The sequence below is a fragment of the Streptomyces sp. SID8352 genome (assembly GCF_009862265.1).
Taxonomy (GTDB): domain Bacteria; phylum Actinomycetota; class Actinomycetes; order Streptomycetales; family Streptomycetaceae; genus Streptomyces.
In genome coordinates, this window is the sequence record NZ_WWGX01000056.1 from 1 (window position 1) to 57,671 (window position 57,671).

General features: G+C 74.9%; 45 protein-coding genes. 17 read left to right on the plus strand and 28 right to left on the minus strand.

Translation table 11 applies throughout. From position 1 onward, the window contains the following. Both GTY84_RS33985 and metG read left to right on the plus strand, forming a co-directional pair. The coding region (locus GTY84_RS33985; protein WP_237532392.1) for a VWA domain-containing protein at positions 1–1,261 on the plus strand (1,261 nt) is incomplete at its 5' end. Positions 1,262–1,377: 116 nt separating this feature from the next. After that, positions 1,378–3,102 (plus strand): methionine--tRNA ligase, encoded by a 1,725-nt coding sequence (gene metG, locus GTY84_RS18730; RefSeq protein ID WP_161227445.1) that lies wholly within the window; start codon positions 1,378–1,380, stop codon positions 3,100–3,102. Positions 3,103–3,164: 62 nt separating this feature from the next. On the opposite strand, the gene aspS is transcribed toward metG, so the two are convergent. Next, entirely contained in the window at positions 3,165–4,928 is a 1,764-nt protein-coding gene (gene aspS, locus GTY84_RS18735; protein ID WP_161227446.1) for an aspartate--tRNA ligase, read from the minus strand. 146 nt (positions 4,929–5,074) lie between these two features. Between aspS and GTY84_RS18740 the strand changes: the two genes are divergently transcribed. After that, positions 5,075–7,222 carry a SpoIIE family protein phosphatase gene (locus GTY84_RS18740; protein WP_161227447.1) on the plus strand — a complete coding sequence of 716 codons (2,148 nt, stop codon included), beginning with the start codon at positions 5,075–5,077 and terminating at the stop codon, positions 7,220–7,222. On the opposite strand, the gene GTY84_RS18745 is transcribed toward GTY84_RS18740, so the two are convergent. From GTY84_RS18745 to GTY84_RS18755, 3 genes are all read right to left on the minus strand, one after another. Next, entirely contained in the window at positions 7,156–8,238 is a 1,083-nt protein-coding gene (locus tag GTY84_RS18745; protein WP_161227448.1) for an AI-2E family transporter, read from the minus strand. The genes GTY84_RS18740 and GTY84_RS18745 overlap by 67 nt on opposite strands. A gap of 154 nt (positions 8,239–8,392) precedes the next feature. Beyond that, a complete protein-coding gene (locus GTY84_RS18750; protein ID WP_161227449.1) occupies positions 8,393–9,364 on the minus strand; it encodes a pirin family protein in 972 nt (323 codons plus the stop codon). Positions 9,365–9,479: 115 nt separating this feature from the next. Next, a complete protein-coding gene (locus tag GTY84_RS18755) occupies positions 9,480–9,947 on the minus strand; it encodes an SseB family protein (protein ID WP_161227450.1) in 468 nt (155 codons plus the stop codon). A gap of 151 nt (positions 9,948–10,098) precedes the next feature. Between GTY84_RS18755 and GTY84_RS18760 the strand changes: the two genes are divergently transcribed. The 3 genes from GTY84_RS18760 (at position 10,099) to GTY84_RS18770 (ending at position 14,803) form a co-directional block, all read left to right on the plus strand. Further along, a complete protein-coding gene (locus GTY84_RS18760; protein ID WP_161227483.1) occupies positions 10,099–11,925 on the plus strand; it encodes an acyl-CoA dehydrogenase in 1,827 nt (608 codons plus the stop codon). Between the two features lie 1,205 nt (positions 11,926–13,130). Further along, positions 13,131–14,429, plus strand: a complete 1,299-nt coding sequence (locus tag GTY84_RS18765; RefSeq protein WP_161227451.1) for a M18 family aminopeptidase — start codon at positions 13,131–13,133, stop codon at positions 14,427–14,429. A gap of 122 nt (positions 14,430–14,551) precedes the next feature. Beyond that, positions 14,552–14,803 (plus strand): DUF6458 family protein, encoded by a 252-nt coding sequence (locus tag GTY84_RS18770; protein WP_161227452.1) that lies wholly within the window; start codon positions 14,552–14,554, stop codon positions 14,801–14,803. A 69-nt stretch (positions 14,804–14,872) separates the two neighbouring features. On the opposite strand, the gene GTY84_RS18775 is transcribed toward GTY84_RS18770, so the two are convergent. Beyond that, a complete protein-coding gene (locus tag GTY84_RS18775; protein ID WP_237532393.1) occupies positions 14,873–16,678 on the minus strand; it encodes an NHL domain-containing thioredoxin family protein in 1,806 nt (601 codons plus the stop codon). A 90-nt stretch (positions 16,679–16,768) separates the two neighbouring features. Here GTY84_RS18775 and GTY84_RS18780 point away from each other — a divergent pair, with 90 nt between their 5' ends. Beyond that, positions 16,769–17,269: an LURP-one-related family protein gene (locus tag GTY84_RS18780; protein WP_161227454.1), complete on the plus strand. Its 501-nt coding sequence runs from the start codon at positions 16,769–16,771 to the stop codon at positions 17,267–17,269. A 418-nt stretch (positions 17,270–17,687) separates the two neighbouring features. Here GTY84_RS18780 and GTY84_RS18785 read toward each other — a convergent pair whose 3' ends face one another. Further along, positions 17,688–18,482 (minus strand): carbon-nitrogen family hydrolase, encoded by a 795-nt coding sequence (locus tag GTY84_RS18785; protein WP_161227455.1) that lies wholly within the window; start codon positions 18,480–18,482, stop codon positions 17,688–17,690. A 216-nt stretch (positions 18,483–18,698) separates the two neighbouring features. Here GTY84_RS18785 and GTY84_RS18790 point away from each other — a divergent pair, with 216 nt between their 5' ends. Continuing rightward, a complete protein-coding gene (locus GTY84_RS18790; RefSeq protein WP_161227456.1) occupies positions 18,699–19,523 on the plus strand; it encodes a maleylpyruvate isomerase family mycothiol-dependent enzyme in 825 nt (274 codons plus the stop codon). A 235-nt stretch (positions 19,524–19,758) separates the two neighbouring features. Here the strand turns inward: GTY84_RS18790 and GTY84_RS18795 are convergent, their stop codons facing one another. Together GTY84_RS18795 and GTY84_RS18800 are read right to left on the minus strand one after the other, a co-directional pair. Beyond that, positions 19,759–21,000, minus strand: a complete 1,242-nt coding sequence (locus GTY84_RS18795) for an MFS transporter (protein ID WP_161227484.1) — start codon at positions 20,998–21,000, stop codon at positions 19,759–19,761. A 110-nt stretch (positions 21,001–21,110) separates the two neighbouring features. Next, positions 21,111–21,761, minus strand: coding sequence for a GntR family transcriptional regulator (locus GTY84_RS18800; protein ID WP_161227457.1), 651 nt, complete (start codon positions 21,759–21,761; stop codon positions 21,111–21,113). Between the two features lie 200 nt (positions 21,762–21,961). On the opposite strand from GTY84_RS18800, the gene GTY84_RS18805 reads away from it, so the two are divergent. The 3 genes from GTY84_RS18805 (at position 21,962) to GTY84_RS18815 (ending at position 24,492) form a co-directional block, all read left to right on the plus strand. After that, on the plus strand, positions 21,962–22,864 hold the full coding sequence (locus GTY84_RS18805) for a D-alanyl-D-alanine carboxypeptidase (protein ID WP_161227458.1): 903 nt from the start codon (positions 21,962–21,964) through the stop codon (positions 22,862–22,864). 255 nt (positions 22,865–23,119) lie between these two features. Then, the gene (locus GTY84_RS18810; protein WP_161227459.1) at positions 23,120–23,467 is read left to right on the plus strand and encodes a GntR family transcriptional regulator; all 348 of its coding nucleotides are present in this window, start codon (positions 23,120–23,122) and stop codon (positions 23,465–23,467) included. Then, entirely contained in the window at positions 23,464–24,492 is a 1,029-nt protein-coding gene (locus GTY84_RS18815; protein ID WP_161227460.1) for a DUF1648 domain-containing protein, read from the plus strand. Before GTY84_RS18810 ends, GTY84_RS18815 begins: the two co-directional genes overlap by 4 nt. A gap of 121 nt (positions 24,493–24,613) precedes the next feature. Here GTY84_RS18815 and GTY84_RS18820 read toward each other — a convergent pair whose 3' ends face one another. From GTY84_RS18820 to pdhA (GTY84_RS18830), 3 genes are read right to left on the minus strand one after another with little or no spacing between them, the layout of a single operon-like run. Continuing rightward, complete coding sequence (locus GTY84_RS18820) at positions 24,614–26,077, minus strand: dihydrolipoamide acetyltransferase family protein (RefSeq protein WP_161227485.1); 1,464 nt, start codon at positions 26,075–26,077, stop codon at positions 24,614–24,616. A gap of 19 nt (positions 26,078–26,096) precedes the next feature. Beyond that, complete coding sequence (locus GTY84_RS18825; protein WP_161227486.1) at positions 26,097–27,062, minus strand: alpha-ketoacid dehydrogenase subunit beta; 966 nt, start codon at positions 27,060–27,062, stop codon at positions 26,097–26,099. A gap of 17 nt (positions 27,063–27,079) precedes the next feature. Next, complete coding sequence (gene pdhA / locus GTY84_RS18830) at positions 27,080–28,279, minus strand: pyruvate dehydrogenase (acetyl-transferring) E1 component subunit alpha (protein WP_161227461.1); 1,200 nt, start codon at positions 28,277–28,279, stop codon at positions 27,080–27,082. Positions 28,280–28,599: 320 nt separating this feature from the next. Between pdhA (GTY84_RS18830) and GTY84_RS18835 the strand changes: the two genes are divergently transcribed. After that, positions 28,600–29,256: a response regulator transcription factor gene (locus GTY84_RS18835; protein ID WP_161227462.1), complete on the plus strand. Its 657-nt coding sequence runs from the start codon at positions 28,600–28,602 to the stop codon at positions 29,254–29,256. A 488-nt stretch (positions 29,257–29,744) separates the two neighbouring features. Next, positions 29,745–30,776 (plus strand): phosphotransferase, encoded by a 1,032-nt coding sequence (locus GTY84_RS18840; RefSeq protein WP_345943482.1) that lies wholly within the window; start codon positions 29,745–29,747, stop codon positions 30,774–30,776. 34 nt (positions 30,777–30,810) lie between these two features. Here the strand turns inward: GTY84_RS18840 and GTY84_RS18845 are convergent, their stop codons facing one another. Beyond that, positions 30,811–32,457 carry a protein kinase gene (locus tag GTY84_RS18845; protein ID WP_161227464.1) on the minus strand — a complete coding sequence of 549 codons (1,647 nt, stop codon included), beginning with the start codon at positions 32,455–32,457 and terminating at the stop codon, positions 30,811–30,813. A gap of 346 nt (positions 32,458–32,803) precedes the next feature. Here GTY84_RS18845 and GTY84_RS18850 point away from each other — a divergent pair, with 346 nt between their 5' ends. Continuing rightward, on the plus strand, positions 32,804–34,447 hold the full coding sequence (locus GTY84_RS18850) for a Stk1 family PASTA domain-containing Ser/Thr kinase (RefSeq protein WP_161227465.1): 1,644 nt from the start codon (positions 32,804–32,806) through the stop codon (positions 34,445–34,447). Positions 34,448–34,697: 250 nt separating this feature from the next. Here GTY84_RS18850 and GTY84_RS18855 read toward each other — a convergent pair whose 3' ends face one another. Next, positions 34,698–35,246 carry a bacterial proteasome activator family protein gene (locus tag GTY84_RS18855; protein ID WP_161227466.1) on the minus strand — a complete coding sequence of 183 codons (549 nt, stop codon included), beginning with the start codon at positions 35,244–35,246 and terminating at the stop codon, positions 34,698–34,700. 181 nt (positions 35,247–35,427) lie between these two features. Between GTY84_RS18855 and GTY84_RS18860 the strand changes: the two genes are divergently transcribed. Then, entirely contained in the window at positions 35,428–36,342 is a 915-nt protein-coding gene (locus GTY84_RS18860; RefSeq protein WP_161227467.1) for a hypothetical protein, read from the plus strand. A gap of 849 nt (positions 36,343–37,191) precedes the next feature. On the opposite strand, the gene GTY84_RS18865 is transcribed toward GTY84_RS18860, so the two are convergent. Genes GTY84_RS18865 through pdhA (GTY84_RS18895) form a run of 7 tightly spaced genes read right to left on the minus strand, consistent with a single transcriptional unit; the run spans position 37,192 to position 45,527 of the window. Then, entirely contained in the window at positions 37,192–38,175 is a 984-nt protein-coding gene (locus tag GTY84_RS18865) for an NAD(P)H-quinone oxidoreductase (RefSeq protein WP_161227468.1), read from the minus strand. A 51-nt stretch (positions 38,176–38,226) separates the two neighbouring features. Further along, a complete protein-coding gene (locus tag GTY84_RS18870) occupies positions 38,227–39,324 on the minus strand; it encodes a potassium channel family protein (protein ID WP_161227469.1) in 1,098 nt (365 codons plus the stop codon). After that, a complete protein-coding gene (locus tag GTY84_RS18875) occupies positions 39,321–40,760 on the minus strand; it encodes a molybdopterin molybdotransferase MoeA (protein WP_161227470.1) in 1,440 nt (479 codons plus the stop codon). Before GTY84_RS18875 ends, GTY84_RS18870 begins: the two co-directional genes overlap by 4 nt. Then, on the minus strand, positions 40,760–41,824 hold the full coding sequence (locus tag GTY84_RS18880; protein ID WP_161227471.1) for a molybdenum cofactor guanylyltransferase: 1,065 nt from the start codon (positions 41,822–41,824) through the stop codon (positions 40,760–40,762). Before GTY84_RS18880 ends, GTY84_RS18875 begins: the two co-directional genes overlap by 1 nt. Before the next feature lie 54 nt (positions 41,825–41,878). Further along, complete coding sequence (locus GTY84_RS18885) at positions 41,879–43,378, minus strand: dihydrolipoamide acetyltransferase family protein (protein ID WP_161227472.1); 1,500 nt, start codon at positions 43,376–43,378, stop codon at positions 41,879–41,881. Further along, positions 43,378–44,382, minus strand: coding sequence for an alpha-ketoacid dehydrogenase subunit beta (locus GTY84_RS18890; RefSeq protein WP_161227473.1), 1,005 nt, complete (start codon positions 44,380–44,382; stop codon positions 43,378–43,380). The genes GTY84_RS18885 and GTY84_RS18890 overlap by 1 nt, the downstream gene beginning before the upstream one ends. Continuing rightward, the gene (gene pdhA, locus GTY84_RS18895; protein WP_161227474.1) at positions 44,379–45,527 is read right to left on the minus strand and encodes a pyruvate dehydrogenase (acetyl-transferring) E1 component subunit alpha; all 1,149 of its coding nucleotides are present in this window, start codon (positions 45,525–45,527) and stop codon (positions 44,379–44,381) included. The genes GTY84_RS18890 and pdhA (GTY84_RS18895) overlap by 4 nt, the downstream gene beginning before the upstream one ends. 189 nt (positions 45,528–45,716) lie before the next feature. Between pdhA (GTY84_RS18895) and GTY84_RS18900 the strand changes: the two genes are divergently transcribed. After that, positions 45,717–46,232 (plus strand): Lrp/AsnC family transcriptional regulator, encoded by a 516-nt coding sequence (locus GTY84_RS18900; protein WP_202551401.1) that lies wholly within the window; start codon positions 45,717–45,719, stop codon positions 46,230–46,232. A 279-nt stretch (positions 46,233–46,511) separates the two neighbouring features. On the opposite strand, the gene GTY84_RS18905 is transcribed toward GTY84_RS18900, so the two are convergent. Continuing rightward, positions 46,512–47,102 (minus strand): TetR/AcrR family transcriptional regulator, encoded by a 591-nt coding sequence (locus GTY84_RS18905; protein ID WP_161227475.1) that lies wholly within the window; start codon positions 47,100–47,102, stop codon positions 46,512–46,514. Next, on the minus strand, positions 47,099–48,616 hold the full coding sequence (locus GTY84_RS18910; RefSeq protein ID WP_161227476.1) for a 3-hydroxyacyl-CoA dehydrogenase: 1,518 nt from the start codon (positions 48,614–48,616) through the stop codon (positions 47,099–47,101). The genes GTY84_RS18905 and GTY84_RS18910 overlap by 4 nt, the downstream gene beginning before the upstream one ends. A 160-nt stretch (positions 48,617–48,776) precedes the next feature. On the opposite strand from GTY84_RS18910, the gene paaN reads away from it, so the two are divergent. After that, positions 48,777–50,468, plus strand: a complete 1,692-nt coding sequence (gene paaN / locus GTY84_RS18915) for a phenylacetic acid degradation protein PaaN (RefSeq protein ID WP_161227477.1) — start codon at positions 48,777–48,779, stop codon at positions 50,466–50,468. Between the two features lie 37 nt (positions 50,469–50,505). On the opposite strand, the gene GTY84_RS18920 is transcribed toward paaN, so the two are convergent. From GTY84_RS18920 to GTY84_RS18945, 6 genes are all read right to left on the minus strand, one after another. Then, a complete protein-coding gene (locus GTY84_RS18920; protein WP_161227478.1) occupies positions 50,506–51,381 on the minus strand; it encodes a TrmH family RNA methyltransferase in 876 nt (291 codons plus the stop codon). After that, on the minus strand, positions 51,378–52,766 hold the full coding sequence (locus GTY84_RS18925) for an HTTM domain-containing protein (RefSeq protein ID WP_161227479.1): 1,389 nt from the start codon (positions 52,764–52,766) through the stop codon (positions 51,378–51,380). The genes GTY84_RS18920 and GTY84_RS18925 overlap by 4 nt, the downstream gene beginning before the upstream one ends. Beyond that, positions 52,763–53,527 carry a DUF5819 family protein gene (locus GTY84_RS18930; RefSeq protein WP_345943483.1) on the minus strand — a complete coding sequence of 255 codons (765 nt, stop codon included), beginning with the start codon at positions 53,525–53,527 and terminating at the stop codon, positions 52,763–52,765. The genes GTY84_RS18925 and GTY84_RS18930 overlap by 4 nt, the downstream gene beginning before the upstream one ends. An 872-nt stretch (positions 53,528–54,399) precedes the next feature. Next, the gene (locus GTY84_RS18935; RefSeq protein WP_161227488.1) at positions 54,400–54,729 is read right to left on the minus strand and encodes a rhodanese-like domain-containing protein; all 330 of its coding nucleotides are present in this window, start codon (positions 54,727–54,729) and stop codon (positions 54,400–54,402) included. Positions 54,730–54,778: 49 nt separating this feature from the next. Continuing rightward, positions 54,779–55,588: a hypothetical protein gene (locus tag GTY84_RS18940; protein ID WP_161227480.1), complete on the minus strand. Its 810-nt coding sequence runs from the start codon at positions 55,586–55,588 to the stop codon at positions 54,779–54,781. A 445-nt stretch (positions 55,589–56,033) separates the two neighbouring features. After that, positions 56,034–57,518 carry a DUF2252 domain-containing protein gene (locus GTY84_RS18945; RefSeq protein ID WP_161227481.1) on the minus strand — a complete coding sequence of 495 codons (1,485 nt, stop codon included), beginning with the start codon at positions 57,516–57,518 and terminating at the stop codon, positions 56,034–56,036. Between the last annotated feature and the right edge of the window lie 153 nt (positions 57,519–57,671).

The following is a 57,671-nucleotide window of genomic DNA, read 5'->3' on the forward strand; positions in this document are numbered from 1 at the left end:
CACCGCCGGGGCCACCTCCGGAACGGGCGCGGAGACGGACGCCGCGTCCGGCCCCGGCGCCGAGACCGACACCGCGTCCGCCACCGAGACCGGGACGCCCGCCACGGCGGGGTCCGGAACCGGAGCGGAGACGCAGGCCGGAGCGGAGACGGAGGCCGGAGCGGAGACGGAGGCCGGAGCGGAGACGGAGGCCGGAGCGGAGACGGAGGCCGGAGCGGAGACGGAGGCCGGGACCGGGACCGACACCCCGACCGGCCCCGGGGACCAGGCCGCCACCGAGCCTGGGGCCGAGCCCACGACGGAGCCGACGACGGACGCCACGCCGCCCACCGGGGCCGCACCCCGGGCGGACGCCGCCGAGCCGGGGACGGACGCCGTGGCGGAGGTCGCACCGTCCGCCGGGGCCTCCGCGGAGGCCGCGCCCGCCACCGCCCCCGGGGCCCCGGCCGAGCCCGAGGCCGGGACAGTGGCCGCCGTGGCCGCAGCGGAGGTCGGGACCCCCGCCGGGCCCGAGGCCGAGGCGCCGGAACGGCCGGAGCACGCCCCGGTCCCCGCCGCCACCGAGGCGGACCCCGCCGACGCCGGGTCGGAGGCCCCCCGGCCCGCCGTCACCGCCGCGCGCCTGCGCAGCCGCGCCCCCGGCCTCAGCACGGCCTACAAGGCCGCCTCCGCCGCCCTCAGGAAGCACGGGCTGACCGGCGCCCGCGCCAAGGTCCACCTGGTCCTCGACCGCTCCGCCTCCATGCGCCCGTACTACAAGGACGGCTCCGCCCAGGCCCTCGCCGAGCAGACCCTCGCCCTCGCCGCCCACCTGGACCCCGAGGCGACGGTGCACGTCACCTTCTTCTCCACGGAGGTCGACGGCACCGGCGAGCTGAGCCTCACCGACCACGAGAACCGCGTCGACGAGCTGCACGCCTCGCTCGGGCGGATGGGCCGCACCAGCTACCACGCCGCGGTGGAGGCGGTCCTCGCCCGCCACGCGGAGGAGGCCCCCGGCACCCCCGCCCTGGTGGTCTTCCAGACCGACGGCGCCCCCGACGCCAAGACCCCCGCCACCCGGGCGCTCACCGAGGCGGCCGGGACCCACCCCGGGGCCTTCTTCTCCTTCGTCGCCTTCGGCGACCACGACAACAAGGCGTTCGACTACCTCCGCAGGCTGAAGGCGGCCAACGCGTCCTTCTTCCACGCGGGCCCCACCCCCCGCGAGCTCACCGACAAGCAGCTCTACGAGGGCGTCCTCGCCACCTGGCGCCCCTGACCCCGTCCCAGCCACCGGCCGCCCGCCTTCCACCCCGTGAAAAGGGAAGCGGGCGGCCCGCGCGTGTCGGATACGATTTCACGGTTCCATACATATCGACCTGGGAGCAGCCCCCGATGGCTCGACACCTCATCACCAGCGCCCTTCCGTACATCAACGGGATCAAGCACCTGGGCAACATGGTGGGGTCCATGCTCCCGGCGGACGTCTACTCCCGGTACCTGCGCCGGCGCGGCCACGAGGTGCTCTACATCTGCGCGACCGACGAGCACGGCACCCCCGCCGAGCTGGCCGCGAAGGAGCGGGGCGTCCCGGTCGACGTCTTCTGCTCCGAGGCGCACGACGCCCAGAAGGCGGTCTACGACGGCTTCGCCCTCGCCTTCGACCACTTCGGCCGCAGCTCCAGCACGCAGAACGTGGAGATCACCCAGCACTTCGCCCGGCGCCTCAACGAGAACGGTTTCATCGAGGAGCGCGCCATCCGCCAGGTGTACAGCCCGGCGGACGGCCGCTTCCTCCCGGACCGCTACGTGGAGGGCACCTGTCCGCACTGCGGCTACGACAAGGCCCGCGGCGACCAGTGCGAGAACTGCACCCGGGTCCTGGACCCGACCGACCTGATCAACCCGCGCTCCGCGATCTCCGGCTCCACCGAGCTGGAGGTCCGCGAGACCAAGCACCTCTTCCTCCTCCAGTCCAAGCTCCAGCACGAGGTCGAGGAGTGGGTGGCCCGGCACGAGGAGGAGTGGCCGCAGCTCGCCGCCTCCATCGCCCGCAAGTGGCTGAACGAGGGGCTGCACGACCGCGCGATCACCCGCGACCTGGACTGGGGCGTCCCGGTCCCCGCCGACACCTGGCCGGAGCTGGCGGCCGAGGGCAAGGTCTTCTACGTCTGGTTCGACGCCCCGATCGAGTACATCGGCGCCACCAAGGAGTGGGCGGACTCGGCGCCCGACGGCGAGACGCGGGACTGGAAGTCCTGGTGGTACGACGTGGACGACAGCGTCCGCTACACCGAGTTCATGGCCAAGGACAACGTCCCCTTCCACACCGTGATGTTCCCGGCGACCGAACTGGGCGTCCGCGAGCCGTGGAAGAAGGTCGACTACGTCAAGGCCTTCAACTGGCTGACGTACTACGGCGGCAAGTTCTCCACCTCCCAGAAGCGCGGCGTCTTCACCGACCAGGCCCTGGACATCCTGCCGGCCGACTACTGGCGCTACTTCCTCATCGCCAACGCCCCGGAGTCCGACGACTCGTCCTTCACCTGGGAGCACTTCACCACCACGGTGAACAAGGACCTGGCCGACACCCTCGGCAACTTCGTCAACCGGGTGCTGTCCTTCTCCAGGAAGCGCTTCGGCGACGAGGTCCCGGCGGGCGGCGAGCCCGGCGAGGCGGAGGCGGCGCTCGGCGAGGAGATCGCCCGGCTGCTCGCCGAGTACGAGACCCAGATGGAGGCGCTCCAGTTCCGCAAGGCGGCGGCGGCGCTGCGCGCCCTGTGGTCCGCGGGCAACTCCTACCTGGAGGAGAAGGCCCCCTGGCTGGAGATCAAGACCGACCAGGACGGCGCCGCGCTCACCCTGCGGACGGCGATGAACCTGATCCACCTGTACGCGGTGGTCTCGGAGCCCTTCATCCCCGCGTCCGCCACCGCGATGCGCCGGGCGTTCTCGCTGTCCGATGACACCGCGAGCTGGGTCACCCCCGAGGAGGCCCGCGCCCTCACCTCCGTGCCGGTCGGCACACCCTTCACCGTCCCGCCGGTCCTCTTCGCCAAGCTGACCGACGACGACCTGGCCGCCTACAAGGAGCGCTTCGGCGGCGAGCCCGGCGCCTGACGGTTCCCGACACGCCGGACGGCCCGGACCCCCATGGGGGTCCGGGCCGTCCGGCGTCGGGACTACTTGGGCTGCGGCTTGCGGATGGTGAGGTGCAGCTCGCGCAGCCGGGTCTCATCCAGCTCGGTCGGCGCGCCCATCATCAGGTCCTGGGCGTTGCCGTTGAGCGGGAAGGCGATCGTCTCGCGGATGTTGGGCTCGTCGGCCAGCAGCATGACGATGCGGTCGACGCCGGGGGCGATCCCGCCGTGCGGCGGGGCGCCGAAGCGGAAGGCCCGCAGCATGCCGGCGAACTCACGCTCCACCGTCTCCGCGTCGTAGCCGGCGATGGCGAACGCCTTGAGCATGATGTCCGGCTCGTGGTTCCGGATGGCTCCCGAGGACAGCTCGACACCGTTGCAGACGATGTCGTACTGCCAGGCCAGGATGTCCAGCGGGTCCTGGTTCTCCAGCGCGTCCAGACCGCCCTGCGGCATCGAGAACGGGTTGTGGGAAAAGTCGATCCGGCCCGTCTCCTCGTCCCGCTCGTACATCGGGAAATCGACGATCCAGCAGAACCGGAAGACGTTCTCCTCGAAGTGACCGGCGCGCCGGGCGGCCTCGACCCGCACCGCGCCCATGATCTTCGAGACCTCGTCGAAGTCGCCCGCGCCGAAGAACACCGCGTGCCCGGCGGCCAGCGACAGCCGCTCGGTCAGCTCCGCGACGTCGGCCTCGGTGAGGAACTTCGCGATGGGGCCGCTCAGCGTGCCGTCCTCGCCCACGCGCACCCAGGCCAGGCCCTTGGCGCCCTGGGAGACGGCGTAGTCACCAAGCTGGTCGAAGAACTTGCGCGGCTGGCCGGAGACGTCCGGCACCGGCAGGGCCCGGACGTGCTTGCCGGCGAACGCCTTGAACCCGGAGCCCTCGAAGACGTCGGTGATGTCGACGAGTTCCAGCTTGGCGCGCAGGTCCGGCTTGTCGGAGCCGTACTTCAGCATCGCCTCGCGGAACGGGATGCGCGGGAACGGCGAGGTGACCTCGCGGCCGCCGCCGAACTCCGTGAACAGCTCCGTCATGAGCTGCTCGATGGGACGGAACACGTCCTCCTGCTCGACGAAGCTCATCTCGACGTCGAGCTGGTAGAACTCGCCGGGCGAGCGGTCGGCGCGGGCGTCCTCGTCGCGGAAGCAGGGCGCGATCTGGAAGTAGCGGTCGAAGCCCGAGATCATCAGCAGTTGCTTGAACTGCTGCGGGGCCTGCGGCAGCGCGTAGAAGCGGCCCGCGTGCAGCCGGGAGGGGACCACGAAGTCACGGGCGCCCTCCGGGGAGGTGGCCGTGAGGATCGGCGTCGCCATCTCGTTGAAGCCGAGCGCCACCATCTTGTGGCGGATCGCGGAGATGACCGCGGTGCGCAGCATGATGTTGCGGTGCATGCGCTCGCGCCGCAGGTCCAGGAAGCGGTACTCCAGGCGCCGCTCCTCGTTGACCCCGTCCTCGGTGTTGATGGTGAACGGCAGCGGCTGGGCGGCGCCGAGCAGCTCGACCTCGCCCACCTCGACCTCGATCTCACCGGTGGGGAGGTCGGGGTTGACGTTCTCGGCACCGCGCGAGACGACCTTGCCGTCGACCCGAACGGTCGACTCCTTGGTCAGCTTGTCCAGCGCCTCGTAGGACTCCGTGCCGGGGCGGGCGACGAGCTGCGTGATGCCGTAGTGGTCGCGCAGATCGATGAAGAGGATGCCGCCCAGGTCGCGCCGATTGTGCAGCCAGCCACTCAGCCGGACGTCGGTGCCGACGTCAGTGGAGCGGAGCTCGCCGCAGGTGTGGGACCTGTACCGATGCATCGTCGTTCATCCAGCCTTCGCGGATCGGGGTCTGTGTTTCACGTGAAACAACCCCAGCGTACCGGGCACCCGCCGGCCGGCTCCCCACCCCGGCGGCCGGGAGCGACGGGTGGCAGCCTCCGATCACCCCTTCTTAGAGTGGTGCAATGCGCACTGGTGAGCCCCTGCCCGAGGTGGGGGCCGTCCTCTCTGCTCTCGCGACCGGTCTGTGGCACTGGGACACCGCCGCGGGCGTGGTCTCCGTCGACGCGGAGGCGGCCCGGCTGCTCGGGCTGCCCGCGGAACCGACGGTGCTCACCGAGGCCCAGGTGCGGGCCCGGCTGCACCCCGCGGACTGGAACGAGATCACCGGGGTGGTGCGGCTCGCCGTCGCCGAGGGCACCCTCGCCGAGAACCGGGTCCGGGTCATGGACGAGCGCAGCCGCGTGGTCAGGGTGGTGCGCAGCCGCTCCAAGCCGTCCTTCGACCCCGTCCGCAAGGCGTACGAGCTGATCGGCACCCTCCAGGAGGTCACCGAGCCCTCGCCGGGCACCCCGGCCGGGCGCAGCGCGGTCACCGGCGACTGGCGGCGCTCCCGGGAGGCGTTCCTGCTGGACGCGGGCCGGGCGCTGGCCGAGGCACGGTCCACGGAGGAGGTGCTGAGGGTCGCGGCGGGGCTGTCGATGCCGGGGTTCTCCCCGGACGGGCTCGCGGTGTTCGGGATGAACGGCGACCGGCTCACGGTGATCGGACACCACGGCCAGCAGATGCCGGACGACAGCCCGTTCCCCCACATGCCGCTGGACACGGACTACCCGGCGGCCGAGGTGGTCCGCACCGGCCGTGCCGTCTACCTCACCTCGCCCGAGGAGTACCGCTCCCGCTACCCGATCACCTGGCCGCTCGCGGAGCACTTCGGCCGCCGGTCCTGGGCCTTCCTGCCGCTGGTCTCGGGGGGCCGCACCATGGGCGCCTGGCTGGCGGCGTTCAGCTACCCGGTCACCTTCACCCCGGACGAGCGGTCGGTGCTGACCACGGTGGCCCGGATGCTGGCCCAGGCCCTCTCCCGGGCGGGCGCCGCCGAGACCCAGCGGGAGCTGACCGACGGGCTCCAGCGCACCATGCTGCCCATGCTGGGCCCCGGGATCCCCGGCATGGGCGTCGCCGCCCGCTATGTGCCCACCGGCGGGGGGCTCCAGGTCGGCGGTGACTGGTACGACGTCATCCCGCTGCCCAGCGGGCGCTTCGCCCTGGTCATCGGCGACGTGCAGGGCCATGACGTGCGAGCGGCCGGGCTGATGGGCCAGTTGCGCATCGCCCTGCGTGCCTACGCCTCGGAGGGCCACCGCCCCGACGCGGTGCTCGCCCGTGCCTCCCGCTTCTTCTACGGGGTCACCCAGGCCGACGCCGGCTCCGACGACTCCCGCTTCGCCACCTGCTTCTACGCCGAGGTGGACCCGGTGACGGGCACGGTGGAGAGCGCGCGGGCCGGGCACGTGGACCCCGTCGTCCTGATGGCGGACGGCACCGCCCTGATCCGCGCCACTGCGGGCGGACTGCCGCTCGGCATCGACCCAGACTCCGACTATCCGACGACGCGGCTGGCCCTGGAGCCGGGCGACACCCTGATGCTGTGCACGGACGGTCTGATCGAGACCGGCGGCCACGACCTGTTCACCGGCTGGCTCCGGCTGCGGGCCATCCTGGAGCGGCACCGGGGCGATCTGGAGGCACTGGCCGACGCCCTGGTCCAGGCGGTGCACGGGCCGCCGTCGCACCATGTGCCCGGCCCGCTGGCCGACCGCCGGGAGGACGACATCGCCCTCCTGCTGCTGTCCCGGCGGAGCACCGAGGGCGGCGCCGTACCGGTCCCCGTGCGGCGCACCATGCTCACCGTGGCGCAGGCCGAGCCGGAGCGGATCGCCACCGCCCGGCGGCATCTGCGGGACCTGCTGCACGACTGGACCGACGAGGAGCAGCGGGACGCGGCGGTGCTGCTGCTCTCCGAGACGCTGACCAACGTCCTGGTGCACACCGACGCGGACGCCCTGCTGGTCGCGGAGGTCACCGGCGAGCCGGGCGGGCGGCGCATCCGGGTGGAGGTCACCGACAGCGGGGCGGATCTGCCGCACCGGCGCAGCCCGGGGGAGATGGCCTCCTCGGGGCGCGGGCTGCTGCTGATCGAGCTGCTCGCCCACGAGTGGGGCGTCGCCCCACGCGGGGGCAGCAAGAGCATCTGGTTCACGATCTACGAGTCCGCCGCACCGGGACCGGACGCCGGGGCGGCCGGGGGCGGCGGCGCGCCCTCGGTGTAGCGCGCCCGGAGTTCGTGGACGATCCCGAAGGCGGCGGCGGTGAGCGGCACGGCCAGCAGCATGCCCAGGATCCCGGCCACCGAGGCCCCGGCGGTGATCGCCAGCAGGACGACGGCGGGGTGCATCTGCACCGTGCGGCTCTGGATCATCGGCTGGAGCACGTGCCCCTCCAGCAGTTGCACGGCGAGCACCACACCGAGGGCCCACAGCCCGATGACGAACCCCCGGTCGGCGAGGGCGACGAGCACGGCCACGGTCCCGGAGATGAAGGCACCGAGGTAGGGGATGTAGGCGCCGACGAAGACCAGCGCGCCGAGCCCGACCGCGCCCGGCACCCGGAGCACCAGCAGGCCGACCGTGATGCACAGGGCGTCGATGAGGGCGATGAGGGTGGTGCCCCGCATGAAGCCCTCCACCGCCCCGAAGGCCCTCCTGGCCATGGCCTCGACGAGATCGGCGCCGCGCGCGGGGACGAGGGCGCGGAGGGTGCCGACGGCGCGGTCGGAGTCGCGCAGGAAGAAGAAGACCAGCAGCAGGGCGAGGACGGCCATGGCGAGCATCTCGCCGACCACGCTCACCCCGGTGAGCACCCCGGAGGCGGCGGTGCCGCCGAACTTGGCGAGGAGTTCGCGGGAGTTGGAGGCGAGGTCGTCGAGCGAGGTGCCGGCCGCCCCGAAGTGGTCGGCGATGCTCCGGGCCGCCTCCTTCAGCGAGGCGACGATCTGGTCGCCGGAGTCGACGAGCGCGGCGACCACGATGTAGACCGCCCCGCCCACCACGGCCACCACGGCGACGCAGGTCAGCCCGGCGGCCAGCGAGCGCTGCACCCGGGCCGCGACCAGCCGCCGGTGCAGGGGGCCGAGCAGGGCGGTGCCGAGCAGCGCGAGCAGAACGGGGGTCACGGCGGTGCGGAAGACGACGCAGAGCCGGACGGCGACGTAGCCGGCACCGCTGACGAGCAGGGCGACGGCGCACCAGGCGGCGAAGCGGCGTACCGGACCGGGGAGCGTCTGCACGCCCCCAGCCGATCACGCACCGTCCCGGCTGTCCTGCGCGGACGGCCCGCCCGGGTGAGCCGCGGCCGGGCCGCAGGGCGGCGGTCGGCCGGGCCGCGAACGCGCGCGGCCGGGCCGCCCCGGAGCGGGGCGGCCCGGCCGCGGGCGGTGGGTCCTACAGCCCGCCCTCGGACATCCCGTGCACCGCCGGGACGGTGCCCAGGCGGCCCTTCTGGAAGTCCTCGAACGCCTGCTGGAGCTCCTCGCGGGTGTTCATGACGAACGGGCCGTAGTGGGCCATGGGCTCACGGATGGGCCGACCGCCGAGCAGCACGACCTCCAGGTCGGGGGTGTTCGCGTCCTGCTTCTCGTCCGCGCGGACGGTCAGTGAGGAACCGGCGCCGAAGACCGCGGTCTGGCCCAGGTGGACCGGACGGCGCTCGGCGCCCACGGAGCCGCGGCCGGCCATCACATAGGCGAGGCCGTTGAACTCCTCCCGCCAGGGCAGGGTGATCTCGGCGCCCGGCGCCAGCGTGGCGTGGACCATGGTGATCGGCGTGTGGGTGACGCCGGGACCCTCGTGGCCGTCCAGTTCCCCGGCGATGACGCGCAGCAGCGCGCCGCCGTCGTGGGAGGTCAGGAGCTGGACGCTGCCGCCGCGGATGTCCTGGTAGCGGGGGGCCATCATCTTGTCCTTGGCCGGCAGGTTCACCCAGAGCTGGAGCCCGTGGAACAGGCCGCCGGACACCACCAGCGACTCCGGCGGCGCCTCGATGTGCAGCAGGCCCGAGCCCGCGGTCATCCATTGGGTGTCGCCGTTGGTGATGGTTCCGCCGCCGCCGTGGCTGTCCTGGTGGTCGAAGGTTCCGTCGATGATGTAGGTGACGGTCTCGAAGCCGCGGTGGGGGTGCCAGGGGGTGCCCTTGGGCTCTCCCGGCGCGTACTCCACCTCACCCATCTGGTCCATCATGATGAACGGGTCGAGGTGACGGTAGTTGATGCCCGCGAACGCGCGGCGCACCGGGAAGCCCTCCCCCTCGAAACCGCCGGGCGCGGTGGTGACGGTGAGCACGGGACGTGCCACGGCGTCCGCGGATGCGGCCACACGGGGCAGCGTCAACGGGTTCTCGACGGTTACTGCGGGCATGTCGATACCTCCTCGGTTGCGACCACTCTAGTTGAACATTGAACTTCCTGCCACCCGGAACGCGAGGAGCCCGGAGGACATTCCCTCCGGGCTCCGCTCCGCCTCGCGGCACCGGTCAGCCGTACATGCGGCGCATCGCGAAGTCGACCATCTGCTCGACCGCCTTGGCGTCGAACACCATCCGGTGCTCCCCCTCCATGTCCAGCACGAAGCCGTAGCCCGTCGGCAGCAGGTCGATCACCTCGGCCCCGGTGATCACGAAGTACTTGGACTCCTTGCCCGCGTACCGCCGCAGCTCCTTGAGCGAGGTGAACATCGGGATCACCGGCTGCTGGGTGTTGTGCAGGGCGAGGAAGCCGGGGTTGTCGCCGCGCGGGCAGTAGACCTTCGAGGTGGCGAAGATCTGCTGGAAGTCCTCCGCCGCCATCTGCCCGGTGGTGAAGGCGCGCACGGCGTCCGCCAGCGAGGGCGGGGACGGCTCGGGGTAGAGGGGCGGCTGCTGCTGCCCGTACCCGCCGGACATCGGCTGCTGGGGCGGGGCGTACTGCTGCTGCGGGCCCGCGGTCTGGTCGTAGCCGTACATGCCGCACAGAGTAACGAGTAACGAGTCACAGATGGACGAGTCGGGGTTGCTTCTTATTACTGGCGGGTAGCATATTGGAGACTACTAGTTGGTACGTGAACGCAGGAGCGAGGAGCGAGTGCCTCGCCGATCTCTCAACGGAGCCGTCGCCATGGGGCACTACAAGCCGAATCTCCGGGACATCGAGTTCAACCTCTTCGAGGTACTGGGCCGCGACAAGGTGTACGGCACGGGCCCGTTCACCGAGATGGACGCCGACACCGCCAGGAGCGTCCTGGAGGAGCTGACCCGCCTCTCCGAGAACGAGCTGGCCGAGTCCTTCGCCGACGCCGACCGCAACCCGCCGGTCTTCGACCCGGAGACGGGCACCGCGCCGCTCCCCGCCTCCTTCAGGAAGAGCTACCAGGCCTTCATGGACTCCGAGTACTGGCGGCTCGGCCTGCCCGAGGAGATCGGCGGCACCACCTCTCCCCGCTCCCTGATCTGGGCCTACGCGGAGCTGATCCTCGGCGCCAACCCGGCGATCTGGATGTACTCCTCCGGCCCGGCCTTCGCCGGCATCCTCTTCGAGGAGGGCAACGAGGCGCAGAAGCAGATCGCGAAGATCGCCGTCGAGCGCCAGTGGGGCTCCACCATGGTCCTCACCGAGCCCGACGCCGGTTCGGACGTCGGTGCCGGCCGCACCAGGGCCCTGCCCCAGGAGGACGGCTCCTGGCACATCGAGGGCGTCAAGCGCTTCATCACGTCCGGCGAGCACGACATGTCGGAGAACATCCTCCACTACGTCCTCGCCCGCCCCGAGGGCGCCGGCCCCGGCACCAAGGGACTCTCCCTCTTCCTGGTCCCGAAGTACGAGTTCGACCCCGGGACCGGCGAGCTGGGCGAGCGCAACGGCGTGTACGCCACCAACGTCGAGCACAAGATGGGCCTGAAGGCCTCCAACACCTGCGAGATGACCTTCGGCGACCGCCACCCCGCCCGGGGCTGGCTGATCGGCGACCGGCACGACGGCATCCGCCAGATGTTCCGCATCATCGAGTTCGCCCGCATGATGGTCGGCACGAAGGCGATCTCCACCCTCTCCACCGGCTACCTCAACGCCCTGGAGTACGCCAAGGAACGCGTCCAGGGCCCCGACCTGGCCGACTTCATGGACAAGAGCGCGCCCAAGGTCACCATCACCCACCACCCCGACGTGCGCCAGTCGCTGATGACGCAGAAGGCGTACGCCGAGGGCATGCGCGCCCTGGTGATGTACACCGCCTCCGTGCAGGACGACATCCAGGTCAAGGAGGCGGAGGGCGAGGACGCCGGTGCCGAGCACGCGCTGAACGACCTGCTCCTGCCCATCGTCAAGGGCTACGGCTCCGAGAAGGCCTACGAGCAGCTCGCCCAGTCGCTCCAGACCTTCGGCGGCTCCGGCTTCCTGCAGGAGTACCCGATCGAGCAGTACATCCGCGACGCCAAGATCGACACCCTGTACGAGGGCACCACCGCGATCCAGGGCCAGGACTACTTCTTCCGCAAGATCGTCCGCAACCAGGGCGCCGCGCTGAACGGGCTCGCGGAGGACATCAAGAAGTTCCTGGCGCTGGCCACCGGCGGCGAGGAGCTGGCCACCGCCCGCGAGCACCTGGCCAAGGCCGCCGTGGAGCTGGAGGCCATCGTCGGCCTGATGCTCACCGACCTCGCGGCCACCGAGCAGGACGTCAGGAGCATCTACAAGGTCGGGCTGAACACCACCCGCCTGCTGCTCGCCTCCGGCGACGTGGTCATCGGCTACCTGCTCCTCAAGGGCGCGGCCATCGCCGCCGAGAAGCTGCCGAACGCCTCCGCCAAGGACCGGGCCTTCTACACGGGCAAGATCGCGGCGGCGAAGTTCTTCGCCTCCCGCGTCCTGCCCGGCGTCACCCTGGCCCGCAAGGTCGCGCAGGGCGTCGAGCTGGACCTGATGGACCTGGACGAGTCGGCGTTCTGACCCCACGGAGCGGGCGCGGCCGGAGCCGCGCTCTCCCCGGGAGGCCGCCGGGGCACCACCCGGCGGCCGCCCGCCGGATCACGCCGGGGGCAACCGGGGCGGCTTCCGGCCGGGAGCGGTGCGGCTCCGGGACGGCTTCCCGCCGGGGCGGTCCCGTCTTGTCGGGACGGCTGCGGCCCCGCCCGGCGGAGGCTCCGGTCCGGGTCGGGGGCACGGACGGCTTCCCGCCGGGCGGTTACGGGCGGCTTCCCGCCACCAGGGGACGCCGGAGCCCGCCCGGGGCGGCTTCCCGCCGGGGCGGTTCCGGGACCTCCGGGACAGTTCCGGGCCCTCCGGGGCGGCTTCCCCGCCGGGGGACGCCGGAGCCCGCCCGCAGGGCGGCCTCCCGCCGGGGCGGTTCCGGGACCTCCGGGGCGGCTTCCCCGCCGGGGTACGCCGGAGCCCGCCCGCGGGGCGGCCTCCCGCCGGGGCTCCGACCGCTCCCGCCGGCGTCGGTGCCGGGACGGCGGTTCCGCTCCGGAGCGGCCGCCCGCCCATGCTCTTCCCCCTACCGGGGCGGCTCCCCCCTGCCGGGGTGGGCCTCCCCCGCGGGCGGGCATTGCCCCCGCCCCGCCGGGCCTGTCCCGAGGCCCGGCTCCGGTGCCCGCTCCGGCCCCTGCCCCCCGGGGGCCGGAGCGGGCGGCCGGTCCCCGCGCGGCCGGGGAGCGCCCGGGTGGGCCGCCGGACTCTGCCGGGCGGGCACGGGGCCGCAGCGGCTCCGCCCGTTCCCGCGACATGACCGGTCCCGGTGCCGCGGGGCGCCCACACCGGGCGGGGCCCGAGAACCCGGGTCCCCTCCGCACGGCCGGTGCGGGCCCCGGACGGCCGTCCCCGGCCCAGGACCCTCCGGTCCACCCGGCGCGGACCGGGCTCGGCAAGGCTCCGGGCCGACCCGGCCCACCCGGGCTCCGGCCCACCCCCGGCCCACCCCCGACCTGGACCGGAGCCTCCGCCGGGTGGGTCCGCAGCCGCCCCGACAGGACCGGAGGTCTGGGATCCAGTGACCGGAGGGGTAGATTCCGCTGTCCGGAATCCTGTCCTCAGTTGCCCTTCCGTACCAACTCCCCTGCTCTCACCGCCGGTCCGCACTGCCTCTCCGTCCCCCCGCCCGGACCCGCTTCCGGCAGACGGGGGACGGGCGCTCATCCGTCGTTAAGGTGAACCCCATGAGCGAACCCCCCCGCTTCGACCGCGGCCACACGGACGACCTGATGACCTTCCTGGGTGCGAGCCCCACGCCGTACCACGCGGTGGCCCACACCGCCGGTCGGCTGGAGAAGGCCGGCTTCCGGCAGGTCGCGGAGACGGACGCCTGGGAGGGGACCGCCGGCGGCAAGTACGTGCTGCGCGGCGGCGCGATCGTGGCCTGGTACGTCCCCGAGGGCGCCGCGCCGCACACCCCCTTCCGCGTCATCGGCGCCCACACGGACTCCCCCAACCTCCGGGTGAAGCCGCGCCCCGACACCGGCGCGCACGGCTGGCGCCAGATCGCCGTGGAGATCTACGGCGGGCCGCTGATGAACTCCTGGCTCGACCGCGACCTGGGCCTGGCCGGACGGCTGTCGCTGCGCGACGGCTCCACCCGCCTGGTCAACGTCGACCGCCCCCTGCTGCGGGTCCCCCAGCTCGCCATCCACCTGGACCGCTCGGTCTCCGCCGACGGCCTCAAGCTGGACAAGCAGCGCCACCTCCAGCCCGTCTGGGGCCTCGGCGACACCGTCCGCGACGGCGACCTCATCGCCTTCCTGGAGGAGGAGGCCGGTCTCGCTCCCGGCGAGGTCACCGGCTGGGACCTGATGACCCACTCCGTGGAGCCCCCGGCGTACCTGGGCCGCGACCGGGAGCTGGTGGCCGGCCCCCGGATGGACAACCTGCTCTCCGTGCACGCCGGGGCCGCCGCCCTGGCCGCCGTCGCCGCCTCCGGCGCCGACCTGCCGTACATCCCCGTCCTGGCCGCCTTCGACCACGAGGAGAACGGCTCCCAGTCGGACACCGGCGCCGACGGCCCCCTGCTCGGCGGGGTGCTGGAGCGCTCGGTGTTCGCCCGCGGCGGCGCCTACGAGGAGCGGGCCCGCGCCTTCGCCAGCACTGTCTGCCTCTCCTCCGACACCGGCCACGCCGTCCACCCCAACTACGCCGAGCGGCACGACCCGACGCACCACCCCCGGGTCAACGGCGGCCCCATCCTCAAGGTCAACGTCAACAACCGCTACGCCACCGACGGCTCCGGCCGCGCGGTCTTCGCCGCCGCCTGCGAGAAGGCGGACGTCCCCTTCCAGACCTTCGTCTCCAACAACTCCATGCCCTGCGGCACCACGATCGGCCCCATCACCGCCGCCCGGCACGGCATCCGCACCGTCGACATCGGGGTGGCCATCCTCTCCATGCACAGCGCGCGGGAGCTGTGCGGCGCCGACGACCCGCACCTGCTCGCCAACGCGCTCACGGCCTTCCTGACGGGCTGACGCCCCGTCCGCCGAGGGCCGGAACGCCCGTGCGCCGCATGGGTGTTCCGGCCCGGGGTACCCGATCGCCACCGGATCGACCGGAGAACCGGGCAGACCGGACCTACAGGGAGGCGACACTCATGGGCCTCGGCGGATGCATCATCCTCATCGCCGTGGGAGCCATCCTCGCGTTCGCGACCGACTGGGACATGCAGGGGGTCAACCTCGACCTCGTCGGCGTGATCTTCATGGTCGTCGGCCTGATCGGCGTCGCGACGTTCAGCAGCATCGCGCGCCGCCGCCGCGTCATCATGCCGCCGGCGACCCCGGTCGTCGAGGAACGGCCCCACCACCACACCCGCGACGGCTACCACGACGGCTACGGCGTCTGAGCGGCGCCGTGCCCGGGCGCGGAACACCCGGGACCGGCGCCGCCGCGCCCGCCCGTCGTCCGGCGGCCGTCAGGCGTCCAGCCCCGCCAGGACCAGCGGCAGCCGGTCCGCGCCGCCCCCGGTGAGCCGGACCGGGACGCCCCAGTCCTGCTGGTGCACATGGCAGGCCGGGTACGGGTTCTCCGGGTCGTCGTCGCAGGAGGCCGCCATCGCGGAGACGTGCAGCACCCCTTCCGGGACGGACGGGTCGAGGTCGAGGACCCGGGACAGCCCGGTGCCCGCGCCCTCGCCGCCGCGCAGCAGACCGGGCGGGGTGGAGGAGACCAGCAGCCGGGTCGAGGGCCCGTAGCGGGTGTCGAGCTTCTGCCCGGCGGGCGCCTCGAAGACCACGTCCAGCCGCAGCGGCCCCGGCGCCACCTCGGTGGGCTCGCGCCGGGTGCGGTGGGCGACGGCCTCCACCCGCACCGCCTCCTCCGGCAGCCTGAGCCGGGTCAGGCGGTGCCGGGCCGACTCCACGACCACGATGTCGTCACCGGCCAGCACCGCGCCGCTGGGCTCGCGCAGATCCGTGGCCAGCGTGGTCACCTCGCCGGTCGCCGGATCGTAGCGGCGCAGCGCGTGGTTGTAGGTGTCGCTGACGGCGACCGAGCCGTCCGGCAGCGCGGTGACGCCCAGCGGATGCTGGAACAGGGCCTGCCCGGCGGCGCCGTCCCGGTGCCCGAAGTCGAACAGGCCGGTGCCGACGGCGGTGCGCACGGTGCCGTCCGGCTCCACCCAGCGCAGGGCGGAGGTCTCGGAGTCGGCGACCCAGAGCCGCTCGGGCGTGGCCGCGAGCCCGGACGGCTGGGCGAACCAGGCCTCGGCGCCGGGCCCGTCGACGAGCCCCTCGTTGGTGGTGCCCGCGGTGACGGCGACGGTGTCCGCGGCGGGATCGTACGCCCAGAGCTGGTGGACGCCGGCCATGGCGATCCAGACCCGGCCGCGCCACCACGCGACGTCCCACGGCGAGGACAGGCTGACCTCGCGGGCCGGGCCCGAGGAGGGCTCGCCCTGCATCCACTGGCGGCCGGTCCCGGCCGGCGTGGTGACCTCGCCGGTGGCCGGGTCGAGACGGCGCAGCGCGTGGTTCACGGTGTCGGCGACGACCACCGAGCCGTCCTCCAGGAGGGCGAGGCCCTGCGGCTCGTTGAAGGAGGCGGTGGCGGCCGTGCCGTCCGCGAAGCCGCGCTCCCCGCCGCCGATCCGGCGCACCACGCTCTCGCCGTCCTCCGCCAGCTCCACCACCTGGTGCCGGGTGGTGTCGCTGACCAGGAAGTTCCCGGACGGCAGCAGCAGCGCCCGGCCGGGGAAGCGCAGGGTGGTCGGCTGCGGCTCCGGCGCCACGTACGGGCCGTCACCGCGCCGCAGCGTGCCCTTGGCCGCGTGCTCCTCCTCCAGCTCGGCCACCAGCCGCTCGATGGCGTGCGCATGGCCCTCGCCCGCGTGCTGGGCGACGACATAGCCCTCGGGGTCGATCACGACGAGCGTCGGCCAGGCCCGCACCGCGTACTGCTTCCAGGTGGCCAGCTCGGGATCGTCCAGCACGGGGTGCTCCACGCCGTACCGCTCGACGGCGTCGACGACGGCCCGGTGCTCGGCCTCGTGCACGAACTTCGGCGAGTGCACGCCGACGATCACGACGGTGTCCCGGTGCCTCTCCTCCAGCTCGCGCAGCTCGTCGAGGACGTGCAGGCAGTTCACACAGCAGAACGTCCAGAAGTCCAGCACGACGATCCGTCCCCGCAGCGCCGCGAGGTCCAGGTCCCTGCCACCGGTGTTGATCCATCCGCCGCCGCCGGTCAGCTCGGGGGCGCGGACGCGTGCACGTGAAGCCATGCCCACATCCAACGCCATCGGTGCCCGGCGCGATTCCCCGGGCTCCCCGCCCGGCGGTACGGGCCGGGCCGGGCGGGGAAGCCGTCCGGCATGAGATTTCTCGTGTACGACCGGCTGCTCGGCATCGGCGACGACCACTGGATCGAGGACACCGACGGCAACAAGGTGTACCTCGTCGACGGCAAGGCCCTGCGGCTGCGGGACACCTGGGAGCTGAAGGACGCCCGCGGGCGCGTCCTCATCGACATCCACCGGAAGATGTTCGCGCTGCGCGACACGATGGTGATCGAGCGGGACGGGGAGCCGCTGGCCGTCATCCGGCGCAAGCGGCTGTCGCTGCTGCGCAACCACTTCCGGGTGGAGCTGGCCGACGGCACCGAGCTGGACGTCAGCGGGAAGATCCTCGACCGGGAGTTCGCCGTCGAGTACGACGGCGAACTGCTGGCCGTCGTCTCGCGGCGCCTGCTGACCCTGCGCGACACCTACGGCGTGGACGTGGTCCGGGACGACGCGGACCCGGCGCTGCTGATCGCGCTGGCGGTCTGCGTGATCCAGCTCGCGGAACGCGAACGGGAGAAGGGGGACGACTGAGGAACCGGGGGCGGCCGGGGGCCGGGGGCGGCCGGGGGCCGGGGTCTCGGTCCCCGGCCTCTCCCCGCGTTCCGGTTTCCGGAGACGTTCCCGGGACGCGAGCCCTGCCCGTCCGGGAGAGGCGATTCCTCCCCCGAGCCGTCCGGGAGAGGCGAGCCCCGCCCCGGGCCGCCCGCCGCCGGCCTCCGGACCCGGGCCGCGCGGCGCCGGGCGCGTCCGACCGGCACTCCCGGCGCACCCGCCCCGGGCCTCGGAGGCCCCGGCCTCGGGGCCCTTCCGCCCACGGCCCGGGGGCGCATCCACCCGGCCGGGACGCCCGGCGGGGAAGCCCGGCGGGGAAGCCCAGCGAGGCCATCCGGCCCGGGAGCCCGCGCCCCACGCACCCGCACCCGCACCCGCACCCGCAGCCGCACCCGTGTCAGCGGCGCGGCGCCTCCACGCCCAGGACGCGGTCCTTCAAGGCCGGGAACCGGTCCCGGGTCTCCGCGACCCGCTCCGGCTCCAGCTCGACCGTGAGGACCTCCTCGCCCGCCCCGGCCTCCGCCAGCACCTCGCCCCACGGGTCCACCACGATCGAGTGACCCGACTGCGGAACTCCGGCGTGCGTCCCGGACGTTGCACACGCGAGGACGAACGCCTGGTTCTCCACGGCCCGCGCGCGGGCCAGCAGCGTCCAGTGGGAGCGGCGGCGCTCCGGCCAGCCCGCCGGGACGACGAGCGTCTCGGCACCGGCGGTGACCAGGCCGCGGAAGAGTTCGGGGAAGCGGAGGTCGTAACAGGTCGCCAGGCCCAGCGTGGTCCACGGCAGAGGCGCCGTCACCAGTGTGTCGCCCGCGCCCATCAGCGTGGCCTCGCCCTTGTCGAAGCCGAAGCGGTGGATCTTGCGGTAGGAGGCGGCCAGGTCGCCGGAGGGGGAGAAGAGGAGCGAGGTGTTGAAGAGGGTGCCGTCGGCGGCCCGCTCCGGGATGGAGCCCGCGTGCAGCCAGACGCCCGCGGCCCGCGCCGCCTCCGCCATCGCCCCGTGCGTCGGGCCCGCCAGCGGCTCGGCCGCGCCGTCGAACGCGTCGAAGGCGAAGGCGCCGGTGGTCCACAGTTCGGGCAGGACGACGAGGTCGTCGCCCGCCCTGGCGCGTACCAGCGCGGCGGCCCGCGCTCGGCGGTCCGCGACCGATTCGTCGTCGTTCACGGCGATCTGGATCAGAGAGGCGCGCACACTACCACCGTCCTGGCATTCGAGCCGTCCACTCGGGCCTACGATCGTCACACGAAAGCACTGCCGGGGTGCCGCACATCAGCGTAACTTGGGGGTCCCACCCGGATCGAACGCAGTCGAGAGCCGGGGGAGCTCCCCGCCGCCGACCGCGGCCGCCTCCCGCCGGCACCGCCGCCGAAACCTGCCCGTGTACCGAACGCCGAGGGGTCCCGCTCCGTGAGTCTGCATCCCACCCTCCAGCCCTATGCCGACGCCTGGACACATTCCATCGAGGCGATATCCGAGCTGGTCCAGCCGCTTGTGGAAGCAGATTGGAACCGACGCACTCCCTGCCCGGGATGGTCGGTGCGGGACATCGTCTCGCACGTGATGGGCCTGGACTCCGAGATGCTCGGCGACCCGCGCCCCATCCACACCCTCCCGCGCGACCTGTTCCACGTCACCAACGAGCAGCAGCGGTACATGGAGATGCAGGTCGACGTGCGCCGCCACCACACGGCGCCGGAGATCACCTCCGAGCTGGAGTACATGATCATCCGGCGCAACCGCCAGCTCCGCAACGAGTCCCGGGACCCGGGTGCCAGGGTGCGCGGGCCGCACGGCCCCGAGCTGCCGCTGGAGGAGTCCATGCGGCGGCACGCCTTCGCGGTGTGGGTGCACGAGCAGGACCTGCGGGCCGCCCTCGGCCGGCCCGGCGGCCTGGACTCCCCGGGCGCCCTGGTCGCCCGTGACGTGCTGCTCGCGGAGCTGCCGGCCGTCGTGGCCGACCGCGCGGACGCGCCGCGCAGCTCGGCGGTGGTCTTCGACGTGCACGGACCGCTGGAGTTCCTGCGCACCATCCGCGTCGACATCCAGGGGCGCGGCACCCTGGAGACCTCGCCCGCGCTCGGCCCGGCCGCCACCCTCACCCTCGACTGGGAGACCTACATGCGGCTGGCCTGCGGCCGGGTCACCCCGGAGGCGGTCGCGGACCGCGTCAAGGCCGAGGGCGACCCGGAGCTGACCGAGGCCATCCTGCGCCACTTCACGGTGACCACCTGAACCCGGGCCCACGCCCCTCCCCGGCCGCCGCAGCACCAGGCCGGGGAGGCCCCCCCGGGAGGCGCCCGTCACCACCGCGCCCGACGGCCCGGCCACGACCCGGCCCGGACGGACCGCGCCCCACTGCACGACCGCCGGTCGGCACGGACCCGCACACGGCAGCGGCGCGCCCCGCCGCCGCACCCCGCACCCACGCCGCCCCCGCGCACGCGCCCCGCGCCCCGCCGCCGTGCGGCTACACCGCCGCCGCGACCGCCTCCGCCCGCGCCGCGACCAGCCGTTCCCGCTCCCGCCGGGCCGCTCCCCGCCGCAGCCGCAGGATCCGGGTCACCCCCAGGGCCTGGAGCACGAAGACCGACGAGAAGGCGACGCGGTAGTCGTCACCGGTCGCGTCCAGCAGCACGCCGACCGCGAACAGCGTCACCATCGACGCGATGAAACCGCCCATGTTGGTGATCCCGGAGGCCGTCCCCTGACGCTCCGGGGGATTGGCCGGCCGGGCGAAGTCGAAGCCGATCATCGAGGCCGGTCCGCACGCCCCCAGCACCACGCACAGCGCGACCAGCAGCCCCGCCGGGGCCCGGCCCCCGGGCCAGGCCAGCATCACCGCCCACAGCACCGCCGTCACCCCCACCGTGCCCAGGACCAGCGGCAGCCGCGCGCCGTGGCGCCGGGCCACGACCTGCCCGTAGACCAGGCCGAACGCCATGTGGGACAGCACGATCAGGGTGAGCAGCTCGCCCGCGGCGGCCCGGGACAGCCCCTGCGCCTCCACCAGGAACGGCATCCCCCACAGCAGCAGGAACACCGTCGCCGGGAACTGGGTGGTGAAGTGCGTCCACAGCCCCAGCCGGGTGCCCGGCTCCCGCCAGGCGTCGCCGATCTGCGCCCGCACGGAGGGCCCGCCCCGGCGCGGCACCGGCGCCGGTTCACCGCCCTCCGGGTGGTCCCGCAGGAACAGCACCAGCAGCACCAGGACGACGACCCCGGCGAGCGCGCTGCCCGCGAAGGCCGCCGTCCAGCCGACGCCGTGCAGCATCCGGGAGAGCACCAGGGTGGAGACCAGGTTGCCCGCCATGCCCGCGAGCCCGGCGAGCTGGGCGACCAGCGGCCCGCGCCGGGCCGGGAACCAGCGGGTGCCCAGGCGCAGCACGCTGATGAACGTCATCGCGTCACCGCAGCCGAGCAGCGCCCGCGCGGCCAGCGCCGTCCCGTACGACGGCGCGAGCGCGAAGCCGAGCTGCCCGGCGGTGAACAGCACCGCGCCGATGCCCAGCACCCGCTTGGTGCCGAGCCGGTCGACGAGCAGGCCCACGGGTATCTGCATGCCCGCGTAGACCAGGAGCTGGAGGATGGAGAAGACGGAGAGCGCCGAGGCGCCCACGTGGAAGCGGTCGGCGGCGTCGAGCCCGGCCACGCCGAGCGAGGTGCGGAAGATGACGGCGACGAAGTAGACGGCGACGCCGATGCCCCACATCGCGACCGCGCGCCCGCCGCCGGGCGGCCCGCCCCGCGGGAGCGCGGAGGCGGCGCCGGGGGCGGGGGGAGGGGTGGCGCCGGGGGCGGGGGCGGGGAGCCCGGCGGCGCTCACCGGACCTCGCCCCGCGCCAGGTGGGAGAACCAGCCCACGTGCCGGCCGACGGCGGCGACGGCCGCCTCCGCGTCACCGGCGCGCAGCGCGTCCAGGATCTCGCCGTGCTCCGCGAGGGTCTTGGCCACCCGGTCCGGGTGGGAGTGCAGCACGGCGACGCCCATCCGCAGCTGCCGGTCGCGCAGCTGGTCGTAGAGGCGGGCCAGGATCTCGTTGCCGCCGCTGCGGACGATCTCGGCGTGGAAGCAGCGGTCGGTGACGGCGGCGGCGGCCAGGTCCCCGGCGGCGGCCTGCTCCCGCTGCCGCTCCAGCAGCTCGGCCAGCCGCTCCAGCAGCTCCGGCGCGGCCGGTACGGCCTTGCGGGCCGCGTGCGCCTCGACCAGCAGCCGGGTCTCCACCACGTCCGCGATCTCCTGTGCGGAGACCGGCAGGACCAGGGCGCCCTTCTTGGGGTAGAGCCGCAGCAGCCCCTCCGCCTCCAGTCGCAGCAGCGCCTCGCGCACCGGGGTGCGCGAGACCCCGACGGCCCCGGCCAGCTCGCCCTCGGTGAGCAGCGTGCCGCCCTCGTAACGGCGGTCGAGGACACCGCGCTTGACGTACTGGTAGACGCGGTCGGCGGCGGGGGGCTGTTTCACGGCCGGAATCATGGCGACAGGATAGATACAACAGGGATGCGAGCGGTTCGGCCGTCCGGCATGCGGACTGCCACCCTCTGAGGGGAAACCGACCCCCGCCGCTCCCCCCGCCACTCCATTCGTGCTATTCACATGACGCACAGACGCGCCGTACCGAACGACCACAACTCGACCGCGTCACAGAGGATTTCACTACAATCGGGGTACCTCACTTGATAAACGGCATTCAGGGCAACCGCTTCCGCCGCGCCACCGCCGTCGTCGTCACCACCGGCGCCGTGCTCGCCACCGGGGCCCTCTCCGCGGCTCCCGCGCAGGCCGCCGCCGCGCCGTCGATCGCCGCCAAGGGCGGCTTCGTGATGAACGACGCGAACGGCAAGGGCCTGTACAGCAAGGCCGCCGACACGCGGCGCTCGACGGGCTCCACCACGAAGATCATGACCGCCAAGGTCGTCCTGGCACAGAAGAACCTGAACCTGGACGCCAAGGTCACGATCCAGATGGCCTACAGCGACTACATCGTCAAGAACAACGCCTCGTCCGCCCGCCTCATCGTCGGCGACAAGGTGACGGTCCGCCAGCTCCTCTACGGCCTGATGCTGCCCTCCGGCTGCGACGCCGCCTACGCCCTGGCGGACAAGTTCGGCACCGGCAGCACGCGGGCGGCCCGGGTGAAGTCCTTCATCGGCAAGATGAACACCACCGCCAAGAGCCTCGGCATGAAGAACACCAGCTTCGACTCGTTCGACGGCATCGGCAAGGGCAAGAACTACTCGACGCCGCGCGACCTGACCAAGCTGGCCGGCAGCGCGATGAAGAACTCCACGTTCCGCACGATCGTCAAGACCAAGAAGTACACGGCCAAGACGATCACCAAGACCGGCGGCACCCGCACCATGGCGCCCTGGACCAACACCAACACGCTGCTCGGCAGCTACAGCGGCGCGATCGGTGTGAAGACCGGTTCGGGTCCGGAGGCCGGCTACTGCCTGGTCTTCGCGGCCACCCGCAAGGGCAGGACCGTGATCGGCACCGTGCTGGCCTCGACCTCGTCGACCCAGCGCACCAAGGACGCCGCCAAGCTGATGGACTACGGCTTCGCCCGGCTCGGCTGACGCCCGCTCCGCACCGCCGAGGGCCCGCCGCCACCGCGCGACGGGCCCTTTCCGCTGCCCGCGGCCCCCGCGCGGGACCTCCCGCCCGTACCCGTTCCCACGCACGTCTCCGTGTCCGCGTCCGTTCCTGTCCCGCGCTCCCCCGCGCCCGCCTCCGCGCCCTCGCCCGAGCCCCCTCCCGCCCTCGCCGCGCGCTCCCGCACGGCACTTCACCCTGCCCCGAATGGAGTGCATGGTGATAGTGTCATTGGCACCATGCTGCTGAGTCTGGACAAGACCGACACCCGGCCCCTGCACGAACAGGTCGCCGGCGCCGTCCGGCGCGCCATCGCGGAGGGTGAGTGCCGCCCCGGCGACCGGCTGCCGTCGGCCCGCGACCTCTCCGAGGCCATGGACGTCAACGTCAACACCGTGCTGCGGGCCCTGCGCGAACTGCGCGACGAGGGCCTGCTCGACTTCCGGCGGGGCCGGGGGGTGACCGTCGCCGAGGACGCGGGGCGGGGCTCCGCCGTGCTGATCCGCGTGCGCGAACTGGTCGCCGAGGCGGCCCGGCTGGGCTACAGCAGGACGGATCTCATCGACATGATCAGGGGGTTGCCATGAGCGAAGACCGCACCGACGGCCGGGGGACCGCCCGTCGCCCGGCGTCGGCCCGCTGGGCGGCGGGGGTGTGGACCGCCGGTGTCGCGGCCCTGCTGGCCGGGCTCCCGCTCGCGGCGCGCGGACGGCTGCCCGATCCGCTGGCCACCCACTGGACGCTGTCCGGGAGCACCCCGGACGGCTCGCTGCCGCTCTGGGCCGCCGCCCTCGTGCCCGCGCTGGTCTGGCTGGTGACGGCCGTCGCGGTCGCGGTCCCCGCCGCCCGGGCGGCGCGGCCGGGCCGGCGGCCGCGGGCGGCCGTGGCCCGGCCCCGGCTCGCCGTCCTGGTGCCGGTCGCCGTCATCCTGACCGGCGCCCAGGCCGCGACCGTCCGGGCCAACCTGGACCGCGCCGACTGGCACGACGCCCGCCAGCCCGGCCTCTGGCTCCTCGCCGTCCTGCTGCTGGCCGCCCTCGCCGGAGCCGGCGGCTGGCTGCTCGCCACCCGGCGGCCCGCCGACGCCGCCCCCGCCGGGGAGGACACCCCGGCCCTGGACGTCCCCGAGGGCAGGCGGCTGGTCTGGTTCTCCCGCACCTCCAACCACTGGCTGCGGCTCATGGCCGCCGTCCCCGGGGCGGTGGCGCTGGGCGCGCTGGTGGCCCTGGCGGGCGGTCTGGCGCGGGCCGACACCCTCTGGGCGCTCTTCGCCGGGTGCGCGGTGGCGTCGCTGGCCTGCGCCCTGTGCTCGTCGGTGCAGGCCCGGGTCTCGGAACGGGGCCTGGAGGTGGCGTTCGGCCCCCTCGCCTGGCCCCGCCGCCGCTGGGCGCCCGGCGACATCGAGGCGGCCCGCGCGGAGGACCGCCGCCCCTCCGAGGTCGGCGGCTGGGGCTACCGCCTCAGCGGCCTGGGCACCACGGTGATGCTGCGCTCCGGCGAGTGCCTGGTGATACGCCCCCGGGGACGCCGTACGGACTTCGCCGTGAGCGTCGACGACGCCGAGCGCGGCGCGGCCCTGCTCAACACGCTGCGCGCCCGCCGGGCGTCCTGACGAGGGGCCCCGGACGCGGGGCGGACGGGCCCGGCCGGAAGGCCGTGCGGTGACGGCGAAGGAGCCGCGCCCCCGAACGGGGGGCGCGGCTCCTTCGCCGTTCCGGGGCCGCCGGCGCCGGTCAGGCCCAGGTGAGCAGACGCTTCGGCTGCTCCAGGACCGCCGCGACGTCCGCGAGGACCTTGGAGCCCAGTTCCCCGTCGACCAGGCGGTGGTCGAAGCTGAGCGCCAGCGTGGTCACCCGGCGCGGCTTCACCTTGCCCTTGTGCACCCACGGCTGGAGCTTGATCGCGCCCACCGCGAGGATCGCGGACTCGCCCGGGTTGAGGATCGGGGTGCCCGTGTCGACGCCGAAGACGCCGACGTTGGTGATGGTCACCGTGCCGCCCTGCATGGCCGCCGGGGACGTCCGCCCCTCCCGGGCCGTGGCGACCAGCTCGCCCAGCGCCCCGGCCAGCTCGGGCAGGGTCCTGGTGTGGGCGTCCTTGATGTTCGGGACGATCAGACCCCTCGGGGTCGCCGCGGCGATGCCCAGGTTCACGTAGTGCTTGACCACGATCTCCTGCGCCGCCTCGTCCCAGGAGGCGTTGACCTCCGGGTTGCGGCGGATCGCCACCAGCAGGGCCTTGGCGATCAGCAGCAGCGGGTTGACCCGCAGACCGGTGAACTCCTTGTCCTGCTTCAGCTCCTCGACGAGCTTCATGGTGCGGGTCACGTCGACCGTCACGAACTCCGTGACGTGCGGCGCCGTGAACGCCGAGCCGACCATCGCCGCCGCCGTGGCCTTGCGGACGCCCTTGACCGGCACCCTGGTCTCGCGCGCCGGGCCGTGCTCCGCGACGGACGCCGCGGCCGGGGCGGCGGCGGCCACGGGGGGCGGTCCGGCGGGAGCGGCAGGGGCGGCGGGGGCGGCGGGGGCCGGGGCGGCGGCGGGGGCAGCCGCCGCGTGCACGTCCTCGCGGGTGATGATCCCGTCCGGGCCGGAGGGCACCACGGAGGCGAGGTCGACGCCGAGGTCCTTGGCCAGCTTGCGCACCGGCGGCTTGGCCAGCGGCCGTTCCCGGGTGACCGGGGCGGGGGCCGCGGCGGGCGCGGCCGGAGCCGCGGGCACGGCGGGAGCCACCGGGGCGCCGCCGTTCAGCTCCGCCTGGACGGCCGCCGCGGCCGGGGCCGCCGCGCTCTTGCGGGGGCGCCGCCGGGTCGCGGCGGTGGACACGCCGTACCCCACCAGGACCGGCTGGCGGGCCGCGGGCTTCGGCTCCTCCGCCTCCTCCGCGGGTACCGCCTCGGCGGGTGCCTCGGCCGCGGGCGCCGCAGGGGCCGCGTCCGCCGCGCCGCCGACGGCCACCGCGATGATCGACGTGCCCACGTCGACCGTGGTGCCCTCGGGGAAGTGCAGCTCGCGCACCACTCCGTCGTACGGGATGGGCAGCTCGACGGCGGCCTTGGCCGTCTCGACCTCGCACACGATCTGCCCGTCGGTGACGGTGTCACCGGGCTGGACGTACCACTTGAGGATCTCGGCCTCGGTGAGGCCCTCGCCCACGTCGGGCATCTTGAACTCACGCACGGAACTGTCCGTCATCGTCGTCACGCTCCCCTCCTCAGTACGCCAGCGAGCGGTCGACGGCGTCCAGCACCCGGTCCAGGTCCGGCAGGTACTCCTCCTCCAGGCGGGCCGGCGGGTACGGGGCGTGGTAGCCGCCGACCCGGAGCACCGGGGCCTCCAGGTGGTAGAAGGAGCGCTCGGTGATGCGGGCGGCGATCTCCGCGCCCGAACCGAAGAACACCGGCGCCTCGTGGACCACGACCAGCCGCCGGGTCTTCTCCACCGACGCCTGGATCGTGTCGAAGTCGATCGGCGAGACCGACCGCAGGTCGACGACCTCCAGGGAGCGGCCCTCCTCGGCCGCCGCGGCGGCGACCTCCTGGCAGAGCTTCACCATCGGACCGTAGGCGGCCAGCGTGAGGTCCGTGCCCTCGCGCACCACCCGGGCGGTGTGCAGCGGGCCCGGGACGGCGTCCCGGTCGACCTCGGCCTTGTCCCAGTAGCGCCGCTTGGGCTCGAAGTAGATCACCGGGTCGTCGCTGGCGACGGCCTGCTGCATCATCCAGTACGCGTCCGACGCGTTGGAGGGGCTGACCACCTTCAGGCCCGCCACGTGCGCGAACAGCGCCTCGGGGGACTCGGAGTGGTGCTCGACCGCGCCGATGCCGCCGCCGTAGGGGATGCGGATGACGACCGGCAGCCTGACCTTGCCCAGCGACCGGGCGTGCATCTTGGCGAGCTGGGTGACGATCTGGTCGTAGGCCGGGAAGACGAAGCCGTCGAACTGGATCTCCACCACCGGCCGGTAGCCGCGCAGGGCCAGGCCGATGGCGGTGCCGACGATGCCGGACTCGGCCAGCGGGGTGTCGATGACCCGGTCCTCGCCGAAGTCCTTCTGCAGCCCGTCGGTGACCCGGAAGACGCCCCCGAGCTTGCCGACGTCCTCGCCCATGATCAGGACCTTGGGGTCGGCGTCCAGCGCTCTGCGCAGCGACTCGTTGATCGCCTTGGCCAGCGCCATCTTTTCCGTCGTCATGGTCAGACCCCCTCGGCATCCGCGAACGACGCCTGGTAGGCGGCGAACTGGGCCCGCTCCTCGTCGACGAGCGCGTGCCCGTCCGCGTACGCGTTCTCGAAGATGGCGAAACGGTCCGGGTCGGGCATGGCACGGACCACTTCGCGCACCCGCTTGCCCAACGTCTCGCTCTCGCTCTCCAGTTCCCCGAAGAACGCCTCGTCCGCGTGGCCGGAGGACTCCAGGTAGCGGCGCAGGCGCAGGATCGGGTCCTTGGCCTCCCAGGCCACCCGCTCGTCGTCGTGGCGGTAGCGGGTGGGGTCGTCGGAGGTGGTGTGGGCGCCCATGCGGTAGGTGAACGCCTCGATGAGGGCCGGGCCCTCACCGCGCCGGGCGCGCTCCAGGGCCCAGCGGGTGACCGCGAGGGAGGCCAGCACGTCGTTGCCGTCCACCCGCACTCCGGGGAAGCCGAAGCCCTGGGCGCGCTGGTAGAGCGGCACCCGGGTCTGCTTCTCGTTGGACTCGGAGATGGCCCACTGGTTGTTCTGGCAGAAGAACACCACGGGGGCGTTGTAGACCGCGGCGAAGTTGAACGCCTCGCTGACGTCGCCCTGGCTGGAGGCGCCGTCGCCGAAGTAGGCGATCACGGCCGAGTCGGCGCCGTCCTTGGTGATGCCCATGGCGTAGCCGGTGGCGTGCAGCGCCTGCGAGCCGATGACGATCGTGTACAGGTGGAAGTTGTTGCCGTTCGGGTCCCATCCGCCGTTGTTCACACCGCGGAACATGCCGAGGAGATTGGTCGGGTCCACCCCGCGGCACCAGGCGACGCCGTGCTCGCGGTAGGTCGGGAAGACGTAGTCGTCCTCCCGGGTGGCGCGTCCGGAGCCGATCTGGGCGGCCTCCTGCCCCAGCAGGGAGGCCCACAGGCCCAGCTCGCCCTGGCGCTGCAGGGCGGTGGCCTCGGCGTCGAAGCGCCGGGTGAGCACCATGTCACGGTAGAGGCCGCGCAGCTCGTCGGGGGTGATGTCCTCGACGTACTGGGCGAACTCGGCGTGCGCGGCGTCCTGGACGCGCTCGCCCTCGGGAGTCAGCAGCTGCACGAGCTGTGTCTCGGACCCCTTCCGGGCGGTGGTGCGTGTGGTGCGCTTGGTGCCGGTGGTGGTGCCGGCCTTGCTTCCGGCGCTGCGTCGCGGCTTGCGCGCGGCAGTGCTCTCCACGGTCACGTGTGCTCCTCCGTCGGTCCGGCCCCCGGGTTCGCCGGGTTGCCAGTGCGGCTCACCTGTGCCCCGCGGCGCACGGGGTGGGTGCGGTCCGTCGGACACAGGCGTGACAGGTGCCCCGGCGAGCGTCCTGCACAAGGCACGTTACCCAGTGCGCCACATTTCTGTGAAACCCCTCCTGACCTGCATTTTTACTTGGGTATCCAAGTAAATCCGCGAAATCCGGAACAGCCACTGGTCACAGCCTCGCAGGGGGCCGGAACAACGGCACGTTATCCCGGCCACCCCGGGCACGGGAAGAGTCGGTGTGTGAGACTGGGCGCGTGCGCGACGACGGAAAAGTCCGGGTTTTTCTCCTGGACGACCACGAGGTGGTCCGGCGGGGTGTGCGCGAACTGCTCTCCGGCGAGGCCGACCTCGAGGTGGTCGGCGAGGCGGGCACCGCCGCCGACGCGCTGGCCCGGATCCCCGCCGCCCGCCCCGACGTCGCCGTGCTGGACGTGCGCCTGCCGGACGGCAGCGGGGTCGAGGTCTGCCGGGAGATCCGTTCCCGGGACGACGGCGTCCGCTGCCTGATGCTCACCTCCTTCGCGGACGACGAGGCCCTGTTCGACGCGATCATGGCCGGGGCCTCCGGGTACCTCCTCAAGGACGTCCGGGGCGACGAGCTGCTGGCCGCGGTGCGGGACGTGGCCGCCGGGCGCTCGCTGCTGGACCCGGTGGCGACGGCACGGGCGCTGGAGCGGCTGCGGGCGGGCGGACCCCGCGCCGACGACCGGCTCGCCCGCCTGACCGACCAGGAGCGGCGCGTCCTGGAGCTGATCGGCGAGGGGCTGACCAACCGCGCGATCGGCGAGCGGCTGCACCTAGCGGAGAAGACCGTCAAGAACTACGTGTCGGGCCTGCTCGCCAAGCTGGGGATGCAGCGCCGCTCGCAGGCCGCCGCCTTCGTGGCCCGCCTCCGGGCGGAACGCCGCTGAGGTCTCCGGGCCACACAGTCGGCCGGGGCGTGGCGGGGCCGACCTGAGCGGGGACGGGCAGTACGGTCCGGTGCCGCGCAAGGGCGGGCGGGGCGGGCGCGGATGACCGGGCGCGGACGGTGCGGACCGGAGCGGGCGCGGACGGTACAGACCGGAGCGGAGTCGGGCGGTACTGACCCGGTGCCGCGCGGACCGCCGGGACGGCTCCGGGGCCCGCCGGTACCGCCGTTCGAGGGGCCGGGCGGGCCGTCCGGGGGAGCCGGCGAACGGTGCGAGGGGCCCGGCGAAGGAGTGGTCGAGGGAGTAGTGGCCCCTGTGACGGGAGTGGTTTCCCGTGTCCCATGGGGCGAAAGTCCGCTTCCGGTGGCACTCTGGTGCCCCCGCGACGCATTGCGATCGGACGTGACCACGTGTGACAACGCCCAGCTCACGGGCGCTCCACGTGCCCTAGCATCTGCCGCGTGCCGCGCTTATGTGTACCACCCCCCGTGCCCCACGCGCCCCCTCTGGGCGCCCTGCTCCGCCGGTTCTCCGCCGGTTCCGCGCTCGCCTGCGAGCCGGTCGACCAAGGGCTGCTGAACCGCGGCTACCGCCTGCGCACGACCCGCGGCCGGTACTTCCTCAAGCACCACTTCGACCCCCGCACCGCCGACCCCGCGGCCATCGTCCGCCAGCACCGCGCCACCCGGCGGCTCGCCGAGATCGGCGTCCCGGTCGCCCCGCCGCTGCCCGACCGGGAGGGCCGCACCGTCGCCGTCGTCGGCGGCCACGCCTACGCCCTGCACCCCTGGATCGACGGCCGCCACCGCCACGGCGGGCAGCTCTCCCCCGACCAGTGCGGGCGGCTCGGCGCGCTGCTGGGCGCGGTCCACGCCGGGCTGGAGCGCGTGATGCCGCCGCCCACCCGCACCCACGCCGCCCCCGGCAGCAGCGCCTCGGGTCCCGCGCCCGCCGAGACCGCCGACCCCGCCGACACCTTCGCCCTCATCGACGACCTGCTCGCCCGGGTCCGCGGCCACAGCCCGGCCGACCCCTTCGACGCCCTGGCCCGCCACCGGCTCCTGGAGCGCCGCGCGCTGCTGGAACGGCACGCGGGACGCCGCCCGCCGCACGGCGGGGCGGCCGGCTGGGTGCACGGGGACTTCCATCCCTTCAACGTGCTCTACCGGGGCGACTCCCCCGCCGCGATCGTCGACTGGGACCGTCTGGGCGTGCGGCCCCGGGCCGAGGAGGCCGTGCGCGCCGCCGCGATCTTCTTCGTCCGGCCGATGGGCACCCTGGACCTGCCGCGGGTGCGGGCCTACGCGAGCGCCTACCGGCGGGCCGCCGACGCCACGCCCGAGCAGCTCGCCGCGGCCGTGCACCGCGTGTGGTGGGAGCGGCTCAACGACTTCTGGATGCTGCGCTGGCACTACGAGCGCGGCGACACCCGCGCCGACCCGCAGTTCCCGGCCGCCTCGGCGCTGGTCGTGTGGTGGACCCGGGAGTACGAGGCGGTGTGCGGGGCCTTCGCGGGCTGACCCGGCACGGAGCGCGCCGGGTCAGCCGACGGGCTCAGGGGAGGTCGATCTCCCCGCCGCCCGGCGTCTCGACACCGCCGCCGCCGCTGCCGCCGGTGCCGGGCGTCTCGCCCCCGCCGCCGCCCGTGGCCTCGCCGCCGCCGCCCGGTGTCTCGCCGTCGCCGGGGGTGGTACCGCCGCCGCCCTGCGTCTCCTCGGGCGGCGGGACCTGGGTGGTCTCGTCGTCCGTCGGATCGCCCGTGGGCTCACCACCGGTCGAGGGCTGCGTCGGCGTGTACGAGGGGGTGTAGGACGGCTGCGTCCAGCCGCCGCCGGAGCTGCCGTTGCCCCGGTCGGTGCCGGTGCCCGGCCCGGTGGTCTCCCGGGTCTCCTGGTCGGTCGGCGTCTCGCTGGGCCGTTCCTTCTCGGTGGTCTCGGTGGCCGTGGGGGACTGGGTGGTCTTCGTCCCCCCGCCGCCGCCCGTTTCCTTGCCGTTCAGCGCCAGCGCGACGCCCGCGACCACGGCGACCACCGCGAGGGCGGCCAGGATCCAGAGCTTGCCCCGGCCGCTGCCCTTGTTGCCGTGCCCCTCGAAGCCGCCGTCGTCACCGCCGCCGTAGCCGCCCGGCAGGATCGGCTGCGGGATCTGCGTGGTGCCCTGGCCGTGGTCGGCGTGCGGCAGGACCGTGGTGCCCGCCATGCCGCCCGCCGGGGTGTGCCGGCCGTCGTGGGACAGCACCGGGCCGGTGTTCCAGGTGCCGGTGTGGCCGCCCTGCTCGTAGAGCATCTGCAGGGCGTACTGGATCAGCCCGCGCATCTCCTCGGCGGTCTGGAAGCGGTCGTCGGGCTCCTTGGCCAGCGAGCGCATCACCAGCCCGTCCAGCTCCGGCGGGACCGCGTCGGACACCTCGGACGGCGGCGTCGGGATGTCCTGGACGTGCTGGTAGACCACCGACAGCGGGGTCTCCCCGGTGAACGGGGGGCGCAGCGCGAGCAGTTCGTACAGCAGGCAGCCCGTGGCGTACAGGTCGGAGCGGTGGTCGACGGCCTTGCCGAGCGCCTGCTCCGGGGAGAGGTACTGGGGGGTGCCCATGACCATGCCGGTCTGCGTCATGGTCGTGGACGCGCCGTGCAGGGCACGGGCGATGCCGAAGTCCATCACCTTGACCGCGCCGTTGTCCGTGATGATGACGTTGGCGGGCTTGATGTCGCGGTGCACGATGCCGTGCTGGTGCGAGTAGGCGAGCGCCTCCAGCACACCGGAGACGATGATCAACGCCTGCTCGGGGCCCGGGGCTTCGGCGTTGATGAGGAGGTCGCGGATGGTCCGCCCCTCGACGATCTCCATCACGATGTACGGCACGGACTGGCCGCCGGCCATGTCCTCGCCGGAGTCGTAGACCGCGACGATGGCGTGGTGGTTGAGCCCGGCCACCGACTGGGCCTCACGCGTGAAGCGGGCCTTGGAGACGGGGTCCTCGGCGAGGTCGGCGCGCAGCAGCTTGACCGCCACGGTGCGCCCCAGGCGCACGTCCTCGGCGGCGAACACCTCGGCCATACCGCCCCGCCCGAGCCTGCGGGTCAGCCGGTACCGGCCGTCGCCGACCAGTCCGCCGTTCCCCCAGCTCTCCGGCGCGTCAGACATACCGCCGCCGGTGGCCTCGGGATCGGACGGGCCCGGGGCGCGCTGCTGCTGTGCCATCAGTCCTCGCCGTCGTTTCTGCCCGCGGTGCGCGCGGTGTTGTCACGGTCTCCGTCGGCCACGCTACAGCCTTCCCGCGAGCCTCCGGTGCGGGACGACCGCCCGGAACCGGTACGAGACGGACCGGTCATGAAACCCCGGCCGCGCACCGCCGCGCAAATCGCGCGCGGGGTTCCCGCCGCGGCTGTAACGCTTCCGCGACGCTTCTTTCGCGTACGGTCACGGAACGGGCACCGCGCTTGACGTGTCAGTGGCCTGCGGCAGACTTGGCCGGGAATGACACTTTCGATCAACAGTCGCGCGGGCCGCCGCCGCATCGGCGCCGGCGCCGATGGGGGACGCTGAGATGAGTCAGGACGCCGGACAGGGCCGGTACGCGGGGCGCACCTTCGCGGGCACCCGCTACCAGCTCCGCGACTTGCTCGGCGAGGGCGGCATGGCCTCGGTGCACCTCGCGTACGACTCGGTCCTGGACCGCCAGGTGGCCATCAAGACCCTGCACACCGAACTCGGCCGCGAACCGGCGTTCCGCGAGCGCTTCCGCCGCGAGGCCCAGGCCGTGGCGAAGCTCACGCACACCAACATCGTCTCGGTCTTCGACACCGGCGAGGACGATCTGGACGGCATGACCACGCCGTACATCGTCATGGAGTACGTCGAGGGCCGGCCGCTCGGCTCGGTGCTCGACGAGGCCGTGCGGCGGCAGGGCGCGATGCCCGCCGACCAGGCCCTCGGGGTCACCGCCGACGTGCTGGCCGCCCTGGAGATCAGCCACGAGATGGGCCTGGTCCACCGGGACATCAAGCCGGGCAACGTGATGATCACCAAGCGCGGTGTGGTCAAGGTGATGGACTTCGGCATCGCCCGCGCCATGCAGTCCGGCGTGACCTCCATGACCCAGACCGGCATGGTCGTCGGCACCCCGCAGTACCTCTCGCCCGAGCAGGCCCTCGGCCGCGGTGTGGACGCCCGCTCCGACCTGTACTCGGTCGGCATCATGCTCTTCCAGCTCGTCACCGGGCGGCTGCCGTTCGACGCCGACTCACCGCTGGCCATCGCGTACGCGCACGTGCAGGAGGAGCCGGTGGCTCCGTCCTCCGTCAACCGGGCGCTGCCCCCGGCGGTCGACGCGCTGGTCGCCCGCGCGCTGAAGAAGAACCCCAACGAGCGCTTCCCCAGCGCCGAGGCGATGCGCGACGAGTGCCTGCGGGTGGCCGCGTCCTTCCGGGCCGCCCCGCCCAGCATCGTCCCCGGCGCGCCCACGTCGAGCGGCGCCGGGGTCGGCTCCGCGGTGTTCCCGCCGGTCGACGGGACGGCCGCGGCGCCCGCGGGACCCGTCCGGACGCCCTACCAGCCGACGCCCGCGCCGGGCCCGTACGGCGGCCCGGCGCCCACGCCCTCCTACGGCTACCCGCAGCACGGCGGCTACCCGGCGCCCGGCCCCGCGGCGTACGCGCCGGCGCAGGGCGTCCCGACGCCCCCGCCCTACACCACGGCCGCCGAGCCGCCGTCCGGCCCCCGGGGCGGCGGCCGGGGCGGCAAGCGCGTGATCATCGGCTCCGTCGCGGTCGCCGTGATCGCGGTCGGCGCCCTGATCGGCGCCCTCCTGATGAACAACAACGGCAAGAAGGACGACCCCGAGGCCGGCCGCGCCACGGCCGGCGCCTCATCCACGCCGACGAAGGCGAGCGGGTACCGGGGGCCGGACACGACGAAGACCATCGACACCGACGAGTGCACGGAGCCGCAGGAGTCGTACAACGACCCCGACAAGATCAGGCTCCCGGACTTCACGTTCAAGTACATCAAGTCGGTCAAGGAGTGCTTCAACGCCGCCGGCTGGACGATGAAGACGGTGTCCGTCGACGAGAACACCTACGGCGAGGGCTCGATCCGCGAGCAGTTCCCCGCCCCGGGCACCGACGTGGACCCCGAGAAGATGCCGGAGATCCTGTTCAACGTCTCCACGGGCAACCCGCCCTCCGCCTGAGCCCGCACGTGCGGCTGCCCGTACGCGGGTCACCGCCGTACCGCGGTGGCGGTCCTGACCGCGGTCGCGGCCCCGTGCCGTGGCCCCGTGGCGTGCTCGCGGCCCCGTGCCGCGGGCGCGGTCCCCGGCGGTCACGGCCCAAGCGGCCGGGCGGCGGGCGCGGGTCCCGGCGGTCCGGGTCCGTGCGCCGGACGTGACGAAGGGCCCGGCCGCCGGCCGGGCCCTTCCGGGTCGGTGGGGGTCGTCTCGGTCAGAGGTAGGGGCCGCCCGAGCGGCCGCCCGGGTGCGGCTCGTCGCCGCCGTCGTGTCCGACGCCCGGCGGCAGGGCGCGGCGCATCTGCTCGAGCTGGGCGCGCGCGGCCATCTGCTGGGCGAACAGCGTGGTCTGGATGCCGTGGAACAGGCCCTCCAGCCAGCCGACGAGCTGGGCCTGGGCGATGCGCAGCTCGGCGTCGGTCGGGGTGGCGTCGTGGGTGAAGGGCAGCGAGAGCCGCTCCAGCTCCTCGACCAGCTCCGGGGCCAGCCCGTCCTCCAGCTCCTTCACCGAGCTGGCGTGTATCTCCTTGAGCCGGGCCCGGCTCGCCTCGTCCAGGGGGGCGACACGCACCTCCTCCAGCAACTGCTTGATCATGCTGCCGATCCGCATGACCTTGGCAGGCTGCTCGACCTGCTCCGTCACCGGGATCTCGCGGGGCTCCTCGTCTCCGTCACCACCGCCACCGCTCAGCGCCATTCCGTCCTGGCCGACGACCAGGATCTGGGGCTTCTCCGGCGACCTGTCGTTCCTCGGCATCTCCATACGGCCATTCTCTCGCACCCGGGGGGCGCGCCGGGCCGGGTCCCCCGGAGAAGGGCCGGGCCGGTCACCGGCCGCGTACGGGGGTATCCGGAATGCCGGACTCGCCGAACGGTGTGAGGCTGGAAGACGTCGATGTCGACGCCGCCTGCTGGACGACTGCTGACCGGGAGGGGGTCACGCGGTGACTCCATGGCTGTGCGCACCGCGCACCACGGGACTGGCGGGGGTGCTGACGACGGGGGTGCTGGCGCTGAGCGCCGTCCTGACGCCGTTCCCGGCGGGTGCCGCGCCCGGCGGCGCGCCCGTGCCCCGGGCGGCCGTGACCGTGCCCCGGGCCGCCGCGTCCGCCGCGCCGGTTCCCGGTCCCGGACCCGGGGGAGCCGCCGACCTCGCCGGTGCCGCCGACGCCCCCGCCGCCGGGGCGCACCGGGGCGACCGGCCGGACACCGGGCACCCCGGTGGCCGCACGGGCCGGGACCCGGGAACGGGACCGGACGGCACGGGTCGCGACGATCACGAGGGACGGGGCGGGCGGGGACCCGCGGACCCGGAGGACGGCTCCGGCGGCCGTTCCGACGACGGTCCGGGAACCGGCGGGGCACACCGCCCCACCACCGGCCCCGACGACGGGAGCCGCGAGGGCGGCGAGGGTCCCGACCGGCCCGCGCGAGACGCCGCCGCGCCCTCCGCCCCGGCCGTCGCGCCCTCGCGGGCGGGGAGCGCCGCCGGGGAGGGACGGGAGCGCCCGGGACGGTCCGCGGTACCGGAACCGGAGTGGGACGGCGCCGGAACGGGACCCTCCCCCGACGGCCCCGGCGCGCGGCCCCTGCCCGACGGCGGCGTCGACACCCCTGTCGGTCCCGTCCGTCCCGACGGCGCCGTGCCGCCCGGCGCGGCCGTCCTCGCCCCCTCCGCCGCGCCCACGCCGGACACCCCGGCCCCCGACACCCGGGCCTCGGCGCGGGACGGGACGCGGGTCACCGCCCGGCAACCCACCGGCCCCGCCCCGCGGCTGCTGTCGCTGGGCAGCGGACTGGTGCTGATCGGCCTGGGCCTGGGCATCGCCTGCCTCGGCCTGCGCCTGCGCCGTTCCTAGGACGGGCCGGGGCACGGGACCGCACAGCCGGGAGGCAGGACGGCACAGCCCCGGTGCGGCGGCCGGGAGCGGGAGCCGAGGCCAGGGGCGGCGGCCGGGACGGGGACCGAGGCCAGGGGCCAGGGGCCAGGGGCCAGGGGCCAGGGTCCGGGAGGCGAGGCCAGAGGCCGGGAGGGGGGACCGGGGCCGGAGGCCGGGGACCGGGGCGAAGGCCGGGGCTCGGGAGCCCGGCCTGCGCCTGCGCCGTTCCTAGGGCGGGCCGGGCACGGGACCGCGTAGCCGGGGACAGCACGGCACAGCCCCGGCGCGGCGGCCCGGAGCGGGAGCCGGAGGCCGAGAGCGGAGCCTGGGGCCGGGAGCGGAGCCGGAGGCCGGGGACCGGGGCCGGGGGCCGGGCGAAGGCCAGAGGCCGGGAACGGGAGCCAAGGCCAGGGGCCGGGAGCAGAGACCGGGGCCGGAGGCTGGAGGCTGGAGACCGGGGCTGGGGGCCGAGGCCGAGGCCAGTTGCCCGGGGGGCCGGGACCCGAGGAGCAGAGGCCGGGAGCCGAGGCCGGTGTCGGGGGCCGGGGCCAGAGCCGGAGCCGGGAACCGGGAACCGAGGCCGGGGCCGGAGGCCGGAGGCCGGTGTCGGGGCCGGAGGCCGGAGCCGGGGCCAGAGCCGGAGCCGGGAACCGTGGCCGGGGCCGGAGGCCGGGAGCCGGGGGCCAGGAGCCGGAGGCCGGGGGCCAGGAGCCGGAGGCCGGGGGCCAGGAGCCGGAGGCCGGGGGCCAGGAGCCGGGGGCCGGGGGCCGGCCGGGCCAAGGGTGTCGTGCCCGCCCCGCCCTGCGTGAGGGCGGGGCGGGCACGCGGTCAGACGGCGTTGACCAGCAGGACCTTGCCGATGTGGCCGCTCCCCTCCACGATCCGGTGGCCCTCGGCGGCCTCCCGCATCGGCAGCTCGCGGTCGACGACCGGGCGGACGTGGCCGCCCTCCACCAACGGCCAGACGTGCTCGCGCACCGCCGCCACGATGGCCGCCTTCTCCTCCAGCGGACGGGCCCGCAGCGAGGTCGCGCTGACCGCGGCGCGCTTGGTGAGCAGCGCGCCGATGTCCAGCTCGCCCTTGCGCCCGCCCTGCATGCCGATGATCGCCAGCCGTCCGTTGACGGCGAGGGCGCGGACATTGCGGTCCAGGTACTTGGCGCCCATGTTGTCGAGGATCACGTCGGCGCCCGCGCCGCCGGTGGCCTTCTCGATCTCGGCGACGAAGTCCTGCTCGCGGTAGTTGATCAGGATGTCGGCGCCCAGTCCGGCGCAGCGCTCCAGCTTCTCCGCCGTGCCCGCGGTCACCGCGACCGTCGCGCCCACGGCCTTGGCGAGCTGGATCGCCATGGTGCCGATGCCGCTGGAACCGCCGTGCACCAGCAGCGTCTCGCCGGGGCGGAGGTGGGCGACCATGAAGACGTTGGACCAGACGGTGCAGACGACCTCGGGCAGGGCCGCCGCCGTCGGCAGCCCGACGCCCGCGGGGACCGGCAGGAGCTGTCCGACGGGCACCACGGCCCGCTCGGCGTAGCCGCCGCCCGACAGCAGGGCGCACACCTCGTCGCCGACTGCCCAGCCGGACACCCCCGGGCCCAGCGCGGCGATCGTGCCGGAGCACTCCAGCCCCGGGTGGACGGAAGCGCCGGGCGGGGGGTCGTAGAAGCCCAGGCGCTGCATGATGTCGGCGCGGTTGACGGCACTGGCCGCCACGTCGACCAGGACCTCGCCCTCGCCGGGCACCGGATCGGGGGCCTCGGCCCAGACCAGGGCCTCGGGGCCACCGGGTTCGGGAATCGTGATCGCATGCATGGCACCGACGCTACTCCCCGCGTTCCGGCGGCCCCGCGCCCGGCGCCACGGTCAGTCGAGCGGCAGCGGCCGGGTGTCCGGGGTGACATGGGTGGCCGGGGTGGCGCGGACGATGGTGATCAGGCGGTCCGTCAGCTCCAGGTCGCCGACCACCGGGTCGTCGTATCCGAGCACCCGGTGGCCGCGCACCACGCTCACCACCAGTTCGTCCAGCTCGCGCGGGCTCTTGCCGACCTCGGCCTTTATCACCGGCCGTTCGACGAGGTCGAGCCCGCTGCCCTGGCTGATCAGGTCCTCCATGACCATGCCGGCGGCCGGGGAGAGCACGGAGAGCCCGAGCAGCCGCCCGGCGGCGCTGGCGCTGGTGATCACGGCGTCCGCGCCGGACTGCTTCAGCAGCGGCGCGTTCTCCTCCTCGCGGACCGCCGCCACGATCTTCGCTCCCCGGTTGATCTGCCGGGCCGTCAGGGTCACCAGGACCGCCGTGTCGTCGCGCTGGGTGGCGATGATGATCTGCCGGGCCCGCTGCACCTCGGCCCGCCGCAGCACATCGCTGCGGGTCGCGTCGCCGACGACACCCGCGAAGCCGTCGGCGTTCGCCGCCTCGATCGCCTTGCCGCTGGGGTCGACGACGACCACCTGCTCCTTGCGCAGTCCGGTCGCGCAGACGGTCCGGAGCGCCGAGCGCCCCTTCGTGCCGAAGCCGATGACGACGGTGTGGTCACGCAAGGTGGACCTCCAGCGGTTCAGTCGCCATTCCTCCCGGGTGCGTTCGGTGAGGGCCTCCAGCGTGGTGCCGACCAGGATGATCAGGAACAGCACCCGCAGGGGCGTGATGACGAAGATGTTGGTCAGCCGGGCGGCGTCGCTGACGGGCGTGACATCGCCGTACCCGGTGGTGGAGAGGGTGACGGTGGCGTAGTAGAAGCTGTCGAGGAGGTCGAGGCTGGAGTCGGAGCTGTCGTTGTAGCCCTCGCGGTCGGCGTAGACGATGAGCGCCGTCGCCACCAGGACCAGCAGGGCCATCAGCAGCCGCTTGCCGACCTGCCGGATGGGGTGCTCCACCATCTTCCGGGGGAGCGCCACCCGATGGGTCACCAGATGCTCGTCCGCCTGCCGGGCAATCGCGTCCTGACCCGGAAGTTTCACGTGAAACACACTCCAATTCCGCCGGTGGCCCAGGGAAGGTCGAGCAGTTCCGTCTCCTGCCCCGACCGCGCACCACCCGGCGGGACGACGGCCAGCGCGTCGGCCGCCGCGATGCCGCGCAGCATGGCGGGACCGTTGTAGCGCAGCGGCAGGGCCCGGTCGCCGCGCAGGACGACGGGGACGAGCCGGGTCTCCCGGGGGTGCCCCTGCACGGCATCCCCCAGCGGCAGCGTGTACGGCTCCGGCACCGGCCGCGCGGTGAGGGCGCGCAGCAGCGGCTCGGCCAGGGTGAGCAGGCCGGAGACTGCGGCGAGCGGGTTGCCCGGCAGCCCGACGAGATGGCGGCCGTCCGGGAGGCGGGCCAGCAGCATCGGGTGGCCGGGGCGCACGGCAACGCCGTCCACCAGCAGCTCGGCGCCGATCCGGCGCAGCGTCGGGTGGACGTGGTCGACGGGTCCGGCCGCGGTCCCTCCGGTGGTGACGACCAGTTCGGCACGGGAGCCGGTGATCGCCCGGTGCAGGGCCTCGGCGTCGTCGCCCACCCGCTCCACCCCGCCGGTCTCCGCGCCCATCGCGCGCAGCCAGGGCGGCAGCATCGGGCCGAGGGCGTCGCGGATCAGCCCGTCGTGGGGCAGACCCGTGCCGAGCAGTTCGTCGCCGAGGACGAGCACGTCGACGCGGGGGCGCGGCACGGCGGCCAGCGTGTCGTACCCGGCCGCCGCCGCGAGGCCCAGCACCGCCGGGGTCGCCACGGTGCCGGCGGGCAGCAGCCGGTCACCGCTGCGGCACTCCTGGCCGCGCGGGCGGATGTCCTGACCGGGGACGACCTCGCGGGCCGGGTGCAGCCGCCCCTGGGCGTCGCCGCGCCCGTGCTCGCTGCGCAGCACGGCGGTGGCGTCCGCGGGGACCCGGGCGCCGGTGGCGATGCGGACGGCCTCGCCGTCGACGAGGGGCGCGGGCTCCGCGTGACCGGCCAGGACGCCCTCGTCCCGCACCGTCCAGGGGCCCGGCCCGGCGACCGCCCAGCCGTCCATCGCCGAGGTGTCGAAGGGCGGAAGATCGGTGAGGGCGTCGAGCGGCGCGGCCAGGGTGAGGCCGAGGACCGCGTCCAGGGGCACGGAGACCGGCTCCCGGTGCCCGGCTCGGGTGCCCGCGCGGACGGCGCGGACGGCCACGGCACGTGCCTCGGGCCAGGCGGTGCCGCGGTGGCGGCGCCCGGAGGAGGAAGCGGGGGCACCTCCCTGCCCGGGGCCCGCGGACGGGGGAGGGTTCCCGGCGGAGGACGCGGCGGGGCTGCCGCCGGACGGAGCGGCGGAGGGGGAGCCGGGACGGTGACCGGGACGGGCCTCCGGGTGGGACTGGACGAGGGCGAGCGCCTCCTCGACGTCGAGGTCGTCCTCCGTCTCCGCGCCGGTCCGCGCGCCGGGGGCGGACATCAGGCATCCGGCCGGGTGCGGGGAGCGGCTTCGGGCACCGCGTCGGTCCCGGCGGCGCCCGCGGTTCCGGTCTCCCGGTCCGGGCCCGGGGCCGAGGACTCCTCGGCCCAGCGCAGGGCGAGGGCGGTGGCCCTGCGGGCGGCCTCGGCGACCGCCTCCGGCCCGCCGCCGTTCAGGGCGGCGGCATAGCCGACGAGGAAGGTGGTCAGCGGGGCCGCGGGCCGCGCCACGCCGTGCGCGGCGTCACGGGCGAGGTCGAGCAGGACAGTGGTGTCGACGTCCAGGTCGAGGCCCAGTTCGTCCTTGACTGCGGTGATCCATTCATCCAACACGTGCCCATGCTCCCTGATGCGTGCCCTGGCGATGGCGATGTCGTCCCAGGTGTCGCAGTCGAAGGACGCGGCGGCACCCGGGACACGGGTGAGTTCGAGGGCGCCGGTCAGGCGGCGGACCGGCAGCCCCGCGAGGTCCGCGGGATCCGCCGCTCCGGCGAGGTCCGCGAGGACGCGGCGGACGGAGCGGGCGCGGTAGACGGCGACGAGGGGCTGGTCGCGGCCGTCGGCGTCGGTGAGCAGCGCGCCGTCGGCGGTGCCCGCCGCGAGGTGCGCCGTCAGGCGCCGGACGGTCGCCGCGTCCAGGAACGGCAGGTCGGCCGAGAGGACCACGACGTACGGGGCCGTGGTGTGCCGCAGCCCGGCGGCCAGCGCGGCGAGCGGGCCGCCGCCTGGAGGCTCCTCGCGGGCCCAGGTCACGGGCCGCGCGGTGGGCCGGGGGTCCGCGACGACGACGGTGGCGCGGGCCCCGGCGCAGGCGGCGAGCACCCGGTCCAGCAGCGCCCGGCCGCCCACCCGCACCCCGGGCTTGTCCGCGCCCCCCAGCCGCCGGGCGGCACCCCCGGCGAGCACCACGGCGTCGTACGCGGCCGGAGCGGCGTCGGCCCCGGTGCCCTCCGGCCCGGCGGGGGCGGGTCCCGGGAGGGCGTCACGCCGGTCGCCCGGAGCGGCGGGGGCGGTGTCCGGCGCGGGGGCGCGCCCGGGGTCCCCGTGGGACTCGTACGCGGTCACCCCCCGAGTATGCGTGCCCCGTGGGGCCCGGGGAACGCAGGGGCACCCGCGTGATCACAGGGTGCGCAGCAGTACCGCCGGCTGCTCCACGCAATCCGCCACATAGCGGAGGAAACCACCCGCCGTGCCACCGTCGCACACCCGGTGGTCGAAGGTGAGCGAGAGCTGGACCACCTGCCGGACCGCCAACTCCCCTTCGTGCACCCAGGGTTTGGGAATGATGCGGCCGATGCCGAGCATGGCCGCCTCGGGGTGGTTGATGATCGGCGTGGAGCCGTCGACGCCGAACACCCCGTAGTTGTTGAGGGTGAAGGTGCCGCCGGTCAGGTCGGCGGGCGACAGCCGCCCGTCCCGCGCCGCCCCGGTCAGCCGGGCGAACTCCGCGGTGAGCCCCTCGGCGTCGCGCGTGTGGGCGTCCCGGACGACGGGCACGACCAGGCCCCGGTCGGTCTGGGCGGCGAAGCCCAGATGCACCCGGTCGAACCGGACCACCTCGCGGGCCCCGGTGTCGACGGTGGAGTTCAGCTCGGGGAAGCGGGCGAGCGCGACGACGCAGATCCGGGCCAGCAGGGCGACCAGCGAGATCCTGGGGCCGTCCGCCGCGTTCATCGCGGTCCGCGCCCGCATCAGCTCGGTCGCGTCGGCGTCCACCCAGCAGGTCGCGTCCGGGATCTCCCGGCGGCTGCGGGAGAGCTTGTCGGCGACGGCGCCCCGGACGCCCCGGAGGGGAACGCGCACCCCGTCGGGCACCGCCCGCCCGTCGGCCCCGGCCGGCACCGGGGCGGGAGCGGGGGCGGGGGCCACCGCGGCGACCGGGCGGTGCGCCGCGGCGCGCAGGGCGTACTCGACGTCGGCCCGCAGGATCAGCCCGTCGGGACCGGAGCCGGACAGCTCGCGCAGATCCAGGCCGCTCTGCCGGGCCAGCCTCCGCACCAGCGGGGAGATCACCGGCACGGGGCCGTCCGCCACCGGGGCGGCGGCCCCGTCCGGGCCGTCGGTCCGCCCGGGACCGGCCCCCGGGGCGCGGACCCCGGCGGGCGCCGGGGCAGGGGCGGCGGGCGCCGGGGCGGCGGCGGCCACGGGCCGTACCCGGCGCCGCCGCGCGGGGGCCGCGGAGGTGCCGTAGCCGACCAGGACATTGCCCGACCCCTCGGCCCGCCGCTTGGCCCCGGCGCCCGCGCCCGGCTCCCGGTCCACGGCCCCCGGGCCCGGCTCCCCGCCGGGCCCCGGGGCGCCGCCGGGCCGGGTGGCGGCGGCCCCGTCGGCACCGCCCGCGCCGGGAGCGGAAGGACCGCCCCCGTCGGCGGGGCCGCCCACCGCCACCGTCAGCAGCGGTGCCCCGACGGGCAGTTCGCCGCCCTCCTCGCCGAAGCGGGCGGTGACCACACCGGCCCAGGGGCAGGGCACCTCGACCATCGCCTTGGCCGTCTCGACCTCGACGACGGGCTGGTCGACCTCGACCACGTCGCCGACCGCCACCATCCAGCGCACGATCTCCGCCTCGGTGAGCCCCTCACCGAGGTCGGGCAGCCTGAACTCCCGCACCTGTGCCATCAGCTCTCCGCCTCCCACTGCAGCCGCCCCACGGCGTCCAGGATCCGGTCCACGCCGGGCAGGTGGTGGCGCTCCAGCATCGGTGGCGGATACGGCACGTCGAACCCGGCGACCCGCAGGACGGGCGCCTCCAGCCTATGGAAGCAGCGCTCCGTGACCCTGGCCGCGATCTCCCCGCCGGGACCCGCGAAGGCGCCGCCCTCGTGCACGACGACCGCGCGCCCGGTGCGCCGCACCGAGGCGCACACCGTCTCGTCGTCGAACGGCACCAGGGTGCGCAGGTCCACGACCTCCAGGTCCCAGCCCTCGGAGCGGGCCGCCTCGGCAGCCTCCAGGCAGACGGCCACCGAGGGCCCGTAGGTGAGCAGCGTGGCGCTGCGGCCGGGCCGCCGCACCACAGCGCGGCCGATCGGCTCGACCGGCGCCGGTTCCTCCGGGTCCCAGGCGTCCTTCGACCAGTACAGCCGTTTGGGCTCCAGGAAGACCACCGGGTCGTCGGAGGCGATGGAGGCGCGCAGCAGGCCGTAGGCGTCGGCCACGGTGGCGGGCGTGACGACATGGAGCCCCGGAGTCGCCATGTAGTACGCCTCGGAGGAGTCGCTGTGGTGCTCAACCCCGCCGATGCCGCCGCCGTAGGGGATGCGGATGGTCAGCGGGAGTCCCACCGCCCCGCGCGTGCGGTTGCGCGTCTTGGCGACATGGCTGACGAGCTGCTCGAACGCCGGGTAGGCGAAGGCGTCGAACTGCATCTCCACCACCGGCCGCAGCCCGTACATGGCCATGCCGACGGCGGCGCCGAGGATGCCGGCCTCGGCCAGCGGGGTGTCCGTGCAGCGGTCGTCGCCGAACTCGGCGGCGAGCCCGTCGGTGATCCGGAAGACGCCGCCGAGGGTGCCGACGTCCTCGCCCAGGACATGGACCCCGGGGTCGGCCGCCATGGCGTCGCGCAGCGCCCGGGTGAGTGCCTGCGCCATGGTGGCCGGCCGGGCCGCGACGGTGGTCATCGCTCCTCCCCCTCCGGCCCCGCCTCGGCGGCGGCCTCCAGCTCGGCGCGCAACAGGTCGCGCTGCTCGCGCAGTTGCGGGGTGGGCTCGGCGTAGACATGGTCGAACAGGTCCATCGGATCGAGCACCGCGTCCTCGTTCATCCGGGCGCGCAGGTCGGCGGCCATCGCCTCGGCGTCCTCGCGGGCGGCCCGCATCCCCTCCTCGTCGAGCAGCCCGCGCCGGGTCAGCTCCCGCTCCAGCAACTCGACCGGATCGTGCCGCCGCCAGGTCTCCACCTCCGCGTCGCCCCGGTAGCGGGTGGCGTCGTCGGCGTTGGTGTGCGCCTCGACGCGGTAGGTGACGGCCTCCACCAGTGTGGGGCCGCCGCCCTCGCGCGCCCGCCGCACGGCCCCGGTGAGCACCTCGTGCACGGCGAGGGCGTCGTTGCCGTCGACCAGGCGGCCGGGCATGCCGTAGCCGACGGCCTTGTGGGCCAGCGAGGGCGCCGCGGTCTGCTTGGCGAGCGGGACGGAGATCGCGAAGCCGTTGTTCTGGACGAGGAAGACCACCGGCGCCCGCCAGACGGCCGCGAAGTTCAGCGCCTCGTGGAAGTCGCCCTCGCTGGTGCCGCCGTCGCCGACCATGGCCAGCGCGACCACGTCGTCGCCCTTGAGGCGGGCCGCGTGGGCGAGACCGACCGCGTGCGGCAACTGGGTGGCCAGCGGGGTGGACAGCGGGGCCACCCGGTGCTCGTAGGGGTCGTAGCCGGTGTGCCAGTCGCCGCGCAGCAGGGTGAGGGCCTCGACGGGGTCGACCCCGCGGGCCACCACGGCGAGCGTGTCCCGGTAGCTGGGGAAGAGCCAGTCCCGCTCCTCCAGGGCCAGCGCGGCGGCGATCTCGCAGGCCTCCTGCCCGGTGCTGGAGGGGTACACGGCGAGCCTGCCCTGCCTGGTCAGGGCGGTGGCCTGCGCGTTGTACCGCCGGCCGCGGACCAGGCGGGCGTAGAGGGCGCGCAGGAGCCGGGGATCGGTCCGGTCGGCGGCGCCGGTGCCGAGCACCCGGTACGGCTCGGCGTCCGGCAGCAGGGGCCCGGGGTCGGTACGCGGCTGCCAGGCGGGCGGCGGCGTGGGCCGGTACGCGCCCCGCTGCTCCATCACCGTCATGACGGCACCTCCTCGTGGGAGCGGCTGCGGGCTCGCCACGGGTGTGACGGGCCTCACCTACCGATTGTTCGGTCGTCGGCACATTTTGGCTACAGGCGGCCCCAGGCTGTGGACAAACGGTTCTCCACAGCCTGTGATGGGCGCAGTACGTCCACGGCGGGAAGGCGGGGGCACATGGAGTCTGAACGAATGGCCGACCGGCCGGAGGAATCCGGCGCGCTGCCGCCGCGCCCGCAGGAGCCCGCCCGGCTGCCGCCCGCGCGCCCGCTGGACGCCATCGACCAGGACATCCTGCGCATGCTCCAGGCGGACGGCCGCGCCTCGATACGGTCGGTGGCCGAGCGGGTGCACGTCTCCCGCGCCAACGCCTACTCCCGGATCAACCGGCTCATCGAGGACGGCGTGATCCGCGGCTTCGGCGCCCGCGTCGACCACGAGCGGGCCGGCCAGGGCACCTCGGCGTACATCACCCTGAAGATCGTGCAGAACTCCTGGCGGACCGTGCGCGAGCAGCTCGGGCGGCTCCCCGGCGCCTCGCACATCGCGCTGCTGGGCGGTGACTTCGACGTCCTGCTGCTGGTGCACACCCCCGACAACCGCGCCCTGCGCGAACTGGTGCTGACCCGCATCCAGGCCATCCCGGAGGTGCTGAGCACCCGCACCCTGCTGGTGTTCGAGACGGAGGACCTGGAGCCGAAGGGCTGACGGACGCCCCGCCCCCGGCGCCGCGCCGGGGAGAGCGCCGGGGACGGGGAGAAGGCCGGGGAGGGCGTGCAGGCCGGCGACAGTGTGCGGACCGGGACGACGGCGGCCTCCGCACGGGAGCCGCACAGGGGCGCCCGGGGCCGTGCGGGCCCCTGGGGAACGGGAACGGGAGCCGCCACGGCCGCCGGGGCGGCCCCGCGGCGGGGCGGGAACGGCGACGGCCACCGGGGCGGGGCCCCGCGGAAGGCGGGCGGGGCGCGGGCGGCGCCCCCGGCCCGCTCAGGCCCTCCCGCGCAGCCCCTCGAAGACCAGCCGGGCCACCGCGTCGGCCACCTCGCGCTCCCCCGCGCCCCGGGCGTCGGGCCGGTACCACTCCACCACCGAGTTGATCATCCCGAAGACCAGGCGCGTGGCGAGCCGCACCTCCACGTCGTCGCGCACCTCCCCGGCCGCCGCCGCTGCCCTGAGCAGCTCCGCGACCCGGTGGTCGAACTCCCGCCGCCGTTCCAGCGCCCACCGCTCGGTGTCGGTGTTGCCCCGCACCCGCAGCAGCAACGTCACATGGGGCAGCTCGGATATGAGCACCTCCACCATGCGCCGCACGACGTACTCCAGCCGCCCGGCGGCGCTCCCCTCGCGCGCGGGCGCCTCGTCCAGGATGCCGAACAGGCCGTCCAGGGCCCGGCTCACGGACCGGCGCAGCAGCTCCTCCTTGCCTGCCACATGGTGGTAGATCGACGACTTGGAGATGCCGGCCGCCCGGGAGAGGTGCTCCATGGAGGTGCCGTCGTAGCCGCGCTCGTTGAAGACCCGTACCGCGACGGACAGCAGCGTCTCCGGGGTGTACGTGTCGCGTCTGGCGGTGGTCATGACGCTCCGCCGTCCCGCTTGCCGGAGGCGTGGGCGTGCCGGTAGTGGGCGAGCGAGGGCGCGCACCGGCCGCCGGGCTCGCGCTCGTGCAGGTCCTCCAGGAGCGAGTACGCCCAGTGCCGGCCCAGCCTGCGGCCCCACTCCAGCGGACCCAGCGGATAGTTGACGCCCAGGCGCATCGCGGTGTCGATGTCCCCCTCGGTCGCCACGCCCTTGGCGAGCGCCTCGTGCGCCAGGTCCACGATCCGCGCGACCGTCCGGGCGACGATCATGCCGGGGGCGTCCCCGATGACGCTGACCTTCTTGCCGAGCGCCTGGAACAGGCCCGTCGCCTCGGCCAGGGTGCGCGGGGAGGTGTCCTGGGAGGCGGACAGGGCGATCCGGGTCGCCCTGCGGTAGTCCAGGGCGAGGTCGAAGTAGACGACGTCCTGGAACTCCACCGAGGTCTGGCCGTCCGCGAGGACCAGCTCCCCGCCGCCGGGCAGGGTCAGCCGCGTGCCCTCGTCCTCCGGCTCCTCCCGGACCTCGATGCCGGCCGCGCGGATCAGGGGAAGCAGCTCCCCGGCCGGGCCGAGGCCGCCCTCCGCGACCACGTACGCGGGCGGGGAGGCCGGGTCGGCGGTGTGCGGCTCGGGGCGCTCGGCGCCCTCCCCGTACTCGTACCAGCCCCGGCCGGTCTTGCGGCCGAGCCGGCCGGACTCCACCAGCCGCCGCTGCGCCAGCGACGGGGTGAAGCGCGCGTCCCGGAAGAAGGACCGCCACACGGAGTGCGTGACCGACTCGTTGACGTCCTGGCCGATGAGGTCGGTCAGCTCGAAGGCGCCCATCCGGAATCCGCCCGACTCGCGCAGCACCGCGTCGATGGTGGCCGGGTCGGCCGCCTGATCCTCGAAGAGCGCGAACGCCTCGGAGTAGAAGGGCCTGGCCAGGCGGTTGACGAGGAAGCCGGGGGTGTCCGCGCACGCCACCGGCGTCTTGCCCCAGGCGCGGGCCGTCTCGTACGCGCGGGTGGCCGAGGCGACGTCGGTGACGGCCCCGGAGACCACCTCGACCAGCGGCATCAGCGGCGCCGGATTGAAGAAGTGCAGGCCGACCAGGCGGCCGGGTTGCTCCAGCGCCCCGGCGACGGCGGTGACGGAGAGGGAGGAGGTGTTGGTGGCGAGCAGGCAGTCCGCGGGGACCACGTCCTCCAGCGCGCGGAAGAGGGCCTGCTTCACGTCCAGCCGCTCCACGACCGCCTCGACGACCAAGGCGCAGCCGGCCAGCTCCGCGAGGTCCCCGACCGGGCTCAGCCGCGCGCGGGCGGCGTCCCGGTCGGCGCCGGTCAGGCGCTCCTTCTCGACGAGCCGGTCGAGCCGGGCTCCGATCGCCGCGGCCGCCTCCCGGGCCCTCCCCGGAGCGGCGTCGTACAGCCGCACGGGGTGGCCCGCGACCAGCGCGACCTGGGCGATGCCCTGGCCCATGGTGCCGGCGCCGACGACGGCCACGGGGCTGCTGAGGTCCAGTGCTGTCATGTGCGCGATCCTCCCGCACGGGGTTGTCCACAGATGCGGCGGACCCCCTTGTCCCGACCGATCGTTCGGTTACTCTAGCTCTGTCCGCCCGTCCCCGCCCAGGCTCCCCCCGTGCCACGAGCCCCACGGAAAGCACCGTCAGACGAGGAGTTGGTCCCGCATGGCCGCCGCACTCACCGCGCAGGAGCTGATCACCCGGCACCGGCCCACCCTCGACCGGGCGCTGGAGACGATCCGGACGCGCGCGTACTGGTCGCCGCACCCCGAGCACCCCAAGGCCTACGGGGAGGACGGCACGCTCGACGTGGCCGCGGGCAAGGCCGCCTTCGACGCGCTGCTCGGCACCCGCCTCGACCTCGGCCAGCCCGGCACGGACGACTGGGTGGGCGGCGAGGTCTCCCCGTACGGCGTCGAGCTGGGCGTGACCTATCCGCACCCGGACCCGGACGTGCTGCTCCCCGCCATGAGGGCCGGCCAGCGCCGGTGGCGGGACGCGGGGCCCGAGCTGCGCGCCGCGGTCTGCCTGGAGATCCTCCGGCGGATCAGCGCCCGGACCATGGAGTTCGCCCAGGCCGTCATGCACACCTCCGGACAGGCCTTCATGATGGCCTTCCAGGCGGGCGGCCCGCACGCCCAGGACCGCGGTCTGGAGGCCGTCGCCCACGCGTACGCGGAGCAGACCCGCACGCCCGACGCCGCCCGGTGGACCAAGCCGCAGGGCAAGCGCGACCCGCTCGCCCTGGACAAGCGGTTCACCCCAGTCCCCCGGGGCGTCGCCATGGTCGTCGGCTGCACCACCTTCCCCACCTGGAACGGCTATCCGGGCCTGTTCGCCTCCCTCGCCACCGGCAACGCGGTCCTGGTCAAGCCCCACCCGCGCGCCGTGCTGCCGCTGGCGCTCACCGTGCGGACGGCGCGGGAGGCGCTCGCCGACGCGGGCTTCGACCCCAACCTCATCGCGCTGGCCGCAGAGCGCCCCGGCGAGGGCATCGCCAAGGAGCTGGCGACCCGCCCGGAGATCCGGATCATCGACTACACGGGCTCCACCGGGTTCGGCGACTGGCTGGAGGCCAACGCCCGCCAGGCCCAGGTGTACACGGAGAAGGCCGGGGTCAACGCGGTGCTGGTGGACTCCACCGGCGACTACCGGGGCATGCTGTCCAACCTCGCGTTCTCCCTGTCCCTGTACAGCGGCCAGATGTGCACCACCCCGCAGAACCTGCTGATCCCCCGCGAGGGCATCGCCACCGACCAGGGCCACAAGTCCTTCGACGAGGTCACCGCCGACCTGGCCGCCGCGGTCAGCGGGCTGCTCGGTGACGACGCCCGGGCCAACGCCCTGCTCGGCGCCCTGGTCAACCCGGACGTCAGGGCACGTCTGGAGGCCGCCCACGACCTGGGCGAGGTGGCCCTGCCCTCCCGCGAGGTGGCCCACCCCGAGTTCCCGGACGCGGTCGTGCGCACCCCGGTGATCGTCAAGCTGGACGCCGCCAAGCCCGACGACGCCGCCGCCTTCTCCCGCGAGTGCTTCGGCCCGGTCGCCTTCGCCGTCGCCGTCGACTCCACCGCCCACGCCCTGGAGGTGCTGGGGCGCGGTATCCGCGAGCAGGGCGCGATGACGGTCGGCGCCTACACCACGGACGCGGAGGTCGAGGAGGCCGTCCAGGAGGTCTGCCTGGAGGAGGCCGCCCAGCTCTCCCTCAACCTCACGGGCGGGGTGTACGTCAACCAGACGGCCGCCTTCTCCGACCTCCACGGCTCCGGCGGCAACCCGGCGGCCAACGCGGCCCTGTGCGACGCGGCCTTCGTCGCCAACCGCTTCCGGGTGATGGAGGTCCGCCGGGAATCCTGAGCCGGGGCGGCCGGGGCGGCCGGGGCGGTCGGGGCGGTCAGGAGGCGGCGGGCCCGCCGCCAGGGCCACCCGGCTCACCCGGGGCGGCCGGGGCGGCCGGGCCGCCGGAGGCCGCGGTGCCGCCCGGGTCACCGGGGCCGCCGGAGGCCGCGCCCCCGGTCGCGCTCCAGTGGTACAGCGCCATGGCCACGCTGGTCGCCAGGTTGTAGCTGGAGACCTGGGGGCGCATCGGCAGCGCCACCAGACGGTCGGCCCGCGCGCGCAGCTCCGGCGAGAGCCCGCTGCGCTCGGAGCCGAAGGCGAGCAGCGCGTCGTCCGGCAGCCTCGTCCCGCGGATGTCCTCGCCCTCCGGATCGAGGGCGAACACCGGGCCGGGCGGCATCTCGGCCACGCTCAGCCGTTCCACGGCGGTCGCGAAGTGCAGGCCCGCCCCGCCCCGCACCACGGTGGGGTGCCAGGGGTCGAGCGTGCCCGTGGTGACGACCCCCGTCGCCCCGAAACCGGCGGCCAACCGCACCACCGCCCCGGCGTTGCCGAGGTTGCGCGGCTGGTCGAGGACGACGACGGGCGCGGTGCGGGGCAGCCGCGAGAGCGCCCGCAGCCGGTCCTCCCGCGCCGGGCGCACCGCCAGCGCGGCCACGGCGGTGGGGTGCGGACGCGGCACCAGCGAGGCGTACGCCGCGGCGGACACCGGCGTCAGCAGCGCCGCCAGGGCGTCCCGTACGTCGGGAGCCAGCTCGGCGGCGAGTTCCAGGGCGCCCGCGCGGTCGGCGGCGACCGCCACCGGTACCTCGGCGCCGAACCGCAGCGCGTGCTTCACGGCGTGGAAGCCGTCCAGCAGCAAGGCCGTCCCGGCGTGCGCGCGCCAGCGGGCCAGGGCGTCGGACGGGCTGTCGGCTCCGGCGTCGGTCATGCGGGGAAGCCTACGCGGGGCGGCCCGCCGTCCTCCTCGGCCCGGCCCCGGGGCGCGGGCACCGCCGGGCGCCCGCCGGCTCCGTACGGGCGCCCGCCCGTTCCGTCCCGGTCCCCGCCGGTCCCGTCCGGGTGTCCGGGCGGGGCCTGCTCCGGGGCTCCGTGTCCTCCGGGGTGCCGGGACGGACCGCCGTCCGGAGCGCCGTCCCCGCCCGGGTCCCCGTCCCGGGCACGGGGGCCGCGCCGCCCGGCGAGCCGGTCCCGGGCGCGGGCCGCCCACGCGCCCAGGCGGCGCAGGAAGGAGGTCGGCAGGAAGACGGCGTCGGCGGCGATCATCGCCAGCGAGAAGAAGGGCAGCCCCAGCATCACGGCGATCGCCGCGTGCTCGGCGATCATCGCGGCCAGCAGCACGTTCTTGAGCCGCCGGTTGAACAGCGTGAACGGGAAGGCGACCTGGACCGCGACCGTCCCGTAGGTCATCAGCATGACCATGGTGCCGCTGGCCGCCAGCGCCTCGGAGAGCGCGGGCCAGGGGGAGAAGTACTGGAGTTGCAGCGGATAGTGGACGGCGGTGCCGTCCTGCCAGCGCGAGCCCTGGATCTTGTACCAGCCGGCCGTCGCGTAGACCAGGCACGCCTCCGCCATGATCACCACGAGACCGGCGTTGTGCAGGATGTTCGCGAGGACGTCGAGGAAGGCCCGCGCCCCGCCGTCGCGCGCCCGGTGTCCCGCCCACCACCAGAGGGCGGTGCCGACCCACACGGCCCAGAGCAGCACCGGGATCACTCGGTCGCCGTCCATGCCGCCGAGCGGGGACGCCGCGACCAGCACCGCGCCGAGCACGCCCCACAGCGCGGGCCCGGTCCGGTCCACCGGCCACTCGCCCCGCGCGCGGGCCGCCGCCTCCCGCCGCACCCGGCGCGCGTCCAGCGACCACACCCGGCCGCAGCGGGTGAGGACCAGGTAGACGCTCATCAGGTGCAGGACGTTGTCGCCGCCGTCCCCCATGAAGATGCTGCGGTTCTGCAGGGACAGCACGCCCACCATGAAGAGGACGGACAGGGTGCGGGTGCGCCACCCCAGCAGCAGTCCCACCGAGGCCAGGACGGACAGCGCGTAGACGGCCTCGAACCAGAACCGCCCGTCCGACCACATCAGCACCGTGAAGGCGCCGTTCTCCGCGATCAGCCGCTGGGCCAGCTCATGGCTCCAGGGTCCGTCGGGTCCGTACAGCTCGTGCCGGTGGGGGATCTCCCGCAGCAGGAAGAGCAGCCAGGTGAGGCTGAAGCCGATACGGATCACGGCGCTCTGGTGGGGGCCGAGCGCGGTCCCGGTGACCCGGGCGAGGGCGTACCGGACGGAACGGAGCGGGCGGGCGGGGTTCATCCGGTGACGTCCCCCTCCGCCTCGCCCACCGGCACCGGCCACCAGGGCAGTTGCCGGTGCAGGGGCTGGCCTGAGACCTTCTCGCCGCTCCAGGTGGGCGGCGGCACGGCGGTGGTGCGGGACCGGAACTGGATCCGGGTGAGGGCACCACCGGGTCCCGCCGCGTTCTCGCGCCCCAGCCGCAGCACGGCGATGCGGCGCAGATAGCCCTCGGAGAGGGCGCCCCGCGGCCCGGTCGGGCGATCGCCGGAGTCATGGGTGGCGACGAAGAAGTCCCAGGCGCGGCGGAGTTCGTTCTGCTGGGTGTGGCTGGGCAGCGGGTTGCCCCTGATGGCCGCGCCGTCCTGGGCGGACAGGTCGTACCAGCCGGTGGTCCGGACGCCGCCGTCGGCGGTCTCGACCTCGGCGCGGACCTGGACGGAGATGTTCTGCTGGAGCGGATTGGGCGCGAAGAGCTGCCAGTTCTGCTCGAACTCCGGGTAGATCCACTCACCGACCAGCGAACCGTGCTGCTTGCTCAGCGTGTTGGCGGGAGCGACGTGCAGGAAGACCAGCCCCAGATGGACGCAGACGCCGACCGCGACGGCCACGAGCGCGACGAGGGCCCCGGCGCGGTACGCCGGGGGGAGCCCGGCTAGACCGGGACCGGGGGCGAGGTCGGGGGCGTGGTCCGGGCCGGGGCCGGGGTCCGGGCCGGGGCCGGGGTCGGGGTCCGGGCCGGGGTCGTTGGCGGTACCGGGGCCCGGACCGTGGGCGGGGATGGGGCCCTGGTCGGAGCCGGACGCGGGGTCCGGGGCCGCCCCGGACGCGGAGCCGCGACGGAGGTCGGGTGAGGGGCCGGGCGCCCGAACGGGACCGGCCCCGGGGACCGGTGCCGGAACGGGACCGGGGTTGAGTGCCGCCGCGGGACCGGGACCGGAGGCCGGGTCGGCCTCGGCCCGGAGCGGCCCACGGGTACGGGCACCGCCGTCGGCGGCCTTCCCGCCGGTGGTGGACGCGTCACCGGCGGGGACGGTGCCGGTGGCCTCCGGGACAGCGGACGCGGGGTCGACAGGCGCGGGGCCAGCGGACGCGGGGCCAGCGGACGCGGGGCCGGTGGACGCGATGCCGGTCGCCTCCCCTCCGGCAGGCACAGGGCCGACAGGCGCGGGGCCGGCGGGCGCGGGGCCGGGCCGCTCATCCGTGGACGCGGAGTCGGCGGGCTCCCCGCCGGCCGCCCCGGAACCGGCGGTCACGGCGTCGGGGGACGCGGCGCCGGGGGTCCCGTGCCGTTCCTCCCGGGTGACCGGGCCCGTGTCCTGCGCGTCCAATTCCGCCCCGTTCCAGGCCGTGCGTTCCCCGCCCCGGCTCGCCGCGGCGCTCGAACGGGAACGGTACTCAGGACCGGCCCCCCGCACAGCCCCCGGCGAACCGCCGGGGGCGGCCGTCACCACATCGTCATCACGCGGCGGGGCCGGGGAGACGGCACCCGGAGGGCCCGGGAGCGCGCCCCGCGGGGGCGCACCGCTCGACGGCGCACCCCTCGAAGGGGAGTGCCCGGCCGTCGGACGTGCCCGGCCCCCGGGAGACGGCGGCGGGCCACCGCAGACGGCCGCGGGTCACCGGAGGCGGGGTCACCGGGGACGGCGGACGGTCACAGCACCAGACCCGGCTGCCCCTGCTCGTCCACCACCGGGCGCCCGGCGGCGGCCCACACCTGCATGCCGCCGTCGACGTTCACCGCGTCGATGCCCTGCTGGCCCAGGTACATGGTGACCTGGGCCGAGCGCCCGCCGGAGCGGCAGATCACATGGACCCGGCCGTCCTGCGGCGCGGCATCGGTCAGCTCGCCGTACCGGGCCACGAAGTCGCTCAGGGGGATGTGCAGCGCCCCGGCGGCGTGGCCCGCCCGCCATTCGTCGTCCTCGCGGACGTCCAGCAGGAAGTCGTCGTCCTTGAGGTCCGTGACCTCGATCGTGGGCACTCCGGCTCCGAAATTCATGTCCCCGACGCTACCGGAGCCACCGGCCCGCTCAGTCCTGTTCGAGGAGCCCCGCCAGCTCCGCCTCGCGCTCGCGCACCTGGGCGGCCAGCTGCTCGCCGATCTCCTCCAGCAGCCGGTCCGGGTCGTCCGGGGCCAGCCGCAGCATCGCGCCGATCGCGCTGTCCTCCAGTTCCCTGGCCAGCAGCGTCAGCATCTCCTTGCGCCGGTCCAGCCATTCGAGGCGGAGGTACAGCTCCTCGGCGGGGCCGGGCCGCCGCTCGGGGGCCGGTCCGGCGGCCCACTCCTCGGACAGTTCCCTCAGCGCGGCCTCGTCGCCGCGGGCGTAGGCGGCGTTGACGCGGGTGATGAACTCCTCGCGGCGGCCCCGCTCGTCCTCCTCCTGCGCCAGGTCGGGGTGGGCCTTGCGGGCCAGCTCGCGGTAGAGGCGGCGGGCCTCCTCGCCGGGCCGCACCCGCTGCGGGGGCCGCACCTCGCGGCCGGTGAGCATCGAGGCGGCCTCCGGGAACAGCCCGTCGCCGTCCATCCAGCCGTGCAGCAGTTCCTCGACCCCCGGGATCGGCATCAGCCGGGCGCGCGCCTCGTCTGCCAGCCGCCGGTCCCCGGCGTCGCCGGTGCGGGCGGCCCGCGCCTCCAGGATGCGCGCCTCCAGCTCCTCCAGGCGCGTGTACACCGGGCCGAGCCGCTGTTCGTGCAGGCGCGAGAAGTTCTCGACCTCCACCCGGAAGGTCTCCACCGCGATCTCGTACTCGATGAGTGCCTGCTCGGCGGCCCGTACGGCACGCTCCAGCCGCTCCTCGGGACGCGCCGCGCCGCCCTGCTCAGCTTCGGGGGTCGTCACCCGACCAGCGTAGGGCACGCGCCGCACGCCCACGCCCCGTGACGGAGGCGGCCGTTCCGCCCCCCGGGGCACCCGGACCGGCCCCACCCGCCCGGCACAGCAGGGCGACGGGCTGCCGCGCGCTAAACGGCAGGGGGCCGGACCCCGCCGGCCCGGCGCCGGGCACCGGAACCGCTCCGCCCCCGGGTCACCGCGGAACCCGAGCCGCCGGGTGCGGAACGGGCTGCCGGGGAGCCGGACCGCCATGCGCGCGGAGCGGCAGGGCGACGGGCCGCCGCGCGCTAAACGGCAGGGCGGCGGAACACCGCGCGCGGAACGGCAGGACGACAGGCCGCCCGGGGCACCGGACGGCACCGCTCCGGCCCCGGATCACCGCACGGACGCCGCCGGCCGCCCGTCCCCGGCCACCGGGCCCGCCCTCGCCGCCCCGCGGGCCCCGCCCCCGTCACACCCCGGACTCCGCCGCCACCCTCCCCGACCGCACCGCCGCGACCAGATCCGCGTGGTCGGCCTCCGTGCGGTCGGCGTAGGCCACGGCGAAGGCGGCCACCGCCTCGTCCAGTTCCCCGTTCTTGCCGCAGTACCCGGCGACCAGCCTCGGGTCCGCGCTGTGCGCGTGGGCGCGGGCCAGCAGGGCGCCCGTCATCCGGCCGTAGTCGTCCAGCTGCCCGGCGGCCAGCGCGGCCGGGTCGACGCTGCCCTTGCGGTTGCGGAACTGCCGCACCTGGTACGGCAGTCCCGCCACCGTGGTCCAGCCCAGCAGCATGTCGCTGACGACCTGCATGCGCTTCTGCCCCAGCACCACCCGGCGTCCCTCGTGCCCGGCGGCGGGCACGTCGAACCCGGCGGCGGGCAGGTGCGGCAGCAGCGCCGACGGCCGGGCCTCCTTCACCTGGAGCACCAGCGGCTCCCCCCGGTGGTCCAGCAGCAGCACCACGTAGGAGCGCGTGCCCACGCTGCCCGTGCCGACGACCCGGAAGGCCACGTCGTGCACCGCGTGTCGGGCCAGCAGCGGCAGCCGGTCCTCGGACAGCGTCGCGAGGTACGGCTCCAGGGCAGCGGCCACCGCGGCCGCCTCGCCCTCCGGCACCCGGCGCAGCACCGGCGGGGCGTCCACGAACCGCCGGCCGCCGTCCCCGGTGGCCTCGGTCGACCGGGCGGCGAAGCGCCCGCTGGTGTTGGCCCGGGCCTTCGCGGAGACCCGCTCCAGGGTGCCGAGGAGATCGTGGGCGTCGGCGTGGGAGACGAGCTCCTCGTCGGCGATGGCGTTCCAGGCGTCCAGCGCGGGCAGCCCGGCCAGCAGCCGCATGGTGCGCCGGTAGGCGCCCGCCGTGTCCCGGGCCGCCGCGCGGCACTCCTCCTCGCCCGCGCCGGTCTCGCGGCCCGCGAGCACCAGCGAGGTGGCCAGCCGCTTGAGGTCCCACTCCCAGGGGCCGCGCACCGTCTCGTCGAAGTCGTTCAGGTCGATGACCAGGCCGCCGCGCGCGTCCGCGTAGAGACCGAAGTTGGCCGCGTGCGCGTCGCCGCAGATCTGGGCGGCGACCCCGGTCACCGGGGTGCGCGCCAGGTCGTACGCCATGAGCCCGGCCGCGCCGCGCAGGAAGGCGAAGGGAGTGGCCGCCATCCGGCCCACCCGCAGCGGGACCAGCTCGGGCAGCCGCCCCCGGTTGGACTCCTCCACGGACTCGACGGCACCGGGCCGTCCCGCGTCCGCGTCGAACACGGCGTGCGCCGAGCGGGGCACCCGGGAGCGCAGCGCCCTGCCCTCGGCCTTGGGCGACCCGGTCGCGGGCCACGCCGCGAACCCCGGCACCCTCGGCAGCGTCCGCGCCCCCGTCGCCGCCCCGCCCTCCGGCCCCGCGTCCTGCCCCGGACCCGCCCCGGACCCGTCCGTCCCCGCCGTCCCCGCCACCGTCGTCGCCCCGCCCATCGCGGCCTCCCCATGCCGTGCGGCGCCGGTCAGGTCCGCCGGCGCCGCGCGCCCGACGGTACCGCCGGGAGGGATCACCCGTACACGCGCGGGCGCTCCTCCGGGGGCCCGACGGGGGCGCGCATAACGCGGGGCAGGGGGCGAAACAGGGGG

What these genes read in the sequence shown, in the direction of transcription:
- metG (WP_161227445.1), top strand. Translation starts at nt 1,378, where the DNA reads ATGGCTCGACACCTCATCACCAGCGCCCTTCCGTACATCAACGGGATC.
- GTY84_RS18815 (WP_161227460.1), top strand. Translation starts at nt 23,464, where the DNA reads ATGAGCGAAGACCGCACCGACGGCCGGGGGACCGCCCGTCGCCCGGCG.
- GTY84_RS18755 (WP_161227450.1), bottom strand. Translation starts at nt 9,947, where the DNA reads ATGTACGGCTACGACCAGACCGCGGGCCCGCAGCAGCAGTACGCCCCG.
- GTY84_RS18795 (WP_161227484.1), bottom strand. Translation starts at nt 21,000, where the DNA reads ATGTGGGGCATCGGCGTCGCCGTCTACTTCGTCGCCGTCATCTTCCGC.
- GTY84_RS18875 (WP_161227470.1), bottom strand. Translation starts at nt 40,760, where the DNA reads ATGTCCGCCCCCGGCGCGCGGACCGGCGCGGAGACGGAGGACGACCTC.
- GTY84_RS18800 (WP_161227457.1), bottom strand. Translation starts at nt 21,761, where the DNA reads ATGATTCCGGCCGTGAAACAGCCCCCCGCCGCCGACCGCGTCTACCAG.
- GTY84_RS18855 (WP_161227466.1), bottom strand. Translation starts at nt 35,246, where the DNA reads ATGGAGATGCCGAGGAACGACAGGTCGCCGGAGAAGCCCCAGATCCTG.
- GTY84_RS18820 (WP_161227485.1), bottom strand. Translation starts at nt 26,077, where the DNA reads ATGACGGACAGTTCCGTGCGTGAGTTCAAGATGCCCGACGTGGGCGAG.
- GTY84_RS18765 (WP_161227451.1), top strand. Translation starts at nt 13,131, where the DNA reads ATGAGCGAACCCCCCCGCTTCGACCGCGGCCACACGGACGACCTGATG.
- GTY84_RS18865 (WP_161227468.1), bottom strand. Translation starts at nt 38,175, where the DNA reads ATGCATGCGATCACGATTCCCGAACCCGGTGGCCCCGAGGCCCTGGTC.
- GTY84_RS18760 (WP_161227483.1), top strand. Translation starts at nt 10,099, where the DNA reads ATGGGGCACTACAAGCCGAATCTCCGGGACATCGAGTTCAACCTCTTC.
- GTY84_RS18750 (WP_161227449.1), bottom strand. Translation starts at nt 9,364, where the DNA reads ATGCCCGCAGTAACCGTCGAGAACCCGTTGACGCTGCCCCGTGTGGCC.
- GTY84_RS18925 (WP_161227479.1), bottom strand. Translation starts at nt 52,766, where the DNA reads ATGAACCCCGCCCGCCCGCTCCGTTCCGTCCGGTACGCCCTCGCCCGG.
- GTY84_RS18890 (WP_161227473.1), bottom strand. Translation starts at nt 44,382, where the DNA reads ATGACCACCGTCGCGGCCCGGCCGGCCACCATGGCGCAGGCACTCACC.
- GTY84_RS18945 (WP_161227481.1), bottom strand. Translation starts at nt 57,518, where the DNA reads ATGGGCGGGGCGACGACGGTGGCGGGGACGGCGGGGACGGACGGGTCC.
- GTY84_RS18770 (WP_161227452.1), top strand. Translation starts at nt 14,552, where the DNA reads ATGGGCCTCGGCGGATGCATCATCCTCATCGCCGTGGGAGCCATCCTC.
- GTY84_RS18740 (WP_161227447.1), top strand. Translation starts at nt 5,075, where the DNA reads ATGCGCACTGGTGAGCCCCTGCCCGAGGTGGGGGCCGTCCTCTCTGCT.
- GTY84_RS18910 (WP_161227476.1), bottom strand. Translation starts at nt 48,616, where the DNA reads ATGACAGCACTGGACCTCAGCAGCCCCGTGGCCGTCGTCGGCGCCGGC.
- GTY84_RS18920 (WP_161227478.1), bottom strand. Translation starts at nt 51,381, where the DNA reads ATGACCGACGCCGGAGCCGACAGCCCGTCCGACGCCCTGGCCCGCTGG.
- GTY84_RS18780 (WP_161227454.1), top strand. Translation starts at nt 16,769, where the DNA reads ATGAGATTTCTCGTGTACGACCGGCTGCTCGGCATCGGCGACGACCAC.
- GTY84_RS18905 (WP_161227475.1), bottom strand. Translation starts at nt 47,102, where the DNA reads ATGACCACCGCCAGACGCGACACGTACACCCCGGAGACGCTGCTGTCC.
- GTY84_RS18900 (WP_202551401.1), top strand. Translation starts at nt 45,717, where the DNA reads ATGGCCGACCGGCCGGAGGAATCCGGCGCGCTGCCGCCGCGCCCGCAG.
- GTY84_RS18775 (WP_237532393.1), bottom strand. Translation starts at nt 16,678, where the DNA reads ATGGCTTCACGTGCACGCGTCCGCGCCCCCGAGCTGACCGGCGGCGGC.
- GTY84_RS18885 (WP_161227472.1), bottom strand. Translation starts at nt 43,378, where the DNA reads ATGGCACAGGTGCGGGAGTTCAGGCTGCCCGACCTCGGTGAGGGGCTC.
- GTY84_RS18845 (WP_161227464.1), bottom strand. Translation starts at nt 32,457, where the DNA reads ATGGCACAGCAGCAGCGCGCCCCGGGCCCGTCCGATCCCGAGGCCACC.
- GTY84_RS18850 (WP_161227465.1), top strand. Translation starts at nt 32,804, where the DNA reads ATGAGTCAGGACGCCGGACAGGGCCGGTACGCGGGGCGCACCTTCGCG.
- paaN (WP_161227477.1), top strand. Translation starts at nt 48,777, where the DNA reads ATGGCCGCCGCACTCACCGCGCAGGAGCTGATCACCCGGCACCGGCCC.
- GTY84_RS18810 (WP_161227459.1), top strand. Translation starts at nt 23,120, where the DNA reads ATGCTGCTGAGTCTGGACAAGACCGACACCCGGCCCCTGCACGAACAG.
- aspS (WP_161227446.1), bottom strand. Translation starts at nt 4,928, where the DNA reads ATGCATCGGTACAGGTCCCACACCTGCGGCGAGCTCCGCTCCACTGAC.
- GTY84_RS18825 (WP_161227486.1), bottom strand. Translation starts at nt 27,062, where the DNA reads ATGGCGCTGGCCAAGGCGATCAACGAGTCGCTGCGCAGAGCGCTGGAC.
- pdhA (WP_161227474.1), bottom strand. Translation starts at nt 45,527, where the DNA reads ATGACGGTGATGGAGCAGCGGGGCGCGTACCGGCCCACGCCGCCGCCC.